The organism is Clostridioides sp. ES-S-0123-01, assembly GCF_020658415.1.
GTDB lineage: Bacteria > Bacillota > Clostridia > Peptostreptococcales > Peptostreptococcaceae > Clostridioides.
On the sequence record NZ_JACVWD010000005.1, the window covers coordinates 1 to 57,671 of the forward strand.

Consider the following 57,671-nt stretch of genomic DNA (forward strand, 5'->3'; position numbering starts at 1 on the left):
ATGTGGTTACAATAGCAGAGAGGATACACCTGTTCCCATTCCGAACACAGAAGTTAAGCTCTCTAGCGCTGATGGTACTTGGTGGGAAACTGCCTGGGAGAGTAGGACGTAGCCACGTAATTTTTTTTGCATAAAATTTTATAAAAATCTAATTATTATATGTTTTTATTTGTCTTTTATAGATTTTTTTGGCAATAAATGATATAGTGAATATAATTAAATATTTAAATATTTAATTTTTTTTGTTTTTTTGTAAGTTTATTTTTATAACTTTCTTTAAAATTTTTGGGAGATACACTTTGACATATGTTTTAAAAGTAATTTTAACAGTAAGTAGGATAAAAAATAAATAAAATAGAAATTTGTGTTAAATAAGGAGATTAATATGAAAAAAAATACGAGATTAATAACAACAGGAGTTCTTTCAATGGCAATTGTTGCACCTACAATGGCATTTGCTACTGAGTCTAATGCTATGGAAAATAATGCTAACTTAAACATAAATTTGGAGAAAAAAAGTATAGTTTTAGGAAGTACATCAAAAGTAAGTATAAAATTTAAAGAAAAACCAGATGCTGATAGCATTACATTAAAATATAAATGTTATGATATGCCACTAGATACAACTCTGAACTACAATCAATCAACTGGGGTATATGAAGGAACTATAAATTATAATAAAGACCCAGAGTATCTAAATGTTTGGGAGTTACAAGGGATAACAATAAATAGCGCAACTAATCCTAAGACTTTAGACAGACAAGAATTAGAAGCTATGGGATTAAATCTAAAAGACTACAATGTAACACAGGAATGTATAATTGAAGATATAACTTCAAGAAAAGATGTAAATAAATATTTGAGAAAGACTTCTGCACCTATCACAGAACTTACAGGAAGTGATAGATATGAAACAGCTGTTAAAATAAGTAAAGAGGGATGGAAAAATGGTTCAGATAAAGTAGTTATAATAAATGGAGATGTAAGCATAGATGGTATTATATCAACTCCACTAGCAACTACATATAATGCACCAATACTTTTGGTTGAAAAAAATAATGTGTCTGATAGTGTAAAAGCAGAATTAAAGCGTCTAAATCCTAAAGATATAATTATAATTGGAGATGAGAATTCTATTTCTAAAACTAGTGCTAATCAGATAAAATCAACTGTAAGTGCTAGTCAAACACGTTTGAATGGTTCTAATAGATATGAGACATCTTTATTGATAGCAAAAGAAATAGATAAAAATCATGATGTAGATAAAGTATATATAACAAATGCAAATGGTGGAGAAGTAGATGCACTTACTATTGCAGCAAAAGCAGGTCAAGATAAGCAACCAATTATATTAAGTGATAAAGACAGTCTTACAAACGATACGTATAAGTGGTTACAAAGTGAGGATTTACAAAATGCTTACTTTATAGGTGGTCCTCAAATGTTATCAACAAATGTTATCAATAAAATAAATGATATAACTAAAGATAGTGTTACTAAAAATAGAGTATATGGAGCAGATAGACATGAAACAAATGCAAATGTAATAAAAACATTCTATACAGAGGATGAATTAGAAGCTGTTCTAGTTGCTAAGTCAGATGTACTTGTTGATGCTTTAGCAGCAGGACCATTGGCTGCTAGTTTAAAATCTCCAATACTTATAACACCAAAAACATATGTATCTGCATATCATAAGGATAATTTAGAAGCTAAATCTGCTAATAAAGTGTATAAGATAGGAGGCGGATTAACTTCTAAGGTAATGAATTCTATAGCATTATCATTATCTAAGCATAATACAACACCGACAGACCCAGGAGCTAGTAATGGAGCAAAGACAGTTATGATTGACCCAGGACATGGTGGTTCAGCACCTGGAAATTCATTTGGAGGAATGATTGAAAAAGATTACAATTTAAATACTTCACTTGCAACTACTGAATATTTACGTTCAAAAGGAATAAATGTAATTATGACTAGAGATACAGATAAGACTTTATCACTTGGAAGTAGAACTGCTTTATCTAACTCACTTAAACCAGACTTATTTACAAGTATACATTACAATGGTGATAATAATAGAAAAGGTCATGGAGTAGAAGTGTTTTACAAGCTTAAAGATAAAAATGGAGGAACTTCTAAGACTGTGGCTACAAACATATTAAATCGAATTTTAGAGAAATTTAAACTTACAAATAGAGGTATAAAAACAAGAGTACTTACTAGTGACCCTACAAAAGATTATTTATACGTTTTAAGAACCAATGACATGCCAGCTGTACTTGTAGAATGTGCATTTTTGGATAATGAGAGTGATATGAAGTTAATAAATTCACCTGCAAAAGTAAAAGAAATGGGCACACAAATAGCTAAAGGAATAGAAGAATCATTAAAGTAATTAAAAATAGAGTGATTAAAGTTTAATATAAATTTATGATTGTGAGTTTATATTAAAGCTATAATTTGAAGTATGGGTGTGTAAATATATAAAGACTATATATACATTGTTGCATATACAAATGCATAACAGTGTATATATGGTCTTTTTTGTAGTTAAATGCAATAATTTGATTGTATTTTGAAAAATGCACAATATGATATAATTAGATAATATACACTTAATTTAATTAAGGAAGGTGATTATGTGGAATATTTATTAAAAAAAAGCAGTCTAAAAAAAGATGAAAATGAATCCTTAGGTAAATATAAGGAATTATTGAATAGAACTGAAAATAACTCAAGAAGTATTATTTTATTAGTACCAAATAACAATACTAGAATAAGATATGAGAGGTCATTAGAATTAGATTATAGTGAAGAATTAAAAATAACAACATATATAGGATTTGTAAAAAAAGAATTATTAAAATATTGGGCACTTATAATAGAGAAATGTGAAGGAATAAATAAAAAATCTATATCTCCAACATTTATATCAAATAGTTTAAGTGAATATTTAATAATTAAAAAAGTTAAGGAAAAAAGAGTGAAAGAAGGATATTTCGAAGATATCACAGGAACGAATAAATCAATCGCAAAAAGTATAATTACAAATATAAGTAAGTCCGCATTTAATTTAATTGACTTTGATTTTATTGGAGAAAAAATATATTCATCAAAGAAAAATAGAAATAGTATATATAGATTTTCATATACTCAGATGGATGAAATTATATCATATTATATAAATACACTGCTTTCAAATTCAATTTTAGATAATGCACTGAGTGTATATCTATATAATAATTACCTTCTTAATGATGAATTTTATTTAAAAAATTTACTTAAAGAATTGAGATATATAGTAGTTGATAGTCTTGAAAATTCAAGTAATGCAGAAGTAGATTTTATTGAAAAGGTGTCAAGCAATGCATTAGAAAGCTATATATTCTTTGATTTTAGTAAAGATTATTCTGTATTTAATAATATTGACATGGGTTATATAAATGAAAAGATAATATCTAAAATTAAATTTAAAGAAGAAATTAACTTTGAAAAAAGTAATATAAAAATAGAAGATTTATATTTATTACCCTCAAGTATAGAATTAAATCAATCAAGTCAACTATATAATGAAATGTTAGATTTAGTGAGCGAAAAGGTTGTAACACTTATAGAAAGTGGAGTATCTCCAAAAGATATAGCAATTATATCACCTATAAACAATACAATATTGGAGTATCAAATTAGAGATTCTTTGAAAGAAAAAAATATAGATGTTTTTAACACTAAAAAAGATAAAAAAGCTATAGATTACCCATATGGAAATGCTTTAGTGGTTGCAACTTGCATATTTTATGGATATTTAGACTTTATAAAAGATGAAGAATATATAAGTTTTTTAGAGACTCTTTTAGACATAAACAGAATAAAAGCATTTAAGATTTTTAAAGAAACAAGGTATTTAGAAGTTGATAAAATAGGAGGATATAATCAATATCGTGATATTTTACAGTATATTGAAGAAAAAAAGAAAAGTGATATAAAAATACATGAATTTTTAATTCAATTTTATATAGATAAAATGTTAAATTTAAAAGATGGTAAAAAGAATGTTGGTCTATGTAAACAGATAATAACTGAAAGTGAATCATTTAGTGAAAGTGCAAACCTACTTGGATTGAAAGAAGAAAAGATTTTTATAGAAGCTTTAAAGACGACAATAAATGATTATTATTCTGTTATTGATATAGAAGAGTTAAAAAGCAAAGATAAAATAGTAATAACAACTCCTTATTCATATATATCATCAAATATAGATAGAAGTGTCCAGATATTGGTAGATATAGGAAGTAATTCTTGGAATATGAAAATAGAAAAAGATATAAGTAATTTAATTGTACTTAGAAAATCTTTTGAAGAGAAAAAAATTTATACAAATGAAATGGAAGAGTACTACAAGAAATATTATCTATATAATACAATATATAATTTATTGTTAAGTGCAAAGAAAGTTTATGCATATAAGAGTGAATACACAATTAATGGTTATATTCAAGAAAGTATGCTATATAGTATACTTTTGAAACTCTCACATAAAGGAGATAAAATTTATGATTAATATAAACTATAGAGAAGACCAAATACCAATAATAAATTATGAGGATGGAACTATGGCAGTTCCAGCAGTTCCTGGGGCTGGCAAGACATTTATAATAACCAATTTAGTAGCTAAACTACTCCTTGAACAGAAACATAAAGGTGGTAAAATATTAGTTCTTACATATATGAATAGTGCTGTAAATAATTTTAAAGGTAGAATAAAAAAAATACTTGAAGAAAACAAAATAGACGATATTAACTCATATGAAGTAATGACTATACATAGTCTAGCTGTAAAAATAATAAAGGAAAAACCCGAAATAGTAATGCTAAGTGAAGATTTTAATATAGCTGATGATTTACAAAAAAGTATTATATTAAATGAATGTATAAATAAATTTAGATTTGATGGAGGAGAAAGAGCATTTAGATGGTTTCTAAAGGAGCAAAAAGATGAGAGATGGAAAGAGATAACTCTTGAAGCTTGGGAGAGAGGTTTTTTTGAATTTGTAGGAAATGCTATAAGTGAACTTAAATACAAGGGAATTTCTCCAGATAAGCTTGAAGAGATACTATCAAGAGGACACAAAGGCATGCTTAAAGTGATTTTGCCAATATACAAATTGTATGATAGAAAATTAAAGCAAAATGGCTTACTAGATTATGATGATATATTAATTTTAGCAGAAAAAACCTTATGCTTAGATGAAGGACTTAGAAAAAAATTCCAAACTAGATATAAATATATTTTTGAAGATGAATGTCAAGATTCAAATGAAATACAAGGGAATATAATAAAAATTATATCAAGTGAAAATAATAATTTAGTTAGAGTGGGAGATATAAATCAGAGTATAACAGGTACATTTTCATCATCAGACCCCAGGTTTTTTAAAGAATTTATAAAAAATGCAAAGTGTTGTTATAGGATGGATATGTCAAATAGAAGTTCAAAAGATATACTAGATTTAGCAAATTCACTTGTAGAATATGTCACAAAAGAATTTAAACAAGAGGAATGCAGATATGCTCTTGAGGATATGCAAATAAAAACTGTTCCAACTGGAGTTGGATATAAAGAAAACCCTAAGCCAGAGCATTATAATATAAATGTAAAATGGTATAATAGTTGGAAAAATGAAATAGAACAAACTGCTAAATATGTTAAAGGTATAAAAAAGAAATATCCAGATAAGAGTATAGGAATACTAGTTCCATTTAATGAACAAGTTACACAAGTTGCTAAGGAACTTAGAGAGTATAGTCTAACCTTTGAAGAATTGGGTCCAAATTCTTTAAGTAAAAGAAAGGTTATAAATAGCATAGCTTCTATTATAGATTTTATGCTAAACTGCGATGATATAGAAAAGTTAATAATCGTACTTGATAAGGTTTTTATAAATACAGACAATGAAATAGAAGAAAAGAATTTTTTAGACAGATTAAAAAAATATACAACAGAAGAAATTATATATGATTTGAAATTTAATAAAGATAAATTTGAATCACTAGAAATTAATGAAGAAAGCGATATATATACAAGTTTTAAATATGGTATAGATATTATAAAACAGATATTAGAATACCCAATAATAAGGTTAGACCTGCTGATACTGTTTATTGGTAAAAAGCTCAACTTAGAAAAAGAGGATAAAGCAGTATTAGATTATATATCTTTTTATATAAAGTATTTAGTTTCGGAAAATATATATATGGACTTAGAAGATGTTTACAATGTTCTATTTGATGTTAAAAATAAGGTGTTTAATCATATAATAGATGTAGTTTATGAGATAAATGGATATGAGCCAGAACCTGGTAGCATAACACTATGTAATTATCATAAATCAAAGGGGATGGAATGGGATTGTGTGTTTTTATTAGGTCTTGTTGAATATAATTTCCCTGACAATATTACTCAGAAATTTCAGAGTGATAAATGGTACTTAAAAGAAAAATACAAAAATCCAATGGCTATTATTAAGTCAGAAATTGAAGCTATATTAAAAGGTAGTATTTCAACTGATTACGCTTATCAAACTAAAATTGATTCTATAAATGAGAAGATTAGACTTTTATATGTAGGAATCACTAGGGCAAAGGAGATGTTAGTACTTTCAGGGAGTGCTTATAGAGATGAAAATGATATAGGTAATAAAAGAAAAGAACAGAATCCTTGTGTTTATTTAAGAAGGTTGAATCAATATATTATTGAGAAAAGGTCAAATTAACATATAGATGAGTTAAGTTGATATATTATTGAAAGAAATATCAGTTAATATATGATGAGTTTAGCTTATATACTGTTGAAAGAATGCCAAATTAATATATAATAAATAGTTATTAAAAAATAAAGTTAAGAGAGAAGTGATATGATTGAATGATAAATTAAAATATTTTTCTTATAGTCAAAATTCAATTAACACATATAAGTCGTGCCCACTAAAATTTAAATATAAGTATATTGATAAAATAAATTGGAAAAATGATGATATAGGTAGTAGAGAATATTATGATAGTTTAAAAACTGGAAGAGACTTTCATTTAATTTGTGAAAGATACTTTAGTAATATACCACTTGGAATCTATTTTAATGAAGATGATAAAAATAGTAAAAGATTTTCAAAATGGATTGAGAATATAAAAAAAATTGTTCCTATCGAAAAAGAAAAAATGTATTTACCAGAATATGAAGTAAGGATGAATTTAAATGGGGACATATTACAAGCAAAGTATGATTTAATTGTAGTTGGAAAAGGCAATATAGAGATATGGGACTGGAAAACTGAGTCTAAAAAGATTAACTATAAAAATGTGGAAAGTAGGATTCAAACAATAGTTTATATGTTTTTGGCAAAAGAAGTTATACCAAAAGTTTTAAAAATAGAAGTAAATGTTAAAGATATAAGTATGAAATATTACCAACCTGAATTTGATGATTTGCCAATTAATATCTCATATGATGAAGAAAAACATGAAGCAAATAGAAATAAGATTCAAAACTATATAAACATGATAAAAAGTACTAATTATGAAGAACATACATACGAACACAATCTATACAATGATATAGAAAAGGTATATAATAAAGAAGAACGTATGTGCTATAGAAATAAAAGTCATTGTAAGTATTGTGAGTTTAATAAATTATGCAATGACAAAGAAATAGATTATAGTATTTTGGAGGCGGAAATTTATGGGACTTAGGTTTATATTAGGTAGATGTGGAAGTGGAAAATCTACATATATATTAGATGAAATTAAAAAAGAATCTCAAAAAAATGAAATGACATCTGTTATACTTTTAGTTCCAGAACAGTATACATTTGAAGCTGAAAATAGAGTAAGCAAACTATTTTTAGGAAGAGAAAAGGACAAGTACTTAAGAGTTAGAGTGCTTAGTTTTAAAACACTGAGTAACATAGTTTTTTCTCAAACAGGAGGATTAACAGATGTAAATATAAATTCTAGTGGAAAAGCAATGATGGTGTATCGAGCGATAGAAGATGTAAGTGAAGAGTTAAATGTATTTTCAAAATCAAAGTCGCAATCTGGTTTTGTAAGTTCAATTACAGATATGATATCAGAAATGAAACAGTACAATATAAGTCCTGAAATGTTAGAAAATATATCTGGAGAATTAGAAAATGAGACATTAAGTTTAAAGTTAAAAGATATAAGTAAGATATATAATTCTTTTGAAGGAAAATTACATGAAAATTATATAGATGCTCAAGATATGTTGACTTCATTATCAGGCAAAATAGAATTGAGTAACTATTTAGAAGGAGCTTATGTTTATATAGATGAGTTTACAGGTTTTACACCAAATCAATACAATGTTATAAAAAGTATATTAAATAAAGCTAAAGATGTTAATATATCTTTGACTGTAGATAATGTTAATTATATTGGATATAGCAAAGCAGATGTATTTTCTAGAACTAAGTTTACTTATTCAAAATTAACTCAATTATGTAATGAAGAAGGAATAAAAATATTACCACAAGTAAATTTAAATACAGGCACTATAAAAAGATTTGAAGGAATTCAAGAGTTACAACATTTAGAAAAGTTTTATAATGCTTATCCATATAAAACATATATAAATCCAACTAAAAATATAAAAATAAAAGAATTTAATAATCTATATTCAGAGGTAGAAGAAATAGCTAAAGAAATTGTACATTTGGTTAGAGACAAAAATGTTAGATATAGAGATATAACTCTTGCTACAAGAGACTTAAATAGATATGATTTTTTGGTACATTCTATATTTAATGAGTATAACATACCTAACTTTATAGATAAAAAGAGAGAAGCAAAAAGTAATCCAATAGTTATATTAATTATTTCGGCTCTAGAAATGAAAAACAGACGATATGGATATGAAACTATGTTTAGGTATTTAAAGAGTGGTCTTATAGGAATTGATAATGATGATATAAATTTACTAGAAAATTATGTACTAGCCAATGGGATTAAAGGTAAGAAATGGTTTGATGAAAAGTGGGATTATAGAATAACACAAAGTCTTACTAATGAAGAAAGTGAATTTGAGGTAGAATTAAAAGATAAAATAAATAAAATAAAAAATAGAGTATTAGAGCCAATAATAAATTTACAAGAAAAATTAAAGGGAAAAAACAGAGTAAAAGAAATTTGCAAGTATATATATGAGTTTTTACTAGATATAAATATGCCAGAAACTATAGAGAGTTTAATAGTAAATTTTAAGGATAAAGGAGAACTCGATGTTGCTAATCAGTATTCACAAGTTTGGGATATAGTAGTAGATGTTTTAGACCAAATGGTGGAACTTATGGGTGAAGAAATAATATCCTTAGAAAAATTTATAAAATTAATAACTCTTGGTTTTGATGAGTATGAGTTAGGGCTAGTTCCTCCTAGTATAGACCAAGTACTTGTAAGTAGTGTGGACAGAATGAAAAATCCAAATACAAAATACTTATACTTAATAGGAACTACAGATGGTGTATTTCCTTTAATTACAAAAGATAGTGGAATATTAAGTGATAATGATAGGGAGAGTCTTGGAAATAAAGGTATTGAAGTTGACATAGATAGTAAAACTAGAAGTTTTGAAGAACAATTTTTAGTATATAAAGCCCTTACTTCAACATCTGAAAATCTAATTATAACATATCCTATATCTGACCATGAGGGTAAGACACTTAGACCTTCAATAATTATATCAAGATTGAAGAAAATATTCCCAAATGTAGAAAATAAAAGTTATTTGATAGAAGAAGATAAAAGAACTAATGAAGATATACTTAAAAAAATAACTGTAAAATCACCTACATTTAACGAGCTTATAAGTGTAATAAAAAACTACGATAGTGATGAGTATAGCAAAGAAGAAATGAATAGTATCTGGTTAGATATATATAGATACTATCTAAAGGATGAACTATATAGTTCTATAACAAAAAAAGTTATAAAAGGTCTTAGTTATACCAATCAAGTTCATAGGATTGAAGAGAAAAAAATAAGGTCATTATATAAAAGTAATTCTCTTAGTGTGTCTAGGCTTGAAAAATATGCAGAGTGTCCATTTGCTTATTTTATACAATATGGCCTTAAAGCCAGAAAGCGTAAAGAGTATTCATTTACACCACCAGATTTAGGAACCTTTGTTCATAATATTTTAGATAGATTTTCAAAAGAACTATCACAAGATAATTTATTGTGGAAAGATATTGATGAAGAATATATAGAATTAAAGGTAGGTATTATAGTTGATGAAATAATCTCAAAGATACCAGGATATATATTAAATAGTTCTGAAAGATATAAATATCTTGCGTATAGATTGAAGAATATGCTTACAACAGCTATAAATATAATTAGCCAACAGATAAAACAAGGTTCATTTGAACCTGTAGATTATGAAGTTAAATTTGGTAAAGACGGTAAATACCCTCCTATAAAAATAGTTTTGAATAATGGAGAAGAAGTAAATTTAATCGGTCAAATAGATAGAGTAGATGAGTTTGAAGAAGGTGAAAACAAATATATAAGAATAGTAGATTATAAATCAGGTAATAAAGCTATAAGTTTAACAGAGATATACTATGGCCTACAATTACAATTACTTGTATATCTTGATGCAATCCTTGAAAGTGTAAAAGAAGAAGAAGATATAAATTTAAATCCAGCAGCAATATTATATTGTAGAATAAATAACCCAATAGCAAAGTTTAATGAAGATAAAGATGACGCTGAAATTCAAGAAGCAATATTAAAAGAGCTTAGAATGAAAGGGCTTGTGGTAAAAGATTCTCATATAATAAAAGAGATGGATAAGTCATTGATAGATGGAAAAAGAAAAAATTCATTAGTAATACCAGTAGGTCTTACAAAGGATGGAAATGTAGGTAAAAGCACATCTACAGTAAGTTATGAAGATTTTAGGTTACTTAGAAAATATGTAAAACATTCGATAAAGGATTTATGTGAAGAAATGTTGAGTGGTGAAATAAAGATATCTCCATATAAACATAAAGAGGGAACATCATGTGATTTTTGTGATTATTCAGCTATATGTCAATTTGATTCAACTATGAAAGATAATAAATATAAAATTTTAAATAATAAGAGCAATGAAGAGATAATAAAAATGATGGAAGGAGATGTTGATTGATGAGTTCTCCTAAATGGACAAAAGAGCAAACAGAAGTTATAGAAAGTAGAGACTGTAACTTACTTGTTGCAGCTGCTGCTGGGTCGGGAAAAACAGCAGTACTGGTTGAACGTATAATTCAAATGATAACAAGTAGAGAAAATCCAATTGATATAGATAAATTATTAGTAGTTACATTTACTAATGCGGCTGCATCAGAAATGAGAGAGAGAATAGGTGATGCTATAGGAAAAGCATTAGATGAAAATCCAGAAAATAAACATTTACAAAATCAACTTGTCTTATTAAATAAGTCAAGTATTACAACAATACACTCATTTTGTTTAGATGTTATAAAATCAAACTTCCATAGAATAAACCTAGACCCTAATTTTAGAATAGGAGACCAAACTGAATGCGCTATTTTGAAACAAGAGGCAATAGAAGAAGTATTTGAAAAATTATATGAAGAAAGAGAAGAGGGTTTTTTAAATTTAGTTGAAAGTTATGCAGAAAGAGGCGGAGATAAAGAGGTTCAGGATATTATTTTAGGAATATATTCATTTGCAATGGCTTCTCCTGAGCCTAAAAAATGGCTTGTTGATTCAGCAGAGAGATTTAACATTGATGAGGACTTTGATTTTTCAGAATCTATTTGGGCTAGAGCTATATTAGACACTGTAAAAATAGAAATTGATGGAATTTGCTCAAATATGGAAAAGGCCTTAAAAGAAGTTAAGTCAATAGAAGAGCTAGAAACTTTTACAGAGAAGCTTTCGATTGAGTATAAGAGAGTGGTTGATATTTCAGAAGCATGTAATAAATCATGGAATGAGGCACATAAGAAGATGTCAAGTATGTCTTTTGAAAACTATGTAAAAGGTATAAAAAGGATACCAAAAGATGCTCCTTCATATATAAAAGAATCAAAAGAAAAAGCAAAAGCAATAAGAGATAAAATTAAAAAATCTTTAGAAAGTATAATAAATGCTACATTTAATAAAGATAGCGAATCTATTAAAGACGAAATTAAGTATCTTTATAATATAGTTAAACCAATATCCAATATTGTTCTAAGATTTGAAGAAGAATACAGCAATAAAAAAAGTGAAAAAGGAATAATAGATTTTAATGATATAGAGCATTTTGCCTTAAATATACTTACGAATATAGATGAGAATGGAAATATCGTACCTTCTGATATAGCTATGGGTTATAGAGATAATTTCTATGAAATATTTATAGATGAATATCAAGATAGCAATCTTGTACAAGAAGTATTGCTCAAAACTGTAGCAAACATAGATACTCCAAATAGATTTATGGTTGGTGACGTAAAGCAGAGTATCTATAGATTTAGACAAGCAAAACCAGAGTTGTTTTTACAAAAGTACAATAACTATAAAGATGAAAAAGGAAGTTCTCACAGAAAAATAATGCTTTATAAAAACTTTAGAAGTAGAGAAGAAGTTGTAGACTCTGTAAATTATATATTTGAAAATATAATGAATGAGAATATAGGAGAGATTGAATATACAGAAAAAGAAAGACTTAATTTGGGTGCAGATTTTAAATCAGATTTAGATGAGAACTCTATTGTTGGCGGAGCAACAGAAATACACCTTATACAAAAAAATACTAAACCTAGTAATGATATTATAAATAATAAAGATAATAATGTTAATAATGAAGAAAATGAAGTAGAAGAAGATGAAGAACTAGACAATATACAACTTGAAGCTAGAATGGTTGGAAAGATTATTAAGGATTTAATGAGAGCCAATGAAGATGGAAAGATTCAAAAAGTTTATGATAAAGGAATTGATGCCTATAGACCTGTGGAATTTAAGGATATAGTGATTCTTTTAAGAGCTACATCTGCATGGGCACCTGTGTTTGCAGATGAGTTGATGAATATGGATATACCTACTTATGCTGATGTTGGAGTTGGATATTTTGATACAATTGAAATAAAAACAATACTATCATTACTTCAGATAATAGATAATCCAATGCAAGATATACCACTTATAGCTGTGTTAAAGTCACCTATATTTGGATTTACACCAGAAGATTTAATTGATATTAGAATTCAAAATAAAGATAAAACTTTTTATGAAGTTTTAGAAAGTACATCAGAGTATGATGAATTTACAGAATCACAGAATGAAAATAAGTCGGATTTTGTACCAAGTGAAGAATGTATAAATAAAAGCAAAGACTTTCTGATTAAACTAAAAGAATTCAAAGAAAAATCAATGTACATGAGTACAGATGAATTTATATGGTATTTATATACAAAAACTGGATACTATGCTTATGTTGGAGCATTACCAGGTGGAAGTCAAAGACAAGCCAACTTGAAAGTACTTTTTGAGAGAGCAAAACAATTTGAAGAGACTAGCTTTAAGGGAATATTCAACTTTGTAAATTTTATAGAAAAATTAAAAAAATCTAGCTCTGATATGGGGAGTGCAAAAACACTTGGAGAAAATGCAAATGTTGTTAGAATAATGAGTATCCATAAGAGTAAAGGTCTAGAATTTCCAATAGTTATATGTTCTGCTATGGGAAAAAATTTCAATACTCAAGATTTTAAAAAGAGTATTTTATATCATCATAACTTAGGATATGGACCTCAGTTTGTGGATTATGAGAGACGAATTTCTTTTCCAAGTATAGCTAAAGAAGCACTAAAAAGCAAAATAAATATAGAAAATTTATCAGAAGAGATGAGAGTCTTATATGTTGCATTTACGAGGGCAAAAGAGAAACTGATTATAACAGGCTCTACTAGAAATGTACAAGATAGCATGAAAAAATGGTCCAATGGAATTGAAAATTTAGATACAATATCACAATATGAAATACTAAAAAGTAAGAATTTCTTAGATTGGATAATGCCTTGTGTATTAAAACATAAAGATTTATCTAATTTATTGGAAGATATGGGATTAGATGTGCCATTTAATGTTGAACATAATTCAAAATGGTATGGAAAGTTATGGAATAAGGATGATATTTTAATACAAAAGAAAAATGATGAAGAAAAAGAAAGTATTGAAAAAATTCTTGAAAAAATAGATGTAGATGAGCCTGATAGCGATTATTATGCTGAAATAGAAGAAAAGTTAAACTATATATATCCATATGAATTTAGTACAAAAAAACCTGCTAGTATATCAGTTACAGAAATAAAAAAGATACAAAATAATTATGAAGAAGAGTTGATAAATACTATATTCGAACAAAAAATAACCTTAAAAAAACCTCTATTTATTCAAAATGATGAAGAAAAAGAAAAAATAAATGGAGCAGAAAGAGGTACAATAATTCACTTAGTTATGGAAGTTTTAGATTTAAAGAAGGTAAACAACATAAGTGATATAAAGATGCAAATAAAAAGTTTTATTTCAAAGGGTATAATAACAGAAAAGCAAGCTAGTATAGTAAATCCTTATAAAATATATAAATTTTTTACATCTAATATAGGAAAAAGGATGTTAAATGCTGAACTTATAAATAGAGAAAAGTCAATTTATGCACAAGTAAATATGAAAGATATATATCTTTATGAAGAATTGATAAAAAATGATGATAAGAAAATTTATGACAAAGAAAGTGTCATGTTAAGAGGTATAGTTGATGCTTATTTTGAAGAAGATAATCAGATAGTTTTAGTAGATTATAAAACAGATTTTGTAAATGAAGAAAATATAAATCAGATAATAGAGAAATATAAGAGACAATTAGATTTATATGCAGATGTTATTGAAACTTTAACTGGAAAATCAGTAAAAGAAAAATGTATATATTTATTTGGAATTGATGAGGCTGTTTGTTATTAATTATTTTGATATAAATTAGACATAAATATAAATGGGGAGGGAAAAAATGAGATTCATTCATACATCAGATTGGCATTTAGGGAAATACCTAGAAGGCCACTCTAGAATTGAAGAGCAGGCAAAATTTTGTGAGGACTTCATACAAATAGTAGAATCAAATGAAGTTGATATGGTAATAATTGCTGGTGATATATATGATAATTCTAATCCACCAGCTCAAGCAGAAAAACTGTTTTATAGAACTGTTTCAAGACTTGCTAATAATGGACAAAGATGTGTAATAATAATTTCTGGGAATCATGATAATCCAGAGAGACTTTCTGCAATAACACCTTTAGCACATGAACAGGGTATACTTATATTTGGTTATCCATCAAGTTCTACAGAAAGAGCTAAGTATGAAAAGTTTGAAATAATAGAGGCTGTACAAGGATGCACAACACTAAATATAAATGGAGAAAGTATTGTAATTGCTACATTACCTTATCCAAGTGAAAAAAGATTAAATGAGGTTTTTTCAAGTGAAGATGATTTGGAAAAGCAAAAGACTTACTCTGAAAAAGTAGGTGATATATTTAGAAGTTTAGGAGAAAATTTTAGAAGCGATACTATAAATATAGCAGTATCACATATATTTGTAATAGGTGGAGAGAGTACAGAATCAGAGAGACCAATACAATTAGGGGGAAGCTTTCTGGTTGAAAAAAAAGACTTACCAGAAAAAGCTCAATATACTGCATTAGGACATTTGCACAAACAACAAAAAGCTTCTGAACGTTTAAATGCATATTATTCTGGTTCTCCGCTTCAATACAGCAAAGATGAAAGAGCATATACTAAAGGTGCGTATATAGTGGATATAAAAGCAGGAGAAAAACCAAATATCGAGGAAATTTATTTTAATAATTACAAGCCAATAGAAGTATTTAAATGTAATGGTATAGATGAAGCTTTAGATATATGTGAGAAAAATCAAGGTAGAGATATTTGGTCATACTTTGAAATAAATACTGATGAGATAATATCTCAAAGTGAAATTAAAAAAATGAAAGAATTATTAAAAGACATAATAGAGATAAAACCGATAATAACATCTTGTTATGAACAAGAAAGTGTAGATATAAAAGAAAAGTCTATGGCAGAATTATTCAAAGAATTTTATTCCTTTAGTAGAGGAGTAGAACCAAAAGGAGAACTTATGGATTTATTTCTAGATATAATAAGTGAAGAAGGTGAATCAACAGATGAGACCAATTAGATTAGAACTGACTGGACTTAATAGTTATATTGATAAACAAGTTATAGACTTTGAAAAGCTAATTGAAAGAGGTTTGTTTGGAATATTTGGGACTACTGGAAGTGGGAAATCTACAATTTTAGATGCCATAACCATTGCTATGTATGGAAATATATCTAGAAATACAAAAGAATATATAAACAGTGTATGTGACAAAGCAATTATATCATATGAATTTGAGATAGGAAGCAAAAATACAAGAAGAAGATACATTGTAGATAGAACTATTGTAAGAAGTAAAACAGGAACAAAAACTTCTGGCGCTAGATTAGTAGAGGTGTTAAATGATAATACAAAAAATGTTTTGGCTGATAAAGTTGTTGAAGTAAATGAAAAAGTGGCTCAAGTTGTAGGACTAACATCAAACGATTTTACGAGGTCAGTAGTTTTACCACAAGACAAATTCAATGAGTTTTTGAGATTATCACGTGCAGATAGAAGAGACATGTTAGAGAGAATTTTCAATCTTGAAAAGTATGGAAGAAGTCTTGGAGATAAGGTAAAAAAGAGAAAAAATTTACATTTGCAAAAGTTAAAAGACTTGAAATCAAAATTAAGTCAATACGATGGAATTACAGAAGAAGTGTATAATAATATCAATCAAGAACTAATAGAGTTAAAAAAACTAGAAAAAGATAAAAATAAAACTTTAGATTTAGCTCAAAAATCTTATGAAGAGAGTAAAGTAATATATGAGGAACAATTGAAACTAGAGAAAAATGAGCTTAGAAAAAATGAACTTAATCTAAAAAGCAATGAGATAAAAGAAAAAACTAATCTTGTAGAAAATGATAATAATGCAAGAAGAGTGGACCCATATATAGGCACAGTTCAAAATTTAGAAAAAAGAATAAAAGAGGACAGTTTCACAGTAGATAATTTAGATAAAAAATTAGTAATTTTAAATCAAGAACTTGAAGTTACAAAGCATAGATATGAAAAAATAAGTCGAATTAAAAATGAAGAAGTTCCTAAGTTAAGTGAGGAAAAAATAAAGTTACAACAAGCAATAAAACTAGAAGAAGAATTAGTTTTACTAGATAAGGAATTAAAAGAATTAAAAGAAAATGGCCTTGATTTAAGTAAAAACAAAATGGAGTTAGAAAAACTAAAAAAAGATTCTGAATCTAGAAAAGAAGCAGTTATTAAGTCTGTAAAAGAAGTTGAAGGAAAAATAGATAAAGTAAATATAAGTGCAGAATTAAAACAAAAAATATTTTTAGCATATGAATATGAGAAAGATTATAATAAAGTACTAGAAGAGAAAACTCAAAAAATAAATAAGCTAGGAGAAATATCTAAGGATACAGAAGATATAAATTTAAAAGTTAGATATATTGATAGAGATAAAAATGATATCAACCATAACCTAGAAAGTTTGTCTCTTCATTTAGATGTTCTTCTTAAGAAATGTCCTGGTAAAAGTGAAGATTTGCTTTTAAAATCTGAATATGTAACTGAATTAAGAAATAAGGCAAATAATACCAAAGAAAATGAAAGTAAGAAAAATAATATACAAGATGAATTAAAGGTAGTTTTAGAAAAGAAATTTAATATTGAGAGAGAGCTAAGTCTAGTAAATGAAAAGCTTGAGAATAATAGAAAAAATAGAGAAGACCTTGAGAAAGAGTTGGAAGAACTGAAATACTTGAATTTGGCTTCTGAACTTAGACGTGAATTAAAAGAAAATGTGCCATGCCCAGTTTGTGGTTCAAAGCACCATGAAAATCATAATATAACTAATTATGATGAAAATATAGTTTTTGTCAAAGACAAATTGGATAAATTGGAAAAAGAAAAAGTAAGCATAAGACACAATATTGAAGAATTAAATTCTAAAGTAAGTGGTTATGTGTCTGTAGAAAAAATGAAAACTAAAGAATTGGAAGATGTAAAAGGAAAGCTTGGGGAAATTCCATCAAGTCAATTATTTAAAAGACTTGATGATGAACAAAGAAAATTAGCTGTACTTAAGTCTAATATTCAAGAGTGGGAAAAAGAGAAGGAAAGCACCGAAAATAAAATAACATTGGCAAAAGAAGAAAAAAATAGAATTGAAAAAGAAGAATTAAAGATAAATGAAAGTCTGAATAACTATAAGAAATTAATAAAAGACTTAAATATCGAAATTGAAAACCTGGAACATAAATGTAAGAAATTAAAACAAGAGTATTTAGGATTAAAAACAATTACTAAAGTCTCAAATCTATCATCAAAAGTAGAAGAAATAAGAGAAAATGAAAAAAAATTAGAATTATTAAATACTGGATACTCAAACTTATTAAAAAACAGAGATTTATTAGATATTAAAATAAGAGAACAAGAAAGTAAGTTACATGAAATAGAATTAGAGTTAATAAAAGCTAGAGAGTTATATGTAGAAAAAAAAGTGCATAGAGACAGTAAGTATAAAGAAGTAATTAACATAACAAAAGGTGATTTAGCTGAAAATCTTTTACATAGTGTTGAAGAACGTATATGCAAGATACTAGAACAAGAAGAGTCTAGTAAAGTAAAGCTAGAAGAACAAAGGTCAGAATATGAAAAAAATCTTGCTGAAAAGCACAATATAGATGGAAGACTTAAAACTGCTAAAGAACAATATAAAGAACAAAAAATAATATTAAATAAACTGCTAGCAGAAAATAAGTTTGAAAGTATATACGCAGTAAAAAGAGCGTTATTAGAAAGTGAAGAAGTAAAAAAATTGATTGAAGAAATATTAGAATATGAAGAAGAACAAAAGTTATTATCATTTAAAATAAAATCATCAAAAGAAAAATTAAATGGAAGAATTATTAAAAAAGAATACTTTGAACAATTAAAAGATAATATTTATAATATGAAAGTAGAAATAGGAAATATATCCAAAGACATTGGAGCTAATCAAAATAGGTTGCTAACATTAAAAGATTCTTTAGATAAGATAAATGATTTTAATAAGGAACTTAGATTGGTTGAACATAAAGTAGATTTGTTAGAAGAATTAGATAAATGTATACAAGGAAATAAATTTGTAGAATATGTCTCTACAAATCAACTAAAGTATATAGCTTTAGAAGCATCAAAAAGACTAGAAGGAATAACTAAAGGAAGATATGCACTTGAAATTGACTCAACACTCAATTTTGTAATGAGAGATAATTTTAATGGAGGAGAAAGAAGAAGTATTGATACTCTATCTGGAGGAGAGACATTTTTAACTTCACTATCATTAGCACTTGCTCTTTCATCTCAAATACAATTAAAAGGAAGTGCACCGCTTGAATTCTTCTTCTTAGATGAAGGATTTGGTTCATTGGACAGTGAACTTTTGGAGATTGTTATAGAATCATTGGAAAGATTGCATAGTAATAATCTAAGTGTGGGTATAATAAGTCATGTCGAAGAACTTAAAAATAGGGTTCCTGTTAAGTTATTGGTTTCATCAAGTGAAGCTGGTGTAGGTTCAAAAGTAAAAATTGAATACAGTTAGAAACAATATGTTAATTGAATATATTATCTAACATTTCCAAAAAATATATAATTGTGATATAATTAAAACTAATATTAAATTTATTTATAATTAATGTCAATATAAAAAAACAAGTAAGTAGGAGTGTGGTAAGTGTTGGAATCGCCCAATAGTTTGGTCCAGATTATAATTTTAGTAGTATTACTTATGGGGTCTGCATTTTTCTCAGCATCAGAGACAGCTTTAATGTCTTTAAGTAAAATCAGAATAAGATATATGCAAGATGAAGGAGTCAAAGGAGCTAAGTTAGTAAGTTCATTAATAGAAAGCCCAAATAAACTTTTAAGTTCTATATTAGTTGGAAATAATGTTGTAAATATAGCAGCAACATCCATATCAACGTCACTGTTTATAGGGTTGATGGGAGAAAAAGGAGTAGCAATTGCTACAGCTGTTATGACAGTACTAGTGTTAATATTTGGTGAAATTACTCCAAAGACTATAGCAGCAAGTAACTCAGAAAAGGTTTCTCTTTTGGTATCTAAGCCTATAAGAGTAATTATATTTGTATTAAGACCAGTAGTATGGGTATTTAATATAATTACGAATGTTATATTTAAATTGTTTGGTATAACACATAAAGGAGCCAAGTCATTTATAACTGAAGAGGAATTAAAAACTATGGTAAATGTAAGCCATGAAGAAGGCGTCCTTGAAATGGAAGAAAGAGAAATCATAAATAATGTATTTGAATTTGGAGATATGCAAGCTAAAAATGCAATGATACAGAGAATAGATATGGTAGCTATAGATATGGAAGATAGTTACGATGAAATCATACAAGTATTTAAAGAAGAAAAACTAAGTAGAATGCCTGTATATGAAGAAACTGTAGATGATATTATAGGAATACTTAATATAAAAGATATTATATTTTTATCAGATGAGGAAATAGAGTCATTTGATATTAAAAATTATATGAGAGAACCATTTTTCACATATGAGTTTAAAAAGATAACACAGCTTCTTGAAGAGATGAAACTTGAAAAAAGTCAAATGGCTATAGTCGTAGATGAATATGGTGGGACATCTGGGCTTTTGACTATAGAAGATTTAGTAGAAGTAATTGTTGGTGATATAGAAGATGAATATGATGAAGAAGAAGATGAAATACAAGTTATAAAAGAAGATGAGTATATTGTAGATGGAAGTACTAAAATTGGTGATGTCAATGAACTTATAGGTGTAAACTTAGAATCTGAAGAATTTGATTCTATAGGTGGGTTTATAATTGGACATTTAAGCAGACTGCCAGAAGAAAATGAAGTAATTGAAGTTGATAATATAAGATTTTGTATAGAAAGTATAGAAAAAAACAGAATAAAAAAAATAAGAATATATACATGATGTAATAATGTTCTTAAATTTATTATAAGTGCATTGAATGTAGAATTTAAATTCTATATTTAATGCACTTATTTTTATTTTATATTCAAATAAAACTAGTATTAAATGGACAAAATAGAAATATAAATTAGAAGGAAGGAGATTTTTAAGATGAATATATTAGAAAATGATTTTTTATACAAATTAAAAAATAACACTATCTTTTTTTGTATATACACATTGTTGTTTATTTTTATTTATAAAGCGTTTCCATACATAGCTCCATTTTTTTTAGGTGGAATAATAGCTCTTATGATTAATCCTATATCCCAAAAATTAGAAAATAAGTTTAGCATCAATAAGGGTGTATCTACATTAGTTTTGAGTTTTCTTGCAGTAGCAGTAGTAAGTACAGTTACTACAATAATAGCAATAAATTCAGTGAAAGAATTAATGAGATTCCTAAATAATATATCTGCTAACCCTGAAGATATAAGCAATACAATTATGTATTTTTTAAATAAAGTAAATAACTATATGAAATCATTTCAAGAAATAGCTAACTTTGATATAGAACAATTAGTAAGTAAGTTTAGTAATGAAGTAATGCATATTACAAAAAATCTCCTTACAAGTATAATTGGACTGGCTACTTCTATTCCATATATTATAATATTTATAATTACTTTGTTTATTGCTACATATTTTATAGCAAAAGATTTAGATAAAATTGAAAATAATTTTTATAATATGTTTACTAGTGATGTAAGAAAAAAGGTAAAGAATGTAAAGAAGGAAGCAGGTCTTTCTCTTGTAGGGTATATAAGAGCTTATACAATACTTATGGCTATAACTTTTTTTACTATATGGGGAAGTTTTGCTATATTTGGATTGAAATATGGTCTTATAGTAGCTTTTGTAGGAGCTTTAATGGACTTAATTCCATTTTTAGGAATAATAACAATATACCTTCCAATAATCGTGTACTATTTTCTTATAAAAAATTATTTTATAGCTGTAAGTATGACTATAATATTTTTTGTTTTGTCTCTGATAAGAGAAATACTTGAACCTAAATTAGTATCAGTAAATGTTGGGTTAAATCCATTAGCAACACTGGCTGCAATTTTTATTGGAATTCAGGTAAAGGGAATAATAGGAGTAATTTTTTGTTTGGGTTTGGTATGTATGCATGATATACTTAAGAAGGTGGATATCTTTTAACTATAAATAATTAATATATTTTTGTAGTAAAATTTTATTCACTAATAAATAAAAATTCCATTAATATTGTAAGAAAGAAGGTATATGCATGAAGCAAAAAGTAGTAGAAAGATTTTTAAAGTATGTATCATTTGATACAACATCGAATTCTCAATGTGAAAATTGTCCATCTTCAGAAGGTCAAAGAGTTTTAGCTGAATATATAGTTGAAGAGTTAAAATCAATTGGTATTGATGAAGTAAGTTTAGATGAAAACAGTTATGTAATGGCTACTTTAAAAGGAAATGTTGAAGGTGTAGATACTATAGGGTTTATATCACACTTGGATACAATTGAAGATATAAGTGGAAAAGATATTAAACCAAGAATAATAAAAAATTATGATGGAAAAGATATAGTTTTAAATGAAGAATTAAATGTTGTTACCTATATAAAAGATTCTCCAGAATTAGTAGAATTTAAAGGAGATGATTTAATAGTTACTGATGGAACAACTTTGCTTGGTTCTGATGATAAAGCTGGAATAGCCGAAATAGTAACTGCAATAGAATACTTAATCAATCATCCTGAAATTAAGCATGGAGATATAAAAATAGGATTTACACCTGATGAGGAAATTGGAAGAGGTGCAAATCTATTTGATGTTAAAAAATTTGGAGCAAAATATGCATATACTTTAGACGGAGGAGTAGTTGGAGAACTTGAATGTGAAAACTTCAATGCAGCAAATGCAACTATTACTATACATGGTAGAAACGTTCATCCAGGTTCAGCTAAGAATAAAATGGTCAATGCTATACATATAGCAGCTGAAATATCAGAAATGTTCCCAGCGGATGAAAGACCAGAAACAACAGAAGGTTATGAAGGCTTTTGGCATCTAAATACTATAAATGGAAATGTTGAAACTGTAAGCATGGCTTATATTATTAGAGACCATTGTAGAGAAAAATTTGAACAAAGAAAATCTATATTGATAGAAAATATAGAAAAAATAAATAAGAAATATGATAATAGAGTGGAACTAGACTTAAAAGATTCTTATTATAATATGAAAGAAAAGATTGAGCCAGTTATGTTCATCGTTGATATAGCCAAAGAGGCAATGGAAGAAGTAGGCATAAAGCCACGTTTAGTTCCTGTAAGAGGTGGTACTGATGGTGCAAGACTATCATTTGAAGGACTACCTTGTCCAAATATATTTACGGGAGGATTAAACTTCCATGGTAAAAATGAATGTATTCCAGTTAGTTCTATGGAGAAAGCTACTAAATTAATTATAAGAATAGCTGAAAAATATGCTGAAAGAGTTTAGTTAAAAAGTATTCAAAAATTAAGAGTTTAAAGTTATAATAGCTATATCATTCTTTATGAAACAAATGGATTATAAGTTTGTTTTGTATTTAAGATGATGTAGCTATTTTATAATTATCTTGATAAAAGGTAATTATATTTACTTTGGGGTATAAATAAGTATTGCAGAGTGTCTATAAGTATTAATATTTTAAATAAGGGGGAATTATATTGAAAATTAAATCTAAAAAAATAATGGTATTTGCACTTGTATTAGGGCTTGTAATGCCTAGCTGTGTATATGCAGATACAACTAGCAAGAATAAAAATTCGCAGGAAAATATGAATAGCTATATTCAAAACAGAAAATCTCCAAAGGGAGAAAAGTTAATTGGGGAAGATAGATTTGATACAGCTATAAAAATATCTCAAAGTGGATGGAATAATGGCTCAGAGAGGGTTTTTCTAGTAAATTCAAATTCATTACCAGATGCACTAGCTTCAACTCCTTTGGCAAGCAAATTGGATGCTCCAATACTACTTACTAATAAAAATAATGTACCAGAAAATGTAGCAGATGAGATAACAAGACTTAATCCTGAAGAAATTATTTTAATTGGAAGTGAAGGAGCAATTTCATCAAATGTAAAAAAATATCTTGAAGATACAGGTGTTTTAGTAAGCAGAATTGGAGGAGCAGATAGAGAAGAAACTTCTTTGCTTCTTACTAAACAATTGGATGATACAGGAGATTTAGGCGTTTCAAAAATAGCAGTAGTTAATGGCTATAATGGTCTAGCAGATGCAACTTCTATATCAAGTCCAGCTGCAAGTGATAATATGGCTATAATATATGCAAGTAAAGATAGTATACGAAGTGAGGCTAAAAGTTTTATAACACAAAATTCAAATGAGACATACATAATAGGCGGAGAATATAATATAAGCAAAAAACTTGAGGGACAACTAGTAAATTCAGAAAGACTAGCTGGAACAGATAGAAAAGACACAAATGCTAAAGTTTTAGAAAAATTTTATGGAAAATTAAGTAAGGTTAGTAATATGTATTTTGCAAAGGATGGAAGTGGTAGAGAAGCTGATTTAGTTGATGGGCTTGCTGCTGGAGTATTGGCAGCAAAAACAAAATCGCCTGTCATTCTTGCAAGTGGAAGTTTAAGTAATGGGCAACAAAGTTTTATAAAGAAAGTAAAAGCAAATAAGTTTGTACAAGTTGGTGGAGGAAAAAATAGTAATCCTTATACAGAAGCATTAGGATTACAGTAGTTTTATCAATTAGCAATATTATATAATAGAGACAAGTAAACTAAGTTATGTTTAATTAGAAGTTTGAATTAATGTATTTGAAATTCTAATTAAGTTGCAAATAGCCTAGTTTACTTGTTTTTGTGCAAATATACACTTTATAATATTGTAGGTTATACAGATGAAGTTATTTAAAACATAATTAGTAGAAATTTTGTGATACTTTACAATATCGTATGTTGTTATACAGTTTTCTGATGATATAGAATAGAAAAGACACTTTAGTGTAAAGTGTCTTTTTATAATATATTTTACTTTTGTAATTAAATTTACTCTATATGTTTTAAGTATTAGCCTTTAACGTTTTTAATACATTCTTATGGAATACTACATTTAGTTAATATTGATTATATTTCCAGTATTAATATCGATTAAATTGATATCAAGTTCAAGTTCATCTTCATCATCAGTTTTTATAATATCTATAATTGCTACAGAATGGCTTCCATCTTTGGGGATAGAAGTACTTCCAGGGTTTATAACTATTAAATTGTCATCCATATATAGTTTCTTTACATGAGTATGTCCTAAAACTAATATGTCAGCACCCATTTTCTTTGATTTATCAATAATTTCTTCTTCTGTTTCTGTATAACCATGATTTAATATAATCCTAATTTCTCCAAATTGGCTCATGACATAAGGACTTTGAATAGGATGTTCTATTACCATCTGGTCGACATCTGCATCACAGTTACCTTTAACAATTATAATATTTTCTAATTTGTTTAATACTTCAATAAATTTTTTAGGGTTATATCCTTCTGGAATATCATTTCTAGGACCATGATATAATACATCTCCTCCATGTAAAAGGATATCACAATCAGATAATACATTTAATGCTTTTTCAAAGTAAAGTAAACTACCATGAGTATCACTCATTATTCCTATTTTCATATTAAAATCCTCCTAAGTGCAGTCTATAAAAATTTTTCAGATACTCTATGCCAAAATTCGTAATTTGACATCCTAAGTAATTTTATTTTTGCATCAGACATGCTAACTTTTATATTTTCAATTTGTCTAAATCTGTGTTCAACCCCATCAACAACAATCAATAATGAATCTTCAAATCTGTATTCTGGTGCAATTTTTATAACAGATTCATTTGAACATATTATACTTGATGTAAAACATCTATATGCATTAGTGTTTATTGGATGTAAAGGTGTAATCTGCATAAGTTCAAGTTTTATATCAACAATACTACCACCAGCAGAATAGTTGTAGGCGGTTGAACCTGTGGAAGTAGAAATAATCATACCATCTCCACTAAAATTTTGTATATGTTTATCATCAAGGCTTAGATTAAGATGTATAGTTCTAGACTTGTCTCCTCTTATAACAACTTCATTTACAGCAAGCATGTTAGAGCCGCTAGTAGTTGTATATACTTCAGCATTAAGAAGTGACATTTCTTGAATAATATAATCCTTTTTTATATAAGCTTCAATAAAGCTATCAATCTTATCTGGTAAAATATCAGGAAAAAATCCCAGATGTCCTGTATTTATACCCATTATGGGAATTTCAGGAAAATCGAAATCTCTAACTGTTCTTAAAAAAGAGCCATCACCGCCAATTGATATAATAAGTTCTGTATCTGGATAAATATCTGAATACACCTCAAAGCCAGCGTTGACAAGTTTTCTAGTTAAGAGTTCTTTAGTCTCAAGGGACTTATTTAATTGGTTTGCATTTATAGTTATAATTCTTTTCATATATTCACCTCTTCATACTTTGTATTATAACATAGTTTTATAACTCTTAATTTATAAATTTATAAATGACCTAGCTTGTTGTGAATGTGTTAAAATATGTATAGGGGGTATAAAAAATTACATAAGAGGTGAAGACGTGTTTAAGGTAAAAAATATCACAAAAAAATTAGGTAAATTTAAATTAAATAATATAAACTTGGAATTAAAAGAAGGAGAGATTATTGGAGTTATAGGACCAAATGGTTCTGGAAAGACAACTTTAATAAAAATTATAATGGGGATTATTGATGCTGATGAAGGTGAAATTGAACTTTGTAATGAAACAATTGACAACTCTCCAGTAAGTTTTAAAAACAATATTGGTTTTGTATATGATTCTTTACAATTTTATCCGCATTTGAAGGTAAAAGAGTTTAGAAGAATAGTATCTTTATTTTATAGTAATTTTGATAGAGAAAGATTTGATGAATATCTTGAAAAATTTGAAATAGAAGAAAATATACATATTAAGAATTTATCCAAAGGACAATCTGAGAAGCTTATGTTAGCAAATGCACTTAGCCATAATGCAAAACTACTTATTTTGGATGAACCAACCGCTGGAATAGACCCAATTGTAAGAAAAGAAATAATGCAGTATCTAAAAGATTTTGTGAAAAATGGAAGTAGTAGTGTAATAATTTCAACTCACAATACTGATAATTTAATTAGGATTGCGGATTATCTTATTTTTGTAAATAAAGGAAATCAAATTTTTACAATAAAGAAAGATATGATAGAGCAGGAATATAAAATAATTAGGGCAAATAAAGCAGAATTAGACGAAATTAAAGAAAATATAGTGGGTGTAAAAGAGTATAAATATTATAGTGAAGCACTACTAAAAGTTGGAGATAGCTTAAAAGTAAAAAGCTTATTGATAGAAATTGATAAACATAAAGTTAAAAATCCTACTATAGAAGAACTAATGTATTATTATGTAAATGAGGTGAAATAATGTTCAATTTGATAAGAAAAGATTTAATAGTAGGAGTTAGTTCAGATGGGATTCGTAATTTGAAGTACATATTGCTATTTTTTATTTTTTATTTTTTCCTTAATTCAATTTCGTATTATACCGTAAGTGTTGTCATAAGTTATTTGATTTTTGTAAATACATTTGAATGTGATTATGAAAGTGATTCAAGAATATTTATAAGAAGTATGCCAGTTAGTATTGAAGATATAGTGTATTCAAAGTATTTATTAGGTGTGGGATTAATAATTTTTATAACAACAATTGCATCTTTAATAAGTAAATTGACATCATTAGTGTTTTTTAGAAGCATGGTTTTAAATGATGTGTTCTTTTCTATAAATATATTTTTAGCAATTTTATCAATAGTACTTCCTTTATTTTTTAAATTTGGATATGGCAAAATGAAAATTTGTGGATTAATAATAAGTATTTTAGTTTATTTTGTATATGGGAGTATTTTAAGAATGGTTAGTATGATAGTATATCAAGTAAAGCATGTTAATTATAGTAAGGTAGGAGGCGTATACCTTTCAAATTATATTACTGATATGACTAATACTAGATATATAAATCTATATAGTATTACATTTTTGACTATAATGATTTTTATAATATCTATGTATTTTTCTATTAAGATTTCAAAAAAAAATAAGTTTAATTATAAAAGTTTTTAATTAATATTATAGCGTAAAATATAAGGAGATTAGAAATGAATAAGTTTATAAAAGTTTCAATTTTTATTTTGGGAGTTTTTACACTATTCATAGCTATAAATAAATTAGCATATAGAGATATGGTAAGTGTCAAAGATTATGAAATAAATCATTTAGAGGAAATTGTTTTTGATTTTGATAGCAGAAGAAGCGAAGAAATTGGTACTGTTATAAGATTCAAAATAAGTAATAATAGTAAATACAGATATAGATTAAACAGTGCAAAAATGAGATTTGAGAATTGTATTGAGAGTAAAAAAGGAGAGAATAAATGCTCTTATTATGTAAATATAGATTTGTTTAATGAAAAAAATTCTATAACTGAAAAAACCTTAAACTATGGGATAAAGTCGAATAATCAAGGTTATGTCGATTTTGTGATTCCAAAGGGGTTAAACTTTGACTACAGGTATTTTAATGACTCTGGTATGAGTGTAGAATATAAGGGCGAATTTACTGTGGAAATGCCTATCGCAAAAGGTTTATATCTAGTAGTTAGAAAAAATAATGATGTATGGAATTCTAATGTTATGGAGTAATTTGAAAAAATTGAAAAATAAAGTTATTGCATATATAATTAAAATAGTATGAAATTTATAAATATTCAGGCTAGGAGGGTGTTCAATGTCAATAAGCAATGTAAGAGAGTATTTTAAAGAATTTGGAAGGGAAGATAGCATACTAGAGTTTGAACAATCTAGTGCTACTGTAGAACTTGCGGCAGAAGCAGCAGGAGTTATTCCAGCTAGAATCGCTAAGACTCTTTCATTTAAAATAGGAGAGGATGCAATTTTAATTGTTACAGCTGGAGATGCTAAGATTGATAATAAAAAATACAAGGATGAGTTTAGTTGTAAAGCTAAAATGTTAGCACCAGAAGAAGTTCTAGATTTTACTGGACATGCTATTGGTGGTGTTTGTCCATTTGGTTTAAAAAATCCTTTAAAAGTATATCTAGATGATTCAATGAAGAGATTTGATACAGTATTTCCTGCATGTGGTAGCAGTAATTCAGCAATAGAACTTACATGTGATGAAATGGAGAAATTTTCTAAGTGTGAGAAATGGGTAGATGTTTGTAAAAATTGGTAAAAAATATAATGAAAATTAGTAAAAAAATATCCCTGTATACAGTCTGTGTGGGGATATTTTTATGTGGAAAATATTTATAAATCTAAGAGAAAAATCTAATTTAAACTAATAATCCAAAAAAAAGTTAAAAAATTCTGATTTTTCTTCAAAATAATAAAAAAATGACAAAAAAATGGAAAAAATGTAGTAAATATTGTTAAAAAAATAATTAGAAATTATTGAAAAATTATCCTTTGAGTGATACTATTATAAATGTAAGATATTTAAAAAACAAAAATAATCACGAAAAAATATGATTATTTAGCTCTATTAAAATAATTTTGATATGATAGAAAAAATTTATATATGGGTTGAAATACTAATATACATAACATTTACTATTGATATACCCTAGAATGAACATCATAAACAAATTATTTTATCTATAACCATTGTGAGAGAAGTCTTATTCTAGCTTGAAATTTCACAAAATTCCAAAAAGCGAGATTTTTTTTAAGAACAGTTGACTTTAAATTAACAATTTATAATTAAATTAATGTCATAATCGGTTAATATAATTGCATATAAATATAGGGCGGACTTTAATTAAGGTTATAAATTTCTCGACGTATACTCAAATACTTTATTATAGATGTTGCCGAGATTTTAATTAATAAATGAAAATAAAATATTTATAAAATACTGAGGAGGCTATTATGGATTTAAATTCTAAAAAATATCAGATGCTTAAAGAGTTATATGTAAGCTTCGCTGAAAATGAAGTTAAACCTTTAGCAACAGAGCTTGATGAAGAAGAAAGATTTCCTTATGAAACAGTGGAAAAAATGGCAAAAGCAGGAATGATGGGTATACCATATCCAAAAGAGTATGGTGGAGAAGGTGGAGACACTGTAGGTTATATAATGGCTGTTGAAGAATTGTCTAGAGTTTGTGGAACTACAGGAGTTATATTATCGGCTCATACATCTCTTGGTTCATGGCCTATATATCAATATGGTAATGAAGAACAAAAACAAAAATTCTTAAGACCATTAGCAAGTGGTGAAAAATTAGGAGCATTTGGTCTTACTGAACCTAATGCTGGTACAGATGCGTCTGGACAACAAACTACTGCTGTTTTAGATGGAGATGAATACATACTTAATGGCTCAAAAATATTTATAACAAATGCAATAGCTGGTGACATATATGTAGTAATGGCAATGACTGATAAATCTAAGGGTAATAGAGGAATTTCAGCATTTATAGTTGAAAAAGGAACTCCTGGATTTAGCTTTGGTGTTAAAGAAAAGAAAATGGGTATAAGAGGTTCAGCTACTAGTGAATTAATATTTGAAGATTGTAGAATACCTAAAGAAAATTTACTTGGAAAAGAAGGCCAAGGATTTAAGATAGCAATGTCTACTCTTGATGGTGGTAGAATTGGTATTGCAGCACAAGCTTTAGGTTTAGCACAAGGTGCTCTTGATGAAACAGTTAAATATGTAAAAGAAAGAGTACAGTTTGGTAGACCACTATCAAAATTCCAAAATACACAATTCCAATTAGCTGATATGGAAGTTAGAATACAAGCGGCTAGACATCTTGTATATCAAGCAGCTATAAATAAAGACTTAGGAAAACCTTATGGAGTAGAAGCAGCAATGGCAAAATTATTTGCAGCAGAAACAGCTATGGAAGTTACTACAAAAGCTGTACAACTTCATGGTGGATATGGATACACTCGTGATTATCCAGTAGAAAGAATGATGAGAGATGCTAAGATAACTGAAATATATGAAGGAACTAGTGAAGTTCAAAGAATGGTTATTTCAGGAAAATTATTAAAATAGAGATATTAAAATATACACAATAGGTCGATATTAAAATAGATATGGAGGAAGGATTTATGAAGATAGTCGTTTGTATAAAACAAGTTCCAGATACAACAGAAGTTAAACTAGATCCTAATACAGGTACTTTAATTAGAGATGGAGTACCAAGTATAATAAACCCTGATGATAAAGCAGGTTTAGAAGAAGCGATAAGATTAAAAGAAGAAATGAGAGCTCATGTAACTGTAATAACAATGGGACCTCCTCAAGCAGATATGGCTTTAAAAGAAGCTTTAGCAATGGGTGCAGATAGAGGAATATTATTAACAGATAGAGCCTTTGCAGGTGCTGATACTTGGGCAACTTCATCAGCATTAGCAGGAGCATTAAAAAATATAGATTTTGATATTATAATAGCTGGAAGACAGGCTATAGATGGTGATACTGCACAAGTTGGACCTCAAATAGCTGAACATTTAAAACTTCCATCAATAACATATGCTGAAGAAATAAAAACTGAAGGCGAATATGTTTTAGTAAAAAGACAATTTGAAGATTGTTGTCATGACTTAAAAGTTAAAATGCCATGCCTTATAACAACTCTTAAAGATATGAACACACCAAGATACATGAAGGTTGGAAGAATATATGATTCTTTTGAAAATGATGTAGTAGAAACTTGGACTGTAAAAGATATAGAAGTTGACCCTTCTAACTTAGGTCTAAAAGGTTCTCCAACTAGCGTATTTAAATCATTTACGAAATCAGTTAAACCAGCTGGTACAATATACAACGAAGATGCAAAAGCATCAGCTGGAATTATTATAGATAAATTAAAAGAAAAATATATCATATAATTAAGGGGGGATAAAGAATGGGTAATGTTTTAGTAGTAATAGAACAAAGAGAAAATGTAATTCAAACTGTTTCTTTAGAATTATTAGGAAAGGCAACAGAAATAGCCAAAGATTATGATACAAAAGTTTCTGCATTACTTTTAGGTAGTAAGGTAGAAGATTTAATAGATACATTAGCACATTATGGAGCTGATGAAGTAATAGTAGTAGATGATGAAGCTTTAGCAGTGTATACAACTGAACCATATACAAAGGCTGCATATGAAGCAATAAAAGCAGCGGACCCAATAGTTGTATTATTTGGAGCAACTTCAATAGGTAGAGATTTAGCACCTAGAGTATCTGCTAGAGTACATACAGGACTTACTGCTGACTGTACAGGACTTGCAGTAGCTGAAGATACAAAATTATTATTAATGACAAGACCTGCTTTTGGTGGAAATATAATGGCAACAATAGTTTGCAAAGATTTCAGACCTCAAATGTCTACAGTTAGACCAGGCGTTATGAAGAAAAATGAAGTTGATGAAACTAGAGAAGCTGTAATTAATCGTTTTAAAGTAGAATTTACTGAGGCTGACAAATTAGTTCAAGTTGTAGAAATAATAAAAGAAGCTAAAAAACAAGTTAAAATAGAAGATGCTAAAATATTAGTTTCTGCTGGACGTGGAATGGGCGGAAAAGAAAATTTAGATATACTTTATGAATTAGCTGAAGTTATAGGTGGAGAAGTTTCTGGTTCTCGTGCAACTATAGATGCAGGATGGTTAGATAAAGCAAGACAAGTTGGTCAAACTGGTAAAACTGTAAGACCAGACCTTTATATAGCATGTGGTATATCTGGAGCAATACAACATATAGCTGGTATGGAAGATGCTGAGTTTATAGTTGCTATAAACAAAAATCCAGAAGCTCCAATATTTAAATATGCTGATGTTGGTATAGTTGGAGATGTTCACAAAGTACTTCCAGAACTTATAAGTCAATTAAGTGTTGCAAAAGAAAAAGGTGAAGTTTTAGCTAACTAATTTCTTGGGGAGGGTATTATGAGTACAAGCGATGTTAAAGTTTATGAGAATATAGCTGTTGAAGTAAATGAAAATATATGTACAGTGAAAATGAATAGACCTAAAGCCCTTAATGCAATAAATTCAAAAACTTTAGAAGAACTTTATGAAGTATTTGCTGATATTAATAATGATGAAACTATTGATGTAGTAATACTGACAGGGGAAGGAAAAGCATTTGTAGCTGGAGCAGATATTGCATATATGAAAGATTTAGATGCCGTAGCTGCTAAAGATTTTAGTCTTCTAGGAGCTAAAGCTTTTAGAGAAATAGAAGATAGTAAAAAAGTAATAATAGCAGCTGTAAATGGATTTGCTTTAGGTGGAGGATGCGAACTAGCAATGGCTTGTGATATAAGAATTGCATCTGCTAAAGCTAAATTTGGGCAACCAGAAGTAACTCTTGGAATAACTCCAGGGTATGGAGGAACTCAAAGACTTACAAGACTGGTTGGACTGGCAAAAGCAAAAGAATTAATCTTTACAGGTCAAGTTATAAAAGCTGATGAAGCTGAAAAAATAGGGCTAGTAAATAAAGTTGTCGAGCCAGAAGCTTTAATGGAAGAAGTTGAAAAACTAGCTAAAACAATAGCTAAAAATGCTCAACTTGCAGTTAGATACTCTAAAGAAGCTATACAACTTGGTGCTCAAACTGATATAGATACTGGAATAGATATAGAATCTAATTTCTTTGGACTTTGTTTTTCAACTAAAGACCAAAAAGAAGGAATGTCAGCTTTTATTGAAAAAAGAGAAGCTAACTTTATAAAAGGATAAACAAATCTAATTAAAAATATATTTGCTGTTAACTAGATTGAATAAATACTTTAATCTAGTTAACAGAATATAAATACTAAAATAACAGGAGGTTATAACTATGAAATTAGCTGTAATAGGTAGTGGAACTATGGGAAGTGGTATTGTACAAACTTTTGCAAGTTGTGGTCATGATGTATGTTTAAAGAGTAGAACTCAAGGTGCTATAGATAAATGTTTAGGCTTATTAGATAAAAATTTAACTAAATTGGTTACTAAAGGAAAAATGGACGAAGCTACAAAAGCAGAAATATTAAGTCATGTTAGTTCAACTACTAACTATGAAGATTTGAAAGACATGGACTTAATAATAGAAGCATCTGTAGAAGATATGAACATAAAGAAAGATGTTTTTAAATTATTAGATGAGTTATGTAAAGACGATACTATTTTAGCAACAAATACTTCATCATTATCTATAACAGAAATAGCTTCTTCTACTAATAGAGCAGATAAAGTTATAGGAATGCATTTCTTCAATCCAGTTCCTATGATGAAATTAGTTGAAGTTATAAGCGGTCAATTAACATCAAAAGTTACTTTTGATACAGTATTTGAATTATCTAAGAGTATCAATAAAGTACCAGTAGATGTATCTGAATCTCCTGGATTTGTAGTAAACAGAATACTTATACCTATGATAAATGAAGCTGTTGGTATATATGCAGATGGCGTTGCAAGTAAAGAAGAAATAGATGAAGCTATGAAACTAGGTGCAAACCATCCAATGGGACCTTTAGCATTAGGTGATTTAATAGGATTAGATGTTGTTTTAGCTATAATGAACGTTTTATACACTGAATTTGGAGACACTAAATATAGACCTCATCCACTTTTAGCTAAAATGGTTAGAGCTAATCAATTAGGAAGAAAAACTAAAATAGGATTCTATGATTATAATAAATAAGAACTGAAATCTAAAAAATTTAACTGATATTGTCTAAAAAAAAACAATCTCAAAAATCTGATAAAAATCTAATTTAATGGGGGTAATGAATATGAGAGAAGTAGTAATTGCCAGTGCAGCTAGAACAGCAGTAGGAAGTTTTGGAGGAGCATTTAAATCAGTTTCAGCAGTAGACTTAGGTATAACAGCAGCTAAAGAAGCTATAAAAAGAGCTAATATAACTCCAGATATGATAGATGAATCACTTTTAGGAGGAGTACTTACAGCAGGTCTTGGTCAAAATATAGCAAGACAAATAGCATTAGGTGCAGGAATACCAGTAGAAAAACCAGCTATGACTATAAATATAGTTTGTGGTTCTGGATTAAGATCTGTTTCAATGGCATCTCAACTTATAGCATTAGGGGACGCTGATATAATGCTAGTTGGTGGAGCTGAAAACATGAGTATGTCTCCTTATTTAGTACCAAGTGCTAGATATGGTGCAAGAATGGGTGATACTGCTTTTGTTGATTCAATGATAAAAGATGGATTATCAGACATATTCAATAACTATCACATGGGTATAACTGCTGAAAATATAGCAGAGCAATGGAATATAACTAGAGAAGAACAAGATGAATTAGCCCTTGCAAGTCAAAATAAAGCTGAAAAAGCTCAAGCTGAAGGAAAATTTGACGAAGAAATAGTTCCAGTGGTTATAAAAGGAAGAAAAGGTGACACTGTAGTAGACAAAGATGAGTATATTAAACCTGGTACTACAATAGAAAAACTTGCTAAATTAAGACCTGCATTTAAAAAAGATGGAACAGTTACTGCTGGTAATGCATCAGGAATCAATGATGGTGCTGCTATGTTAGTAGTAATGGCTAAAGAAAAAGCTGAAGAATTAGGAATAGAACCTCTTGCGACTATAGTTTCTTATGGAACAGCTGGTGTTGACCCTACAATAATGGGTTATGGACCAGTTCCAGCAACTAAAAAAGCTTTAGAAGCTGCTAATATGACTATTGAAGATATAGATTTAGTTGAAGCTAATGAAGCATTTGCTGCTCAATCTATAGCCGTAGTAAAAGATTTAAACATAGATATGGCTAAAGTTAATGTTAACGGTGGAGCAATAGCTATAGGACATCCAATAGGATGCTCAGGAGCAAGAATACTTACTACACTTTTATATGAAATGAAGAGAAGAGATGCTAAAACTGGTTTAGCTACACTTTGTATAGGTGGTGGAATGGGAACTACTTTAATAGTTAAAAGATAGTTTTAGATTATAATTTTTAAAAATTAAACATTTAACCATGAACTTAACCTGTAAGAGTAACTATTTGTTATTCTTACAGGTTTTTATGGTTAAAAAATAATTATTATCTATTAAACAAAAATAGTGTAAAATATATAATATCATGGTTTTGAAGATATAAAAGAAAGTAGGTAAAAGTTTGTTTAAAAAAGAAAATCAAAAATATAATCTTATATCCTATACAAATGAAGAAGAAATGACTCTAAAAGAAGTTTTGCTGGACAAGCTAAATTTTTCGGTTAGGTCACTATCAAAAATGAAAAGAGAAAAAAGTGTATTAGTAAATGGTGTATATAAAAAGCCAAGTTTAAAAGTGTCTCGTGGGGATTTAATAGAGGTAAAAATAGAAGAAGAAAAAGCAAATTTTGAGCCACAAGATTTAAATTTACAAATAATATATGATGATTTTGATATAATTATGGTAAATAAGCCACCATTTATGGTAGTTCATCCAACTAAAAGTCACTATGATAATACAATAGCAAATGGTATTAGTTATTATATAGAGAAGCATAAAGAAAATGTAAAAATACGATTTGTAAATAGACTTGATATGAACACTTCAGGACTTGTTATAGTAGCAAAAAATGCTTATGCCCACCATACTTTGTCTACATCAATGAGTGAAAACAAAGTTGAAAAAACATATATAACAGTAGTGAATGGGATTATAGATGAAGATGAGGGAACTATAAATGAACCAATTTATAGACCTGAAGAGGATTCAATAAAGAGAGTAATAGATGAAAGAGGGCAAGCATCTGTTACTCATTATAAAGTAGTAGAAAGATTAAAAAATGCAACTGTACTAGAAGTAAAGCTAGAAACTGGTAGAACACATCAAATAAGGGTTCATATGGCTCATATAGGTCATGGAATAATAGGTGATGAGTTATATGGTTATATAGATGGAAATCTTATAAATAGGCAAGCTCTTCATGCATATAGCTTAGAGTTTGAACAACCAAGAACAAAAGAAATTTTAAAATTTAAAACAGATATACCAAAGGATATGCAAGAGTTAATATCGAAATTAAGATAGATGGGGTGATATATATGATAATACATAAATTTATAATACATGTTTTGGATAAGAATAGTGATGTTCCAATATTAAATGATTTTGAAGGTAAAGTTAATCAAGAAGTAGATGGATTTTTTCAAAAAGCAATAAAGAGAATTTCAAAGGATGAAGATTTAAGAAAAGGGATTTTTAAAGATTATAATGACAATTTAATTAAAAATTGTTGTGAACAAATAATATATGATGAAAGTTCTTTTTTAAAAAACTCTAAAGAAATAGCATCTTATCTGTTTGATGTTATGAAGATTAATGCAGCATTAGAATCTTGTGATTTGGCAATTTGCTTGTATACTGTAAAAGATGAAAAGAGTGTTGCTATATTGAAATTAGATTATAAAAAATTGTATACTCATTCAATTGAGTTTGTAGATGATAAATTTAATATTCAAATGGTATCAAATGAAATTGGTATTCCAGAAACTTTAAGACAAAAACAAGGAGCTTTAATTGGATTAAGTGGAATGAATGATGAGTTTCATCTAAGACTCTTAGACAAAGATGCAGAAAAAGAGGGTTCAGAATCAAAGTTTGTAACAGAATTTTTGCATGCTAAAAAAATAGATGATGATAAGTATAAGACAAAAGTATTTAAAAATACAGCCGAAAATTGGATAACTAATGCTCTTAGTAATGATATAAAACAAGCAGAAGATGTAAGAAGTATATTAAATTATACATTAAAAGAAAAACATGAAATTGATATAAATGATTTTGTTGATAATTCAATTAAGGATGAAGAATTAAAAGGTAGTTTTAAAGAGCATATGGAAGAAAAAGGTCTTGATGAAGGTTTTAGCATAGATAAAAAATGGGTTGAGAAAAAGCTCAAAAAGAGAAGTATAAAAACTGATAATGGTTTTGATATAAAAGGGAACCTAACTGATTTTGAAGACCCAATGAAATATACTGTAAAGCAAAATCAAGATGGAACTATAGATATAGTAATAAAGAATGTAACATTTTATGAAGAAAAGTAATCTTAATTTGAGTAATTTATAGGATTGGATATAAATTAAGTTAGAAGAAATGTATAGTTAATATAGTTATAAATAAAATGTAGATTAGTCTGTGTAAACTTCTAATAGAAATATTAAGTAGAAGTAGACACAGACTATTTATATTTGTAGACAAAATGATGTTATTTATTTTCTTCGATATATTTACATATATCACCAATACATTTAAAGTTTTCAGCTTCCTCATCTGGTATTTCTATACCAAATTCATCTTCAAGAGCCATTATAATCTCAACAGCATCTAATGAATCAGCTTCTAAATCTTCCATTAAAGATGCTTCCATAGTTATTTCATCTAAATTGTCTAACCCTAATTGTTCTGCTATTATTTCTTTTATTTTTTCAAACATTTTAAGCCTCCTACAGCAGTTTTAATTAATTTTAATGTTAGTTTAATATAATATCAAAAATTTTTCAATATGCAATTAGTAAAAAAAAATAAAATTTTATAAAGGTAGTAATAAAGTCTTATTTGATGAATAAACTTTATTGATAACAAATATAACTTAGGAGGAAATGCTATGAAATATGTAGGCTTATTACTAACATCTGTAGGAATATTTTTACTTATAGCAGTAAATTTTTATTATAATTCAATAACTTTAGATATGCAACGAATAGAGGACTATGTAATGGAAACCAATTTAATTCTTGAAGATGTAGCAGAGAAGGAAAGCTATGTATCTAATGAAAAGGACGATTATATATCAAGATTAATGCATGTAAAGAAAGGCATAGAAAATTCAAAAACATCCTTCTTGATAGAAAGATATAAAGAATACAAAGTAAAATCAATAGAAAGTTTAATTTATACTATATCAGAAGAAAAAAAGGATTATTTAGATGAAGTTGATAGATACAATAAACTAGGAGAAAAAGAAATAAATAAATTAATCAATAAAAACTTTTTAGAAGTAACTTATCTGTCTATTACTACATATATTTAATTAAAGAGACAAAAGTTAGTCTCTTAATGATTCAAGGAGGATTAGTTATGACAAAATTAGAAGACAATATGGAACGTTTCTTTGGAGGATGCGAAGGATTTTTTAGTAATAAAATGTTGATAATAATAGTTATAGTATTCTTATTATTATGTACAGACATTTTAGAAGACTTATTATGCGATGACAATATATGGATATGGGTTATATTAATAGTATTGTTGTTATTTAACTTCGATGATGGTTGTTGTTGCTAAAAAATATTGATTATTAAATAGGCAGAGCCAGTAACTTATACAAGTTATGGTTTTGCCTTTTTTAGTTAAGATAAAAAAATTTTAAAAAAATAATAAAAATACATTAGCAAAATGGAAACCAAATGCATAGTATATGTTAGGAGCGAAAAGCTCAACAAAATATCAACAGGAGGTAACGTGGAATGTTAGATAGATTCTTTGGAGAAGATGGATGTTTTGGTGGAGGAGGATGGTGGATAATCGTACTATTCTTCCTATTTTTAGCTTTTGGAGAGAGCTGGGCAGAATTTGACATAATGGCATGGATTCCATTCCTAATAGTTTTATTAATACTTTGCTGCTGTAGTGGATGCTTAGAATAAGAGTAGTAATTATTAAAAAAGGAGGAGTTTATTATGTTAGATAGATTTTTTGGAAACGATGGATGTTTTGGTGGGGGAGGATGGTGGATAATCGTATTATTCTTCCTATTCTTAGCTTTTGAAGATTGTTGGAGAGATATCGATATAATGTCATGGATACCATTCTTAATACTATTATTAATAACTTGTTCATGTGGTGGATTCTTTGATGGTGATGATGGTTGTGGCTGCGGCTGCTAAAACTAAACTGTTAAAGTGAAAAAATGCTGGTATGTTTTATACCAGCATTTTTTTATTTTATTTTTTAATGTAATTTAAATTAAGAATGAATATTATTAAAATTGTTGAATATAGGGTATAATATAAAATATAATGTATTTAAATGTACTTGATTTTATGGTAAAATAAGAACTTATATAAATATAGTTAAAATAAGAACCTGTATAAATTTGGTTCAGATTTAGATAAATTTAGCAAAATTAGGAGGATGAAAATGAAAAGTAATATAACGATAAAAGATGTTGCTAAACAAGCAGGCGTGTCAATATCTACAGTATCTAGAGTTATAAATGATTCAAAACCTGTGACTGATGAAGTCAAACAAAAAGTTTTAGAGGTTATAAAAGAAACTGGATATATTCCAAATCCACTTGCAAGAAGCTTAGTAACTAAAAAGAGTCAATTAATAGGGGTAATAGTTCCAGAAGTTTCAGATTCTTTTGTTAATGAGATATTAAATGGAATAGAAGAAGTTGCTAAAATGTATGATTATGATATTCTTTTAGCTAATACATACTCTGATAAAGAACAAGAGTTAAAGAGTATAAATCTATTAAGAGCAAAACAAGTAGAAGGTATAGTTATGATTTCATGGGTAGTTGAACAAGAGCATATCAACTATATACAAAATTGTGGTATACCAGCAACATATATAAGTAAAACTGCTAGAAATTATGATATATACACAGTGAGCACTAGTAATAAAGAAGCTACTTTTGATATGACAGAACATCTTATAAAGAAAGGTCATGAAAAGATAGCTTTTATAATGACAAGTAAAGATGATACTGTTTTAGAAATGGAAAGACTTTCAGGCTACGAAGAAGCACTTTCAAGTAATAATATAGAGTTGGACAAGAGTTTAATCAAATATGGTGGAACTGATTATGAAAGTGGATACCATAGTATGAAAGAATTATTGGATGAAGGAATAATACCTCATGCAGCCTTTGTTACGGGTGATGAGGCTGCTATAGGAGCTATAAATGCTATCTGTGATGCTGGATATAAGGTTCCAGAAGACATATCAGTTGCAGGATTTAATGATGTTAAGATAGCTAAGATGTATAGGCCTAAGCTTACTACAGTTTATCAGCCTTTATATGATATGGGAGCAGTAGCAATAAGAATGGTTATTAAATTAATCAATAAAGAATTAATTGAAAACAAGAAAATAGAATTACCTTATCAAATTGTTGATAGAGAAAGTGTTATAGAGAGAAAGAAATAAAGTTATTAAAGTCAATCAGGTAGTGTTTAAAACACTACCTGATTTTTAGTTTAAATAATATGCAATTAAAATATTTTAGTTAAAAATAATAACTTTAAACCTTAAAAGTAGTTTATTTTTGTTTATTCATGAGGGTTGGATTTTTTAGTTTTCTTAAATATACTCTTAGATTTTTTTTGTTGATTATTTGGTGTATTTTTTGGTGCAGGTGTATTTGATTTACCTTTAGTTGGTTGCTTAGTCTTTTTAGTTTTAGCAGGTTTAGTATCTCTTTGAGTCTCTGCATCTGATATTTTATCCATTATAGTATCTAATTTTTTACGTTGATTGTCATCTAAAAATGCTTTGAATTTTGATACTACTTCCTCTCTTCCATCTAGGTTCTTACCTATCTTTATAAGTTCCTCCATAAGTTCACTTTCTGATTTCCCTTTGTAATTATCAGCAATCTTTTCTATCTTATCCTTGTCAATATTTTTTTGCTTAGCCATCTTTTCTAATGAATCTGTATCTATTTTTTTCATAAAAAAACCCCTTTCTATAAATATATATTGAATTATATTCATACTATTTATATATAGAAATAATATTGAAGTGGTGAATTGTGAGTGATATATAATATAAATAAAAATTCTTATAGATAATATATATGCACTGAGCTTTAAAAATGGAACATTAAAATATGAAAAACATACTTTAATATAGGGCAATTATATAATATAAGGGGGAATTGTCTTGAATAACTTACTATTTTTGATTGGAGTGATTGCATTGAGTAATGGTAATATCTCTATATTTGATGATAAAGATAAATCAAAGAAAAATAATAGAGCCAGAAAAAACAAAAAAAATTCAAATGAGAAATTATCAAAAGCTATACATGAAACTTTAAGGTTTGATGCAAATGATATAAAAAGAGGTCTAAGACTTATGGATTTGAGTGAAGAAGACCTAGAAATGGGAATGGAAATAATAACAAGAACTAAAAAATACATGTCAAGAGATGAAAGGAAAATACTAGTAAAAATAGAAAGTATTTTAGACTTAGTTAGAGGCATAAAGAAACTTAACAATATAGATGTGGTAGATGTTGAAGAGGAAACAGATTTTTTTAGAAAAATGGATAGTGAAGACAAAAAAAATATGATGATAAAAGAAATTATAGATGTATTTCCAGAAAAGAGAAAAAATTCTGTTGAAAAGGCTATAGGAATGAAAAAAAAGATAGATTTATTTGCAGAATTGTTTTTACCTGATGATTTTGGTGAAGGTGGATTTAGTTTAAGTTCTTTGGCAAATATAAATAATCTAGGTAGTATGAATAATCTTAAACTGCTAGGAAATCTTTTAAGAGGTGATGATAGTAATAATGATGATGATGAATATGAAGATAATAATGAAGAAGATGAAGAGTCAACATATGAAGATGAAGAATTAGATTATGAAGATGAGATAGATTATAATGAAGAAGAATTAACAGAAGATGAAGAAACAGACCATGAGTATGCAGAAAATGATGAAAATATAGTATATGATGAAGAATTATATGATGTTAATGAACAAAAGCATGAACATAATCGTAATGAAAAAAATACTAGAAGTAAAGCTAAGAGAAAGTAATAATTAACTAAATACATAAAGAGAAAAGGAAGAAAAAGTAATACTAGAATAAGATTATCTTAATTACTATATAAAACCACTTTAAAAAATTCAAAATTTATTATATAATAATAATATGAAATCCTGAAACATACGATAAGGCTTTTTTAAATTCAACCTACAAATGAAATACGGGAGACCGTGTCTAGTAAATTATAACATGCCTGTTTAGTTTGGACGTTAAAGGTTACTGGCAAGTCACCCACCTGGGAGTGCCTAGGGTGTGAATTTACTTAGCCACCGGTGTTTCGGGACAAAAAAAGTGCTACTATTTTAAATAGTAGTACTTTTTTTTATTAAAATGCATTTTTCTACCAAATATACCTAATTATTGAGAAATTTAAAAAGCTAAGTAACAATTAGGATTATAAGTGCATAGTATTAATTAGGCTATAAAAAGCCGAAGACTTAATAAGAATCGCTTACAGGGAGGGCAATGAAAAATGCAAGATTACAAAAAAAATAAAAGAAGAATGCTAAATCAGCCAATGTCTACAATGAATGAAGAAGAAGTGTATACAGATGAAATAAGTTCAGATGAGATGAGAGGATTCAAAAAATCACATCATCATAATGGATGTAACAATGATAATAATTGTGATTGTCATGATGATTGTAAACCTAATCCATGCAATCCATGTAAACCTAATCCATGTGATGACAATTGTGGATGCCATGATAATTGTAAATGTGATTGTGAACCATGCCAAATGGATTCAGATGAATGTTTTGAAAACAAATGTGGACCAAACTGCTGTAATCCTATATCTCCAAGAAACTTTTCTGTAGCAAATGCAGTTCCATTTGCAATAGAAGCTAATAGAATTTTTGATACTATGCAATTCCAAACATTTACAGATGCAACTGGACCAAATGGAGAACCATTAACTTTTGAAACAGAAGTAGTAGAAGTATTTGGTTCAGTTCCAAGTGCAGGTAGAGCAAGTGTAACTATAGATAAAATATGCTTAAGTAATGATGGAATAGTTATAGACACAGGAATGACAACTTTAGAAGATTTCGATTTAGATCCATTAGGAGATATAATAGGAAGAAACTGTGAAACAACTTTTGAATATGCAGTATGTGGAGAAAGAAACGCTGAATGTTGTAGACAAGGAAAAGGCAAATCAGTAGCTTATAAACAAAGAGGCTTAACTGTAGCAGTTCGTAATCTAGTATTAGAACTAAGAGGTAGATGTGGATGTACAGAATTCGTTGCATTAGCTTTCCCAGCAGTTAGAGCAGGAGGTGGATGTAAGAGAAGAGTTGATTTTGTAGAATTTACTTTTAACACACTTTCAGCACCAATATGCTTGCCAGCTGACGGAAGAGCTGTCACTTTAAGACAAGAATACCAAACTAACTTAACTGTAGATTGTATAGGAAAATCTATATTAAAATTAGAATGTAATGAATGTTGTGAACCTATGTATGAATTAATTATACCAAATGATATAGATTTAGTACTTTGCTTACAAGAAACAGTTAGCACATTAATAAGTGAACAAATAGTAGTTTTAGCATCACCAAACCCAATCCAACCAAGACTTGTTGATACTTTCTCTAAAGTATGTGATTTTTCGCAATGTGGACCTAATCATGGAAGTGGAAATTCAGGTTGCCACAGATAGATAGGTAGATATATAGACAGTTTAAATTATAAATAAAAATCATTTAAGGAAGGCTACCAATAGTAGATGATTTACATTGGTAGCCTTCACGTTATTTATAACTAATGTATAGATTTTATAGATTTAAAAAGTACTATAGTATGTAATAAACAAGTAAATATTGATACTATTGTCATTGTGTATATGTATGCATAAATATTAAGTCCTGGAATAGGAAGAAATACATATAGAGCTACTAGCTGAATTAACATACCAATGATAGTGTTTATACTTGAAGCTAATTCTTTTCTTATTGAATGTAAAATACCAGATAGCGTTTGATTTAGTGACATAAATAGTGGTACTAAAAACATAGCTTTTAAATATTCTCCAGCAAGTTTATTTTTAAATACTAGTATACATAAATCTTTTCCAAAGAAATAAAAAAACACTGATGATAGTATACCTACAAATAAAGTTAGGATTACAGAATACTTTATTTTTTTTAGGACACTTTTACGTTTTCTTAAGGCCATTTCTTGTGATATAGTAGGTATCAAATTTACAATAAGTGCTGAGCCAACAGTAAATGGTAAAAATATAAATGGCATTACCATCCCGCTGACGACACCATACATACTTAATGATTGTTGATAAGTCATGCCTGATAATGCTAATCTTGATGGTATCATCATAGAGCTAATAGATTGTAAAAGTATATTTGACATTCTATTGCAAGTTATAGGTATGGACATTTTCAATGTTTCCATAGAGGAATTATAAAAATCTTTTATACTTATAATATATTTATTGTCAAATGAAGAATCTCGACATAAACATATGAGCATAAATATGATATTACTCAATTCACCAATAGATATACCTAAAAGAGCAATATAACAATTCATAGACTTATCATTTACATACATAACGAGTAAAAAAACAAATAGAATTTTACCCATCTGTTCAATAATTTGTCCAATAGCAGGAACTTTTACGTTCTTTATGCCGTAGTAATACCCCCTAAGTACATTTGAAAGTGTTATTATAACTATGGCAGGACAAACTGCTAGTATAAATAAGTTCAATTTAGGGTCTTTTAGAAACTTAAGTGATAAAAAAGAACTATTGAAAGATGCAACTATAGATATAATTAATGCTACAAAAAATGATATGTATAAAGTTGATATAAACAAAGCATTAGTGTTGTGCTTATCATTTAAAGCTTTTCTTTTTGCAACTAAACAACTAAGTGCAGTAGGTATTCCAGTTGTTGTAACAGCTAAACAAATCATTAAAAAGTTAAAAATCATATGATATATACCTAGACCTGTTTCGCCTAAAGCTCTTGATAAGAATATTTTATATAAAAATCCAAATATTCTTACGACAAAGTTAGACATAAATAAAATAACTGTTGATAGTACTAAATAAGGTACTTTCAAAAAAAATCACCTCCTTATCTTTTAAATATATTCATAAGGAGGTGTAAAAATTTATAATTTTATAAATTCTGGTTTCATTTTATTAAATTTAGATACATACTTAAATCCCATGTTTTTTAGTAATGAATATATGTAATCAAATTCATATGCAACTTGACTTACATGATGTGAATCTGAGCCTGTGGTTATGATTTCTCCTCCTAAATCTTTATACATCTGAAGGATATATCTAGATGGAGTTAAATCTGGCAGGTTGTATCTGTAGCAAGATGTGTTTATTTCGATACCTTTACCATCATAGATAGCTTGCTTGAGAGTTTCTTCAATTATATCTGAAAATAGTCTGTCATCTAGGATGGTATCATAAGGTGCATATCTTTTAATTAAATCTAAATGACCTAAAACAGAGTAATCCTTGTAGTTTTTAACAATATTATACAAATAAAGGTAGTAGTTCTCATAGACCTCATGTTGAGTCTTACCTTCAAAATAGCTACCAAGGTATAAATCCATTTTATCTATAGCATGAATAGAGCATATTATAAAATCTAATGGATATTGATGAGCTTCTTTTCTATATGTATCTATTAATTGAGTTTGAACTCCAAATTCAATCCCTTTTTTTATTGATATTTTATCTTTATATCTATTTTTAAGAGTTTCTAGACTTTTAAAATAATCTTCGTAAACAATCGAAAAAGAATCATCCGCATAAACATCATAATCGACATGGTCTGTGAAACAAATTTCATTTATACCAAGGTCTATAGATTTTTTTATCATTTCTTCCATTGTAGATTTTCCATCAGTAGAGAAACTTGAGTGCATGTGATAGTCGTAAAACATAAATATTTCCCCTTTTTATAAAAATTTTGGTATTATATATACATACTAAATAATATCAAATATATGCTAAAGCATCAATAAAATATAAAAACAATAAGCGGTGATAAATGTGGAAAAATACAAAATAGATTTAAGTGAAAGGAAGTCAACTAAATATATACAAATATTTAATCATATAAAGCAGTTAATAATAAACAAAGAACTAGTTGAGCATGAAAAACTTCCACCAATAAGAAAGTTATCAGATTATTTACATGTAAATAATACTACTATAGTTAAAGTATATGAGCTTTTGGAAAATGAAGGATATGTATATAAAATTATAGGAAGTGGAACTTTTGTATCAAATTCAAATTCTTATAAAAATGGTATAGATAAAGGGAAAAACAAGAATATTAGACAAAGAGATGATTTAATTCATTTCGATAATGGAAATCCATCTAATGATATGTTTCCTATAGATTCATTTAAAAATGCTGTAAACATGGCATTATCTAAAGATGGAAGTTCAATATTTGATTACGATGAAGGGCTAGGCTCTGAGGAGTTAAGAGAAAAGATGGTAGAGTATTTAAGTGATGAAAATATAAATACTACTAAAGAAAACATTCAAATAATCTCAGGAGCACAGCAAGGTATAGATATAGTTTGTAAAGGGCTTATAAGTTATTCTGATGTTGTTTTTATGGAAGAACCCTCTTACAATGGAGCAATTGAAGTATTTAAAAGTAGAGGTGCAAAAATAATATCTATACCTATGTTAGATGATGGAATTGATATAGGTATTTTAAAATTAAAATTGGAAAAAATAAAACCAAGACTTATATATATTATGCCTAATTTTCAAAATCCAACAGGTATATCTTATTCTACATATAAAAAAAAGAAGCTAATAGAATTGGCAGAAGAGCATGATTTTTATATAATTGAAGATGATTTTATCAGTGATTTTATATTTGATTCAGAGGATAATAGGACAGTCAGGAGCTATGATGATAAAAATAGGGTAGTATATATAAAGAGTTTTTCAAAAATACTTATGCCAGGATTAAGAATAGGAATTGTAGAAATGCCAAATGAATTATTAAAAAAAGTTTTGTGGGCTAAATATTCATCAGACATATCAACACCAGGTCTTATTCAAAAATCAATGTATTACTATATGGAGAATTTCAATTGGAAGAATTATCTAAGTCATATAGAGAAGATATATACTGATAAGTACAAGTTAGCAAAAAACTTGATTAATGATAAATTGAGTGGTAAATTAAAAGTTAGAAAATCTTGTGGAGGTATAAACTTTTTTTTAGAATTGCCAAGAGGGTATACATCACAAAGCTTTACAAGTTTTATGTTAAATAAAGGAGTATCCATGCTTCCAGGGACTTATTTTTTTGATAATCTAGTGGATGATAGATTTTTTAGAATAAATATAGCTCGTCCAAGTATGGAAGAGTTAGAAAAGGGAATATCTATAATAAGTGATAATATAGAAGAGTTTTTCTGTGAATATAAAAATAAGTTAGATATAAAAAGTAATAAATTATTTTATTAATAAATAGAAGTTTTTTAGGAGGAAAAAATGTTTGACAAGAAGAAATTAGATAGGATTAATGAATTAGCAAAGAAAAATAAAGAGGGAGCTCTTTCTGATGATGAAATCAAAGAAAGGGAGATTTTAAGAAAGGAATATTTAGAAAATTTTAGAGCTCATTTTAAATCAAGACTTGATAGTGTTAAAGTAGTCTCACCAGAAGAATATGAACAATATATGAAAAATAATAAAAATTAAAACTTAATAGGAGGAAAACATGGACTTAAAGCATAAATTTAAGAATGCATGGGAAATTGAAAAAAAAGAGAATGCTATTGAACAGGTTATGGAATATGCTCGCAATTATATGGATTTTTTAAGTAAATCAAAAACTGAAAGACTTTCAGTAAAAGAAATTATAAAATTGGCTAAAGAAAATGGTTATATTTCAATAGATGAAGCTATGGAAAATGGAAGTGTAAGTCATGGGGACAAGATTTATGCTATAAATAAAGAAAAAGCAGTGGCACTTTTTGTAATAGGTAAAAACTATATAGAAAAAGGTATGAAGATTATAGGTAGTCATATAGATTCTCCAAGATTAGATTTAAAACCAAACCCATTGTATCAAGAAGCTAATCTAGGTTTTTTTAAGACTCACTACTATGGAGGAATTAAAAAATATCAATGGACAGCTATTCCTCTTGCTTTACATGGAGTAGTTATATTAAATGATGGTACAAAGGTGGATGTATCTATTGGTGAAGAAGACAGTGACCCAGTGTTTTGTGTAACTGACCTATTAGTTCATTTAGCTGGAAACCAAATGCAAAAGAAATTGTCAGAAGGAATCAGTGGTGAAGCTTTAAATGTATTAATTGGAAATATGCCTTTGGATGGCGAAGAAAAAGAACCTATAACAGCAAATATATTAAAAATTTTGAATGAAAAATATAGTATAGTTGAAGAAGATTTATTAAGCGCTGAGATTGAAGTAGTTCCAGCTGGGAAGGCAAGAGATTTGGGGTTTGATAGGTCAATGGTATTAGGATATGGTCATGATGATAGAGTATGTTCATATGCTGCTGTAAAAGCTATACTAGAGACTAGACAACCAGAATTTACTTCAGTTACATTATGTGTAGACAAAGAAGAAGTTGGCTCCCAAGGAAATACAGGTATGCATTCAAAGTTTTTTGAAAATACTGTGGCTGAGTTAATAGCTTTAGAAGGCGATTACTGTGATATTAAGGTAAGAAGAGCTTTAGCAAATAGTAAAGTATTATCAGCTGATGTTGCAGCTGGATATGACCCAAATTTTGATGAGGCATATGAAAAAAGAAACTCTGCATATATGGGAAATGGAATAGTTTTAAATAAGTATACTGGTTCGAGAGGTAAGAGTGGATGTAATGATGCTAATGCTGAGTTTATATCAGAAGTAAAAAGAATTTTTAACGAGGGTAATGTAGTATGGCAAACTGCTGAACTTGGTAAAGTGGACCAAGGTGGAGGTGGAACAATAGCCTATATCTTAGCAAATCAAGGTGCAGAGGTTATAGATTGTGGTGTTGGTGTTTTAAATATGCATGCACCGCATGAGATTGTTTCTAAAGTAGATATATATGAAATGTACAAAGGATATAAATCGTTTTTTAATATAAATTTATAAGTTTAATATACAATAGTATAAGTAATAAGTAATAAGTAATAAGTAATAAGTAATAAGTAATAAGTAATAAGTAATAAGTAATAAGCAAATAGAGTAGTATTATACTATGCTCATTAATTAAATGAACATAGTATAATACTACTCTATTTATTATTTTATTATTTAACAGCTTATAATTTAAATTTGAGTGTCGTGTATTAAAATTATTATATTATGATTTCAAAGTACTCACATAGTCTGTTTAGAAATTTATCTTCCAATGGAGAAAAAGTTTTCTTTTTAGAATAAATAAAGAAAAATTTTCTTGTAAAATCAACATCTTTTACTTTGTAGCATTTTATTTTGCCTGCATTTAGATAATCAATAGCTGAAATATATGATATAAAAGATACACCAAGGCCTAATCTAACCATTTCTTTAATGGCTTCATTTGATTCTACATGAGCTATTACATTTAATTTGTTTACCGGAAAGTTATTTTTGCTAAGTGTGTTTAGTATTAAGTTTCTAGTACCAGAGCCTTCTTTTCTCATAATAAAATTGACAGAAGCCAATTCTTCTATATCAATGTAATTGTTATTGTTATCAATTTTAAAATCTAAAGGAGTAATAAGTACAAGTTCATCATCTAATAAGTCTAGATATTCGATTTGAGGATTGTTAATTTTAGAACCAACTAATCCAAAGCTTATCCGTTCATTTAAAATTTCTGATATAGCATATTGAGAATCATAATGGCTTATGGAAAATTTTACATCTGGATAACTCATAGAAAAATTCTTCATAAAATCAGGTAGAATATAAGTTTCAGGTATAGAACTACATGCTATATCTATAATGCCTTCTATTTTACCTGAATATTCTTTTATATCATAAATTGCACGCTTGCAGTTATTTAATATATATATGGCATGCTCATAAAGAATTTCACCAGATTTTGTGAGTGTAATAACTTTGTTGCTTCTGTTTATAAGTACAGTTTCTAACTCTCTTTCTAAATTTTGTATGTGTGCACTTACAGTAGGTTGAGTTAAAAAAAGTTCTCTTGCAGCTTTTGAAAAACTTTGATGTTTTGCAACAGCAACAAATACTTCAAGTTGTTTAAAATCCATTATTTAATCCTCCTTAAATTATCTAAAACTATTATAACATATTTGATAAATTAATAGTTAAAGGTGATTTTTTGAAATAGAAAACCTTAAAATGTTTATGGAGTTTTTGATTGTTTAGGAATAATTTGGTATAATGTTATAAGGATATTTACCACAAGTATCTTGTAAATTGAATTTTCAAAATTCAACTTTAAAATGTGTTTTGTTACAAAAAAATTACAGATAGCTTCTTAATCTTATTAAATTTAAATAAATATTATATAATTATTTTATAAAATAATAAACGTAATTATTGAAAAAAAAGATAATCACACAATGAGATATAGATAAATATTATAAAATTTAAGAAAGGAGGATTGATTTATGAAGTTAAAAAGGTCATTAGTTTGTGTAACTATTTTAGGGATTGTACTTGTTGGATGTCATAAAGAAACTACTAAAGAGAAAAATCAAGTAGCAAGTAAAGCAACACAGCAAAAAACTATGACAAAAGTTCAAAATGATGTTAATGAAATGATGGATAAAGATTATAAATATGTTATAAAAAATATGGGAATACCTTATAACACAATTTATTATATAAAAAATAAGAATTTAAAAAAATCAAATACAATGCAAGATATAAATACATCAAGTTATATGACATTAGTTTACCCTAAATATACTGGAAACAATGAATTAGATGGAAGTGCTTTATACATTAACATTAATAAAAATAAAGTTGTTAATGTTGAAACAAATTCCTTTTCATCACAAAGTATAACAGCTATAGATGAAAGCTATGGTATTATGATTGAAACAAATGATAATGAAAAATCAGCTGTATCCTTAGAGGAATATAAAAACATTGACTTGGGAGAGTATATTGGAGTTGAAGAATCTAGGATAAATGAAATCGTGGGTAATGCCAATTATAATTTAACAGCATATAACCATGAAGGAAATAGGGTAGTGAAGAGTTATAGATTAAAAGAAGATAATAAATTATTAGACAAAGAAATACTTACAATAAGTATAGTAGATAATAAAATAAAGTCTATAAAAACTATTGAGAGTGATAAAGTTGTAAAAATAATAAAAGGAGCTTTATTAGAATAATGAATTTTAAAGCATACAAGTCTGTTTTAAGGTAGAAGTAAATTTCTAACTTGAAGCAGTTTTTTTTTATAAAATGTATAAAATTGAAATTAATACAATTAATGATAATTTTATAAGATTTATTAAATTTAAACTGCAATTATAGATAACAATTAGTTATAATTAAATATAAGCTAAAATGATTTATTGCAATTTACAATTATACTACATTAAGAATGTTTTTAAATAAAAAATATATTGGGGTGTATTTAAAATGATAGGATTAGCAGATGCCATAAAAATTATTGAAGAAAATGTTATACCAATAAGTAGGATTAAGAGAGTTAATCTTATAGAAGCAGTAAATAAAGTAGTTGCAGAAGATATATATTCAACAATTGATAGTCCTCCATTTGACAGGTCACCATATGATGGTTATGCATATGATGCAAATTCTGAAAATAAAAATTTAAAGGTTATAGGAACATTATATGCAGGAGAAGTGTTTGATGGTATATTAAATAAAAATGAAGCAGTGAAGATAATGACTGGTGGAAAAATTCCAAAGGGAGCAAACTGTGTAGTAAAGAAAGAAGATGTGACAACTAGAGAAGACATGATAACTTTAAATATAAAACTAAAGGAATATGACAATTATATATTTAAAGGTGAGGATATAAAAAAAGGTCAATTAATTATTAGTAAAAATCAAAATATAGGGTATGATGGTATAGGAGTATTAGCGAGTCTTGGAATATCTAAATTAACTGTATATGATGATTTAAAAGTTGGTATTTTAAATACAGGAACAGAATTACAAGATATAAATGAAACTTTGGAGGATGGCAAAATATATGATAGCAATAGATATACATTATATTCAAAGCTTTTAAAGCTTGGAATACAAGCAGATACAATATGTAATTGTACTGATGATATACAAGAATTAGAAAAAAAAGTAAAGGATATGCTAGAAACTGTAGATTTTTTAATTACTACAGGTGGTGTATCTGTTGGAGATAAAGATTTAATACCAGATGTATTTAGAAACATAGGAGCAAAAGAATTGTTTTGGAAGATAAATATTAAACCTGGAGGAGCTTGTTATGTAGCTACATTGGGAGAAAAAATATTGTTTGGGCTTTCTGGCAATCCACATGCGGCAATTGTGGTATTTGATAATGTAGTTGTTCCTGTGATTGAGTATTTAACATATAAAGACAGCAATCATTATATAAAAGCTATATTTAAAGGAGAATTTAACAAAGTCTCAAATAACGATAGATTTGTAAGTGGAAAATTATATACAGATGAAGGTAAATTATATGTTACATTAAATGATAAAAAAGATGCCAAGGCTAGATTATCTGCAACATTGAGAAGCAATTGCATGATTAAGATAAAAAAGAGAGAAATAATAAAAGAAAATCAATTAGTAGATGTTGTTGTTATATAGTTTTATGAAGGGGATATGGTTTTATGTATAATGTATTATCAATTGTCTCTTATTCAGGAGTAGGTAAAACTACGTTGATTGAAGGTATAGTAAGAGAATTAAGTAAAGAAGGGTATAATGTTGGAGTTATCAAACACACATGCCATGATTTTGAGATAGATGAGGAAGGGAAAGATACTTATAAACATAGAAAATCAGGTGCGAGGAAAGTTTGTATAATATCAAATAAGAGGTTAGCATATATTGAAGAGTTAAAAGATAAAAATCCACTATATAAAATGATTAAGTTTTATGAAGACATGGACTTGATTATTATAGAAGGATATAAAAATTATAGATTTAAAAGATTAGAGGTAACTAGAAAGGATAAGTATAAGGATATTTTATCAAATAAATCTGATTTGATAGGTATTATAAGTGACATAGAATATGATTTAAATATTAAGCAGTTTAGTTTGAATGACTATAAAAATGTATCAAAGTACATAGAATATTGTATAAAAAATAATACTTTAAAATTAAATGATAGTGAAATAAAAAACATATTAAAAGAATAATTTTAAGATATTATTTTGATATAAAATGGTATAATTATTTATATATAAACAAAGATATGAGAAATTTATTTAATTATAAAAATCGTATTTTGAATTATAAAATATTATAGAAATCGTAGGAGGATAATATGAAAAAAATATTAGTAGCATGTGGAGCAGGAATTGCAACATCAACAGTAGTTTGCGACAAAGTAGAAAGATTGGTTAAAGAAAATAACATACAAGCAGAAGTTATACAATGTAAAATTGCTGAATGTGCAACAAAACAAGAAGGTGCTGATTTGATAGTATCTACTACTATATTGCCAACAACTTATGATATACCTGCAATAAAAGCAACAGCATACATAACAGGTATAAATACTGCTGCATTAGATAAGAAAATATTGGATGCTTTAAAATAAGTTTTTGAGTTTACAGTTATAAAAAATATTTAGTACTAAATATAGAGTTGTATCTTGTAAAATTTTATTTACATAGATATGGCTCTTTTTAGGTGTATTTTAAATATATGATTATATAAAATAAGTATTCAATTTTATGAAACATATTCTTTTGAATTGCAATTTTATAAAAGATTTAAAATTAGTGTTATGTTATACTAATTTAAGGGTATTTTTTAGACGTATTGATAAAGGAGGATTTAAAACTTATGATAAAACAATTTGTCAAATATTATAAACCATATAAGAAAATCTTTACATTAGACCTTATAGCTGCGTTCTTATTTTCTTTATGTGATTTAGTTTATCCTATGATAACTAGAAATATAATGGATGACATTGTTCCAAATAAAAATTTAAGAATGCTAGTAGTTTTTGCAGTTGTACTTATACTTATATTTATAGCAAAAGCAGGGCTTAATTATTTTATGCAATATTGGGGACATGTCATTGGTGTAGATATGCAAGCTGATATGAGAAATGAGGTATTTACACACTTACAGAGGCTTCCAAATACTTATTTTGATAATAATAAATCTGGTGTAACTATGTCTAGAATAGTAAATGATTTAATGGATATAACAGAACTTGCACATCATGGTCCTGAAGATTTATTCATTTCTATAGTAATGCTAGTTGGTTCATTCTTTATACTTATAGATATAAATATTCCTCTTACTCTTATAATTTTTGCTATATTGCCATTTATAATTTGGTTTGCTATAACAAAAAAAGATAAGATGAATATAGCCTTTATGAAAAGTAGAGTTACTATAGGTGATGTAAATGCAACTTTAGAAAATAGCATAGCTGGAATGAAAGTAACTAAGTCTTTTTGTACTGAAAAAGAAGAATTAAATAAGTTTGTAAGAAGTAATAAATTATTTAGGAGAGCACGACAAGATTCTTATAAAGTAATGGCAGAATATTATTCTGGTATGAATTTATATATGGATATTTTGGAATGGGTAGTTGTTATAGCTGGTGGATACTTTACTTATCTTGGGAAAATTACTTTAGGTGATTTTGCTGCATATATATTATATGTAAAGATGTTTATACAACCTATGAAGAAATTGATAAACTTTACAGAACAATATCAAAATGGTATGACAGGTTTTAAAAGATTCATAGAGATAATGGAACAGGACCATCAAAAAGAAGCTAAAAACCCTGTTGAACTTGAACATGTAAAAGGTAACATCGAGATAGAAAATATATCTTTTACATATGAAGATGATACCCAAGTATTAGATAATCTAAGTTTATCTATAGAAGCTGGTAAAACTATAGCTTTAGTAGGTCCTTCTGGTGGAGGAAAGACTACATTGTGTAATTTATTGCCAAGATTTTATGAGTTTGATAAAGGTGATATAAAAATTGATGGAAAAAGTATCAGGGATGTAAGTTTAAAATCTTTGAGAAAAAATATAGGTATAGTTCAACAAGATGTATTTTTATTTACAGGAACTATAAGAGATAATATTCTTTGTGGAAATCCTAGTGCTACAGATGAAGAGATGATTGAGGCTGCAAAAAAAGCTAGAATACACGATTTCGTAGAAACTTTGCCAGATGGATATGATACTTATATAGGAGAAAGAGGAGTAAAATTATCTGGGGGACAAAAACAAAGAATTTCAATCTCAAGAATCTTTTTAAAGAATCCTCCAATAATAATATTGGATGAAGCTACTTCCGCTTTAGATAATGTAACAGAAAGAGAAATTCAAGAGTCCTTAGAAGAGTTAAGTAAAGATAGAACAAATTTAGTTGTTGCACATAGGTTGACTACTATAAAAAATGCTGATGAAATCATAGTACTGACAGATAAAGGAATTGAAGAAAGAGGTACTCATGAAGAGTTAGTAAATAAAAATGGAGTATATAGTAGATTACACAATAACTAACATATACATTAAATTTATAAACATAGAATATATTAAGATTCATAAAGCAAATTCATTTTATATTAATGAGATGTTTTATGAAAAATGTATTCTATGTTTTATTTTTTGCAAATTATATTTAATTCTATTTATAAAAGTAGTGTTAAATAGCCAATTTACAGGATAACGTTTTTACAAAAAGAATAATTTAGAAAACTAACTTTAATTTATAGAATTTATAGAATTTTATGAAAAAAATCGAATTTTGACTTGAAATGTTTTTCAAAAGTAGTAAAATAATGGATAACTATACATACATTGTATACAAATATATTTATTTATGAGGGGGGATTTTGTATGGAGGCAATAACAGCTTTTTGTCTAGTTTTAGTATCACTGACGATAGGAGATGTAGTTTCAGCAAAAACTAAAGCTTTTGTTCCATCAGTTTTTGTATCAGCAATTATATTTATAGTAGGATTTTGGACTTTTTTCCCAGAAAATATCGTGGATTTAGCAGCTTTGGGGACACCATTAGCACAATTAGGCATGCTTTTATTAATAACTCATATGGGAACTATGATGAGTATTAAAGAGCTAGCAGGTCAATGGAAAACAATTGTAATAGCGTTAGCAGGAATAGTAGGAATATGTGTAGGAGCTTTGGCATTAGGAACTCTAGTGTTTGGATGGGATACAGCTGTAATCGCTACACCTCCTCTTACAGGAGGATTAGTTGCATCTATAATGATGGCAGATGCGGCTACAGCAAAAGGTCTTGCGAGTTTGGCAGTTTTAGCGATTTTAATGTATGTGGCACAAGGATTTGCAGGTTATCCTATCACAGCATTGATGCTTAAAAAAG

The 57,671-nt window shown here is 27.6% G+C and carries 47 protein-coding genes, 1 rRNA gene and 1 other RNA gene (1 of these 49 running past the window's edge); 42 read left to right on the forward strand and 7 right to left on the reverse strand.

Features of this window, described 5'->3' with window-relative positions; translation table 11 throughout:
- Window position 1 precedes the first annotated feature (1 nt).
- The 13 genes from rrf (at window position 2) to IC175_RS12455 (ending at window position 24,977) form a co-directional block, all read left to right on the forward strand.
- A 5S ribosomal RNA gene (rrf, locus tag IC175_RS12395) occupies window positions 2-118 on the forward strand.
- Between the two features lie 267 nt (window positions 119-385).
- Window positions 386-2,401, forward strand: a complete 2,016-nt coding sequence (locus IC175_RS12400; RefSeq protein ID WP_227851585.1) for an N-acetylmuramoyl-L-alanine amidase — start codon at window positions 386-388, stop codon at window positions 2,399-2,401.
- A gap of 246 nt (window positions 2,402-2,647) precedes the next feature.
- The gene (locus tag IC175_RS12405; RefSeq protein ID WP_227851586.1) at window positions 2,648-4,564 is read left to right on the forward strand and encodes a hypothetical protein; all 1,917 of its coding nucleotides are present in this window, start codon (window positions 2,648-2,650) and stop codon (window positions 4,562-4,564) included.
- Window positions 4,557-6,776 carry an ATP-dependent helicase gene (locus IC175_RS12410; RefSeq protein WP_227831271.1) on the forward strand — a complete coding sequence of 740 codons (2,220 nt, stop codon included), beginning with the start codon at window positions 4,557-4,559 and terminating at the stop codon, window positions 6,774-6,776. Before IC175_RS12405 ends, IC175_RS12410 begins: the two co-directional genes overlap by 8 nt.
- A gap of 145 nt (window positions 6,777-6,921) precedes the next feature.
- On the forward strand, window positions 6,922-7,752 hold the full coding sequence (locus IC175_RS12415) for a PD-(D/E)XK nuclease family protein (protein WP_227434002.1): 831 nt from the start codon (window positions 6,922-6,924) through the stop codon (window positions 7,750-7,752).
- Window positions 7,742-11,212, forward strand: a complete 3,471-nt coding sequence (addB, locus tag IC175_RS12420; RefSeq protein WP_227834690.1) for a helicase-exonuclease AddAB subunit AddB — start codon at window positions 7,742-7,744, stop codon at window positions 11,210-11,212. Before IC175_RS12415 ends, addB begins: the two co-directional genes overlap by 11 nt.
- A complete protein-coding gene (addA, locus tag IC175_RS12425) occupies window positions 11,212-15,039 on the forward strand; it encodes a helicase-exonuclease AddAB subunit AddA (protein WP_227823614.1) in 3,828 nt (1,275 codons plus the stop codon). The genes addB and addA overlap by 1 nt, the downstream gene beginning before the upstream one ends.
- A 46-nt stretch (window positions 15,040-15,085) precedes the next feature.
- On the forward strand, window positions 15,086-16,297 hold the full coding sequence (locus IC175_RS12430; protein WP_227434005.1) for an exonuclease SbcCD subunit D: 1,212 nt from the start codon (window positions 15,086-15,088) through the stop codon (window positions 16,295-16,297).
- Complete coding sequence (locus tag IC175_RS12435; RefSeq protein WP_227482157.1) at window positions 16,284-19,811, forward strand: AAA family ATPase; 3,528 nt, start codon at window positions 16,284-16,286, stop codon at window positions 19,809-19,811. The genes IC175_RS12430 and IC175_RS12435 overlap by 14 nt, the downstream gene beginning before the upstream one ends.
- A gap of 132 nt (window positions 19,812-19,943) precedes the next feature.
- Window positions 19,944-21,197: an HlyC/CorC family transporter gene (locus IC175_RS12440; protein WP_227482158.1), complete on the forward strand. Its 1,254-nt coding sequence runs from the start codon at window positions 19,944-19,946 to the stop codon at window positions 21,195-21,197.
- 150 nt (window positions 21,198-21,347) lie between these two features.
- The gene (gene ytvI / locus IC175_RS12445; RefSeq protein ID WP_227434008.1) at window positions 21,348-22,400 is read left to right on the forward strand and encodes a sporulation integral membrane protein YtvI; all 1,053 of its coding nucleotides are present in this window, start codon (window positions 21,348-21,350) and stop codon (window positions 22,398-22,400) included.
- 88 nt (window positions 22,401-22,488) lie between these two features.
- Window positions 22,489-23,715, forward strand: coding sequence for a peptidase T (pepT, locus tag IC175_RS12450; RefSeq protein WP_227434009.1), 1,227 nt, complete (start codon window positions 22,489-22,491; stop codon window positions 23,713-23,715).
- 209 nt (window positions 23,716-23,924) lie between these two features.
- Window positions 23,925-24,977, forward strand: a complete 1,053-nt coding sequence (locus IC175_RS12455; RefSeq protein WP_227851587.1) for a cell wall-binding repeat-containing protein — start codon at window positions 23,925-23,927, stop codon at window positions 24,975-24,977.
- Between the two features lie 372 nt (window positions 24,978-25,349).
- On the opposite strand, the gene yfcE is transcribed toward IC175_RS12455, so the two are convergent.
- Window positions 25,350-25,916 (reverse strand): phosphodiesterase, encoded by a 567-nt coding sequence (gene yfcE, locus IC175_RS12460; RefSeq protein WP_227434011.1) that lies wholly within the window; start codon window positions 25,914-25,916, stop codon window positions 25,350-25,352.
- A gap of 23 nt (window positions 25,917-25,939) precedes the next feature.
- Window positions 25,940-26,740: an NAD(+)/NADH kinase gene (locus tag IC175_RS12465; RefSeq protein ID WP_227434012.1), complete on the reverse strand. Its 801-nt coding sequence runs from the start codon at window positions 26,738-26,740 to the stop codon at window positions 25,940-25,942.
- Between the two features lie 136 nt (window positions 26,741-26,876).
- Here IC175_RS12465 and IC175_RS12470 point away from each other — a divergent pair, with 136 nt between their 5' ends.
- From IC175_RS12470 to IC175_RS12525, 12 genes are all read left to right on the forward strand, one after another.
- On the forward strand, window positions 26,877-27,737 hold the full coding sequence (locus tag IC175_RS12470) for an ABC transporter ATP-binding protein (RefSeq protein WP_227434013.1): 861 nt from the start codon (window positions 26,877-26,879) through the stop codon (window positions 27,735-27,737).
- Window positions 27,737-28,432, forward strand: coding sequence for an ABC-2 transporter permease (locus IC175_RS12475; protein ID WP_227434014.1), 696 nt, complete (start codon window positions 27,737-27,739; stop codon window positions 28,430-28,432). Before IC175_RS12470 ends, IC175_RS12475 begins: the two co-directional genes overlap by 1 nt.
- 35 nt (window positions 28,433-28,467) lie before the next feature.
- Entirely contained in the window at window positions 28,468-29,010 is a 543-nt protein-coding gene (locus tag IC175_RS12480; RefSeq protein ID WP_227434015.1) for a hypothetical protein, read from the forward strand.
- Window positions 29,011-29,095: 85 nt separating this feature from the next.
- On the forward strand, window positions 29,096-29,563 hold the full coding sequence (locus IC175_RS12485) for a YbaK/EbsC family protein (protein WP_227434016.1): 468 nt from the start codon (window positions 29,096-29,098) through the stop codon (window positions 29,561-29,563).
- 695 nt (window positions 29,564-30,258) lie between these two features.
- Window positions 30,259-31,395: an acyl-CoA dehydrogenase gene (locus IC175_RS12490; RefSeq protein WP_227434017.1), complete on the forward strand. Its 1,137-nt coding sequence runs from the start codon at window positions 30,259-30,261 to the stop codon at window positions 31,393-31,395.
- Between the two features lie 56 nt (window positions 31,396-31,451).
- Window positions 31,452-32,234 carry an electron transfer flavoprotein subunit beta/FixA family protein gene (locus IC175_RS12495; protein ID WP_227851588.1) on the forward strand — a complete coding sequence of 261 codons (783 nt, stop codon included), beginning with the start codon at window positions 31,452-31,454 and terminating at the stop codon, window positions 32,232-32,234.
- A gap of 17 nt (window positions 32,235-32,251) precedes the next feature.
- Window positions 32,252-33,262, forward strand: a complete 1,011-nt coding sequence (locus tag IC175_RS12500; RefSeq protein ID WP_227434019.1) for an electron transfer flavoprotein subunit alpha/FixB family protein — start codon at window positions 32,252-32,254, stop codon at window positions 33,260-33,262.
- Between the two features lie 18 nt (window positions 33,263-33,280).
- Window positions 33,281-34,078, forward strand: a complete 798-nt coding sequence (locus IC175_RS12505; protein WP_227434020.1) for an enoyl-CoA hydratase-related protein — start codon at window positions 33,281-33,283, stop codon at window positions 34,076-34,078.
- A gap of 100 nt (window positions 34,079-34,178) precedes the next feature.
- Complete coding sequence (locus tag IC175_RS12510; RefSeq protein WP_227482163.1) at window positions 34,179-35,024, forward strand: 3-hydroxybutyryl-CoA dehydrogenase; 846 nt, start codon at window positions 34,179-34,181, stop codon at window positions 35,022-35,024.
- Between the two features lie 91 nt (window positions 35,025-35,115).
- Window positions 35,116-36,291, forward strand: a complete 1,176-nt coding sequence (locus tag IC175_RS12515; RefSeq protein ID WP_227434022.1) for an acetyl-CoA C-acetyltransferase — start codon at window positions 35,116-35,118, stop codon at window positions 36,289-36,291.
- Window positions 36,292-36,469: 178 nt separating this feature from the next.
- The gene (locus tag IC175_RS12520; RefSeq protein WP_227482164.1) at window positions 36,470-37,372 is read left to right on the forward strand and encodes an RluA family pseudouridine synthase; all 903 of its coding nucleotides are present in this window, start codon (window positions 36,470-36,472) and stop codon (window positions 37,370-37,372) included.
- 14 nt (window positions 37,373-37,386) lie between these two features.
- Entirely contained in the window at window positions 37,387-38,391 is a 1,005-nt protein-coding gene (locus tag IC175_RS12525) for a nucleoid-associated protein (RefSeq protein WP_227434024.1), read from the forward strand.
- Window positions 38,392-38,552: 161 nt separating this feature from the next.
- Here IC175_RS12525 and acpP read toward each other — a convergent pair whose 3' ends face one another.
- On the reverse strand, window positions 38,553-38,780 hold the full coding sequence (gene acpP / locus IC175_RS12530) for an acyl carrier protein (protein WP_227434025.1): 228 nt from the start codon (window positions 38,778-38,780) through the stop codon (window positions 38,553-38,555).
- A 171-nt stretch (window positions 38,781-38,951) separates the two neighbouring features.
- Between acpP and IC175_RS12535 the strand changes: the two genes are divergently transcribed.
- The 5 genes from IC175_RS12535 to ccpA all read left to right on the forward strand — a co-directional run bounded on the left by IC175_RS12535 (window position 38,952) and on the right by ccpA (window position 41,503).
- Window positions 38,952-39,377, forward strand: coding sequence for a hypothetical protein (locus IC175_RS12535; protein ID WP_227434026.1), 426 nt, complete (start codon window positions 38,952-38,954; stop codon window positions 39,375-39,377).
- Between the two features lie 47 nt (window positions 39,378-39,424).
- Window positions 39,425-39,631 carry a hypothetical protein gene (locus tag IC175_RS12540; RefSeq protein WP_227434027.1) on the forward strand — a complete coding sequence of 69 codons (207 nt, stop codon included), beginning with the start codon at window positions 39,425-39,427 and terminating at the stop codon, window positions 39,629-39,631.
- 182 nt (window positions 39,632-39,813) lie between these two features.
- Window positions 39,814-39,993, forward strand: a complete 180-nt coding sequence (locus IC175_RS12545) for a hypothetical protein (protein WP_227434028.1) — start codon at window positions 39,814-39,816, stop codon at window positions 39,991-39,993.
- A gap of 33 nt (window positions 39,994-40,026) precedes the next feature.
- Window positions 40,027-40,233: a hypothetical protein gene (locus tag IC175_RS12550; RefSeq protein WP_227434029.1), complete on the forward strand. Its 207-nt coding sequence runs from the start codon at window positions 40,027-40,029 to the stop codon at window positions 40,231-40,233.
- 247 nt (window positions 40,234-40,480) lie between these two features.
- The gene (ccpA, locus tag IC175_RS12555; RefSeq protein ID WP_413926669.1) at window positions 40,481-41,503 is read left to right on the forward strand and encodes a LacI family transcriptional regulator CcpA; all 1,023 of its coding nucleotides are present in this window, start codon (window positions 40,481-40,483) and stop codon (window positions 41,501-41,503) included.
- 122 nt (window positions 41,504-41,625) lie between these two features.
- Here ccpA and IC175_RS12560 read toward each other — a convergent pair whose 3' ends face one another.
- Window positions 41,626-42,027: a hypothetical protein gene (locus IC175_RS12560; protein ID WP_227434031.1), complete on the reverse strand. Its 402-nt coding sequence runs from the start codon at window positions 42,025-42,027 to the stop codon at window positions 41,626-41,628.
- A 211-nt stretch (window positions 42,028-42,238) separates the two neighbouring features.
- On the opposite strand from IC175_RS12560, the gene IC175_RS12565 reads away from it, so the two are divergent.
- The 3 genes from IC175_RS12565 to IC175_RS12575 all read left to right on the forward strand — a co-directional run bounded on the left by IC175_RS12565 (window position 42,239) and on the right by IC175_RS12575 (window position 44,796).
- Window positions 42,239-43,123, forward strand: coding sequence for a hypothetical protein (locus tag IC175_RS12565; protein WP_227851589.1), 885 nt, complete (start codon window positions 42,239-42,241; stop codon window positions 43,121-43,123).
- A 117-nt stretch (window positions 43,124-43,240) separates the two neighbouring features.
- A non-coding RNA gene (gene ssrS, locus IC175_RS12570) (6S RNA) lies at window positions 43,241-43,421 on the forward strand.
- Window positions 43,422-43,605: 184 nt separating this feature from the next.
- Entirely contained in the window at window positions 43,606-44,796 is a 1,191-nt protein-coding gene (locus IC175_RS12575) for a hypothetical protein (RefSeq protein ID WP_227434033.1), read from the forward strand.
- Window positions 44,797-44,897: 101 nt separating this feature from the next.
- Here the strand turns inward: IC175_RS12575 and IC175_RS12580 are convergent, their stop codons facing one another.
- Both IC175_RS12580 and IC175_RS12585 read right to left on the reverse strand, forming a co-directional pair.
- Entirely contained in the window at window positions 44,898-46,220 is a 1,323-nt protein-coding gene (locus tag IC175_RS12580; RefSeq protein WP_227482169.1) for a polysaccharide biosynthesis protein, read from the reverse strand.
- A gap of 51 nt (window positions 46,221-46,271) precedes the next feature.
- Window positions 46,272-47,066, reverse strand: a complete 795-nt coding sequence (locus tag IC175_RS12585) for a histidinol-phosphatase HisJ family protein (protein ID WP_227434035.1) — start codon at window positions 47,064-47,066, stop codon at window positions 46,272-46,274.
- 109 nt (window positions 47,067-47,175) lie between these two features.
- Here IC175_RS12585 and IC175_RS12590 point away from each other — a divergent pair, with 109 nt between their 5' ends.
- From IC175_RS12590 to IC175_RS12600, 3 genes are read left to right on the forward strand one after another with little or no spacing between them, the layout of a single operon-like run.
- Window positions 47,176-48,621 (forward strand): PLP-dependent aminotransferase family protein, encoded by a 1,446-nt coding sequence (locus IC175_RS12590; protein WP_227434036.1) that lies wholly within the window; start codon window positions 47,176-47,178, stop codon window positions 48,619-48,621.
- A 27-nt stretch (window positions 48,622-48,648) separates the two neighbouring features.
- Window positions 48,649-48,858: a DUF896 domain-containing protein gene (locus IC175_RS12595; RefSeq protein WP_227482170.1), complete on the forward strand. Its 210-nt coding sequence runs from the start codon at window positions 48,649-48,651 to the stop codon at window positions 48,856-48,858.
- Window positions 48,859-48,877: 19 nt separating this feature from the next.
- Window positions 48,878-50,272 (forward strand): aminopeptidase, encoded by a 1,395-nt coding sequence (locus tag IC175_RS12600; RefSeq protein WP_227434037.1) that lies wholly within the window; start codon window positions 48,878-48,880, stop codon window positions 50,270-50,272.
- A gap of 206 nt (window positions 50,273-50,478) precedes the next feature.
- On the opposite strand, the gene IC175_RS12605 is transcribed toward IC175_RS12600, so the two are convergent.
- A complete protein-coding gene (locus IC175_RS12605) occupies window positions 50,479-51,384 on the reverse strand; it encodes a selenium metabolism-associated LysR family transcriptional regulator (RefSeq protein WP_227851590.1) in 906 nt (301 codons plus the stop codon).
- A 363-nt stretch (window positions 51,385-51,747) separates the two neighbouring features.
- On the opposite strand from IC175_RS12605, the gene IC175_RS12610 reads away from it, so the two are divergent.
- From IC175_RS12610 to IC175_RS12635, 6 genes are all read left to right on the forward strand, one after another.
- Window positions 51,748-52,482, forward strand: coding sequence for a hypothetical protein (locus tag IC175_RS12610; protein ID WP_227434039.1), 735 nt, complete (start codon window positions 51,748-51,750; stop codon window positions 52,480-52,482).
- Between the two features lie 253 nt (window positions 52,483-52,735).
- The gene (locus IC175_RS12615) at window positions 52,736-53,917 is read left to right on the forward strand and encodes a molybdopterin molybdotransferase MoeA (protein ID WP_227434040.1); all 1,182 of its coding nucleotides are present in this window, start codon (window positions 52,736-52,738) and stop codon (window positions 53,915-53,917) included.
- 23 nt (window positions 53,918-53,940) lie between these two features.
- Complete coding sequence (gene mobB, locus IC175_RS12620; protein WP_227434041.1) at window positions 53,941-54,474, forward strand: molybdopterin-guanine dinucleotide biosynthesis protein B; 534 nt, start codon at window positions 53,941-53,943, stop codon at window positions 54,472-54,474.
- A 128-nt stretch (window positions 54,475-54,602) separates the two neighbouring features.
- Window positions 54,603-54,878: a PTS sugar transporter subunit IIB gene (locus tag IC175_RS12625; RefSeq protein ID WP_227434042.1), complete on the forward strand. Its 276-nt coding sequence runs from the start codon at window positions 54,603-54,605 to the stop codon at window positions 54,876-54,878.
- A 248-nt stretch (window positions 54,879-55,126) separates the two neighbouring features.
- Window positions 55,127-56,827: an ABC transporter ATP-binding protein gene (locus IC175_RS12630; protein WP_227434043.1), complete on the forward strand. Its 1,701-nt coding sequence runs from the start codon at window positions 55,127-55,129 to the stop codon at window positions 56,825-56,827.
- A gap of 336 nt (window positions 56,828-57,163) precedes the next feature.
- Window positions 57,164-57,671, forward strand: the start of a protein-coding gene (locus tag IC175_RS12635; RefSeq protein ID WP_227834681.1) for a hypothetical protein. The gene runs 680 nt beyond the window's last position; 508 of the gene's 1,188 nt are visible here — the first part of the coding sequence; its start codon is at window positions 57,164-57,166; its stop codon lies off the right edge, out of view.

Coding starts and splice junctions, on each gene's coding strand:
- IC175_RS12515 (WP_227434022.1), top strand. CDS start 35,116: ATGAGAGAAGTAGTAATTGCCAGTGCAGCTAGAACAGCAGTAGGAAGT.
- IC175_RS12560 (WP_227434031.1), bottom strand. CDS start 42,027: ATGAAAAAAATAGATACAGATTCATTAGAAAAGATGGCTAAGCAAAAA.
- IC175_RS12595 (WP_227482170.1), top strand. CDS start 48,649: ATGTTTGACAAGAAGAAATTAGATAGGATTAATGAATTAGCAAAGAAA.
- addB (WP_227834690.1), top strand. CDS start 7,742: ATGGGACTTAGGTTTATATTAGGTAGATGTGGAAGTGGAAAATCTACA.
- IC175_RS12410 (WP_227831271.1), top strand. CDS start 4,557: ATGATTAATATAAACTATAGAGAAGACCAAATACCAATAATAAATTAT.
- IC175_RS12465 (WP_227434012.1), bottom strand. CDS start 26,740: ATGAAAAGAATTATAACTATAAATGCAAACCAATTAAATAAGTCCCTT.
- IC175_RS12545 (WP_227434028.1), top strand. CDS start 39,814: ATGTTAGATAGATTCTTTGGAGAAGATGGATGTTTTGGTGGAGGAGGA.
- IC175_RS12585 (WP_227434035.1), bottom strand. CDS start 47,066: ATGTTTTACGACTATCACATGCACTCAAGTTTCTCTACTGATGGAAAA.
- IC175_RS12615 (WP_227434040.1), top strand. CDS start 52,736: ATGATAGGATTAGCAGATGCCATAAAAATTATTGAAGAAAATGTTATA.
- addA (WP_227823614.1), top strand. CDS start 11,212: ATGAGTTCTCCTAAATGGACAAAAGAGCAAACAGAAGTTATAGAAAGT.
- acpP (WP_227434025.1), bottom strand. CDS start 38,780: ATGTTTGAAAAAATAAAAGAAATAATAGCAGAACAATTAGGGTTAGAC.
- IC175_RS12525 (WP_227434024.1), top strand. CDS start 37,387: ATGATAATACATAAATTTATAATACATGTTTTGGATAAGAATAGTGAT.
- IC175_RS12535 (WP_227434026.1), top strand. CDS start 38,952: ATGAAATATGTAGGCTTATTACTAACATCTGTAGGAATATTTTTACTT.
- IC175_RS12430 (WP_227434005.1), top strand. CDS start 15,086: ATGAGATTCATTCATACATCAGATTGGCATTTAGGGAAATACCTAGAA.
- IC175_RS12475 (WP_227434014.1), top strand. CDS start 27,737: ATGTTCAATTTGATAAGAAAAGATTTAATAGTAGGAGTTAGTTCAGAT.
- IC175_RS12600 (WP_227434037.1), top strand. CDS start 48,878: ATGGACTTAAAGCATAAATTTAAGAATGCATGGGAAATTGAAAAAAAA.
- IC175_RS12505 (WP_227434020.1), top strand. CDS start 33,281: ATGAGTACAAGCGATGTTAAAGTTTATGAGAATATAGCTGTTGAAGTA.
- mobB (WP_227434041.1), top strand. CDS start 53,941: ATGTATAATGTATTATCAATTGTCTCTTATTCAGGAGTAGGTAAAACT.
- IC175_RS12510 (WP_227482163.1), top strand. CDS start 34,179: ATGAAATTAGCTGTAATAGGTAGTGGAACTATGGGAAGTGGTATTGTA.
- ccpA (WP_413926669.1), top strand. CDS start 40,481: ATGAAAATGAAAAGTAATATAACGATAAAAGATGTTGCTAAACAAGCA.
- IC175_RS12490 (WP_227434017.1), top strand. CDS start 30,259: ATGGATTTAAATTCTAAAAAATATCAGATGCTTAAAGAGTTATATGTA.
- ytvI (WP_227434008.1), top strand. CDS start 21,348: ATGAATATATTAGAAAATGATTTTTTATACAAATTAAAAAATAACACT.
- IC175_RS12480 (WP_227434015.1), top strand. CDS start 28,468: ATGAATAAGTTTATAAAAGTTTCAATTTTTATTTTGGGAGTTTTTACA.
- IC175_RS12400 (WP_227851585.1), top strand. CDS start 386: ATGAAAAAAAATACGAGATTAATAACAACAGGAGTTCTTTCAATGGCA.
- IC175_RS12605 (WP_227851590.1), bottom strand. CDS start 51,384: ATGGATTTTAAACAACTTGAAGTATTTGTTGCTGTTGCAAAACATCAA.
- IC175_RS12485 (WP_227434016.1), top strand. CDS start 29,096: ATGTCAATAAGCAATGTAAGAGAGTATTTTAAAGAATTTGGAAGGGAA.
- IC175_RS12630 (WP_227434043.1), top strand. CDS start 55,127: ATGATAAAACAATTTGTCAAATATTATAAACCATATAAGAAAATCTTT.
- IC175_RS12625 (WP_227434042.1), top strand. CDS start 54,603: ATGAAAAAAATATTAGTAGCATGTGGAGCAGGAATTGCAACATCAACA.
- IC175_RS12575 (WP_227434033.1), top strand. CDS start 43,606: ATGCAAGATTACAAAAAAAATAAAAGAAGAATGCTAAATCAGCCAATG.
- yfcE (WP_227434011.1), bottom strand. CDS start 25,916: ATGAAAATAGGAATAATGAGTGATACTCATGGTAGTTTACTTTACTTT.
- pepT (WP_227434009.1), top strand. CDS start 22,489: ATGAAGCAAAAAGTAGTAGAAAGATTTTTAAAGTATGTATCATTTGAT.
- IC175_RS12495 (WP_227851588.1), top strand. CDS start 31,452: ATGAAGATAGTCGTTTGTATAAAACAAGTTCCAGATACAACAGAAGTT.
- IC175_RS12550 (WP_227434029.1), top strand. CDS start 40,027: ATGTTAGATAGATTTTTTGGAAACGATGGATGTTTTGGTGGGGGAGGA.
- IC175_RS12540 (WP_227434027.1), top strand. CDS start 39,425: ATGACAAAATTAGAAGACAATATGGAACGTTTCTTTGGAGGATGCGAA.
- IC175_RS12610 (WP_227434039.1), top strand. CDS start 51,748: ATGAAGTTAAAAAGGTCATTAGTTTGTGTAACTATTTTAGGGATTGTA.
- IC175_RS12435 (WP_227482157.1), top strand. CDS start 16,284: ATGAGACCAATTAGATTAGAACTGACTGGACTTAATAGTTATATTGAT.
- IC175_RS12500 (WP_227434019.1), top strand. CDS start 32,252: ATGGGTAATGTTTTAGTAGTAATAGAACAAAGAGAAAATGTAATTCAA.